The 57671-nt window shown below is 34.1% G+C and carries 49 protein-coding genes (1 of these 49 only partly in view); 24 read left to right on the forward strand and 25 right to left on the reverse strand.

All coding sequences use genetic code 11. The annotated features are described in order from the left end of the window. The 6 genes from ACJJVT_RS17750 to ACJJVT_RS17775 all read left to right on the forward strand — a co-directional run. On the forward strand, positions 1-81 hold the final stretch of the coding sequence (locus tag ACJJVT_RS17750; protein WP_405400486.1) for a DUF3108 domain-containing protein. 699 nt of this gene lie to the left of the window's left edge; 81 of the gene's 780 nt are visible here — the last part of the coding sequence; its start codon lies beyond the left edge, outside the window; its stop codon occupies positions 79-81. A gap of 7 nt (positions 82-88) precedes the next feature. Next, positions 89-1060, forward strand: a complete 972-nt coding sequence (locus ACJJVT_RS17755; protein WP_405400487.1) for a tryptophan 2,3-dioxygenase family protein — start codon at positions 89-91, stop codon at positions 1058-1060. Then, positions 1060-2355: a M23 family metallopeptidase gene (locus ACJJVT_RS17760; protein ID WP_405400489.1), complete on the forward strand. Its 1296-nt coding sequence runs from the start codon at positions 1060-1062 to the stop codon at positions 2353-2355. The genes ACJJVT_RS17755 and ACJJVT_RS17760 overlap by 1 nt, the downstream gene beginning before the upstream one ends. After that, positions 2342-3979, forward strand: coding sequence for a glucose-6-phosphate isomerase (gene pgi / locus ACJJVT_RS17765; protein WP_405400490.1), 1638 nt, complete (start codon positions 2342-2344; stop codon positions 3977-3979). The genes ACJJVT_RS17760 and pgi overlap by 14 nt, the downstream gene beginning before the upstream one ends. Positions 3980-4150: 171 nt before the next feature. Beyond that, a complete protein-coding gene (locus tag ACJJVT_RS17770) occupies positions 4151-6832 on the forward strand; it encodes a TonB-dependent receptor (RefSeq protein WP_405400492.1) in 2682 nt (893 codons plus the stop codon). Between the two features lie 92 nt (positions 6833-6924). After that, the gene (locus tag ACJJVT_RS17775; protein ID WP_405400494.1) at positions 6925-7365 is read left to right on the forward strand and encodes a hypothetical protein; all 441 of its coding nucleotides are present in this window, start codon (positions 6925-6927) and stop codon (positions 7363-7365) included. Positions 7366-7420: 55 nt separating this feature from the next. On the opposite strand, the gene ACJJVT_RS17780 is transcribed toward ACJJVT_RS17775, so the two are convergent. Continuing rightward, complete coding sequence (locus ACJJVT_RS17780; protein WP_405400495.1) at positions 7421-8461, reverse strand: endonuclease/exonuclease/phosphatase family protein; 1041 nt, start codon at positions 8459-8461, stop codon at positions 7421-7423. Between the two features lie 107 nt (positions 8462-8568). On the opposite strand from ACJJVT_RS17780, the gene ACJJVT_RS17785 reads away from it, so the two are divergent. Together ACJJVT_RS17785 and ACJJVT_RS17790 are read left to right on the forward strand one after the other, a co-directional pair. Further along, positions 8569-11310, forward strand: a complete 2742-nt coding sequence (locus tag ACJJVT_RS17785) for a TonB-dependent receptor (protein WP_405400497.1) — start codon at positions 8569-8571, stop codon at positions 11308-11310. A 45-nt stretch (positions 11311-11355) separates the two neighbouring features. Further along, positions 11356-12690 carry a DUF5689 domain-containing protein gene (locus tag ACJJVT_RS17790; RefSeq protein ID WP_405400499.1) on the forward strand — a complete coding sequence of 445 codons (1335 nt, stop codon included), beginning with the start codon at positions 11356-11358 and terminating at the stop codon, positions 12688-12690. Between the two features lie 2 nt (positions 12691-12692). Here ACJJVT_RS17790 and ACJJVT_RS17795 read toward each other — a convergent pair whose 3' ends face one another. From ACJJVT_RS17795 to ACJJVT_RS17805, 3 genes are all read right to left on the reverse strand, one after another. Next, positions 12693-13100, reverse strand: a complete 408-nt coding sequence (locus ACJJVT_RS17795) for a response regulator (protein ID WP_405400502.1) — start codon at positions 13098-13100, stop codon at positions 12693-12695. 165 nt (positions 13101-13265) lie between these two features. Continuing rightward, on the reverse strand, positions 13266-13673 hold the full coding sequence (locus tag ACJJVT_RS17800; protein ID WP_405400504.1) for a response regulator: 408 nt from the start codon (positions 13671-13673) through the stop codon (positions 13266-13268). A gap of 12 nt (positions 13674-13685) precedes the next feature. Then, the gene (locus ACJJVT_RS17805) at positions 13686-15881 is read right to left on the reverse strand and encodes a PAS domain-containing protein (RefSeq protein WP_405400506.1); all 2196 of its coding nucleotides are present in this window, start codon (positions 15879-15881) and stop codon (positions 13686-13688) included. Between the two features lie 132 nt (positions 15882-16013). Here ACJJVT_RS17805 and ACJJVT_RS17810 point away from each other — a divergent pair, with 132 nt between their 5' ends. Continuing rightward, complete coding sequence (locus ACJJVT_RS17810) at positions 16014-16478, forward strand: ankyrin repeat domain-containing protein (RefSeq protein WP_405400507.1); 465 nt, start codon at positions 16014-16016, stop codon at positions 16476-16478. 4 nt (positions 16479-16482) lie between these two features. After that, a complete protein-coding gene (locus ACJJVT_RS17815) occupies positions 16483-17271 on the forward strand; it encodes an amidohydrolase (RefSeq protein WP_405400509.1) in 789 nt (262 codons plus the stop codon). Here the strand turns inward: ACJJVT_RS17815 and ACJJVT_RS17820 are convergent. Both ACJJVT_RS17820 and ACJJVT_RS17825 read right to left on the reverse strand, forming a co-directional pair. Continuing rightward, a complete protein-coding gene (locus ACJJVT_RS17820) occupies positions 17255-18871 on the reverse strand; it encodes an Ig-like domain-containing protein (protein ID WP_405400511.1) in 1617 nt (538 codons plus the stop codon). The genes ACJJVT_RS17815 and ACJJVT_RS17820 overlap by 17 nt on opposite strands. A gap of 45 nt (positions 18872-18916) precedes the next feature. Beyond that, positions 18917-19624: a ComF family protein gene (locus ACJJVT_RS17825; protein ID WP_405400513.1), complete on the reverse strand. Its 708-nt coding sequence runs from the start codon at positions 19622-19624 to the stop codon at positions 18917-18919. A 40-nt stretch (positions 19625-19664) separates the two neighbouring features. Between ACJJVT_RS17825 and ACJJVT_RS17830 the strand changes: the two genes are divergently transcribed. Continuing rightward, the gene (locus ACJJVT_RS17830; protein ID WP_405400515.1) at positions 19665-20564 is read left to right on the forward strand and encodes a hypothetical protein; all 900 of its coding nucleotides are present in this window, start codon (positions 19665-19667) and stop codon (positions 20562-20564) included. Positions 20565-20601: 37 nt separating this feature from the next. Then, complete coding sequence (locus tag ACJJVT_RS17835; RefSeq protein ID WP_405400517.1) at positions 20602-22146, forward strand: glycine--tRNA ligase; 1545 nt, start codon at positions 20602-20604, stop codon at positions 22144-22146. Between the two features lies 1 nt (position 22147). Here the strand turns inward: ACJJVT_RS17835 and ACJJVT_RS17840 are convergent, their stop codons facing one another. Then, the gene (locus tag ACJJVT_RS17840) at positions 22148-24235 is read right to left on the reverse strand and encodes a TonB-dependent receptor family protein (protein ID WP_405400519.1); all 2088 of its coding nucleotides are present in this window, start codon (positions 24233-24235) and stop codon (positions 22148-22150) included. Positions 24236-24261: 26 nt separating this feature from the next. Beyond that, entirely contained in the window at positions 24262-24786 is a 525-nt protein-coding gene (locus ACJJVT_RS17845) for a DUF3575 domain-containing protein (protein ID WP_405400521.1), read from the reverse strand. A gap of 114 nt (positions 24787-24900) precedes the next feature. Here ACJJVT_RS17845 and ACJJVT_RS17850 point away from each other — a divergent pair, with 114 nt between their 5' ends. Together ACJJVT_RS17850 and ACJJVT_RS17855 are read left to right on the forward strand one after the other, a co-directional pair. Further along, entirely contained in the window at positions 24901-25665 is a 765-nt protein-coding gene (locus tag ACJJVT_RS17850; protein WP_405400523.1) for an exodeoxyribonuclease III, read from the forward strand. A 69-nt stretch (positions 25666-25734) separates the two neighbouring features. Then, the gene (locus ACJJVT_RS17855; RefSeq protein ID WP_405400525.1) at positions 25735-26775 is read left to right on the forward strand and encodes an aldo/keto reductase; all 1041 of its coding nucleotides are present in this window, start codon (positions 25735-25737) and stop codon (positions 26773-26775) included. Between the two features lie 105 nt (positions 26776-26880). On the opposite strand, the gene radA is transcribed toward ACJJVT_RS17855, so the two are convergent. From radA to panC, 6 genes are all read right to left on the reverse strand, one after another. Continuing rightward, entirely contained in the window at positions 26881-28242 is a 1362-nt protein-coding gene (gene radA / locus ACJJVT_RS17860) for a DNA repair protein RadA (protein WP_405400526.1), read from the reverse strand. A 73-nt stretch (positions 28243-28315) separates the two neighbouring features. Beyond that, positions 28316-28486: a hypothetical protein gene (locus ACJJVT_RS17865; protein ID WP_155941599.1), complete on the reverse strand. Its 171-nt coding sequence runs from the start codon at positions 28484-28486 to the stop codon at positions 28316-28318. 53 nt (positions 28487-28539) lie between these two features. After that, on the reverse strand, positions 28540-29682 hold the full coding sequence (locus ACJJVT_RS17870; protein WP_405400528.1) for an alpha/beta hydrolase: 1143 nt from the start codon (positions 29680-29682) through the stop codon (positions 28540-28542). 26 nt (positions 29683-29708) lie between these two features. After that, positions 29709-30674 (reverse strand): lysylphosphatidylglycerol synthase transmembrane domain-containing protein, encoded by a 966-nt coding sequence (locus ACJJVT_RS17875; RefSeq protein ID WP_405400529.1) that lies wholly within the window; start codon positions 30672-30674, stop codon positions 29709-29711. 3 nt (positions 30675-30677) lie between these two features. Continuing rightward, complete coding sequence (gene panD / locus ACJJVT_RS17880) at positions 30678-31028, reverse strand: aspartate 1-decarboxylase (protein WP_073240922.1); 351 nt, start codon at positions 31026-31028, stop codon at positions 30678-30680. 8 nt (positions 31029-31036) lie between these two features. Further along, positions 31037-31882: a pantoate--beta-alanine ligase gene (panC, locus tag ACJJVT_RS17885; protein WP_405400531.1), complete on the reverse strand. Its 846-nt coding sequence runs from the start codon at positions 31880-31882 to the stop codon at positions 31037-31039. Positions 31883-31984: 102 nt separating this feature from the next. Between panC and ACJJVT_RS17890 the strand changes: the two genes are divergently transcribed. The 7 genes from ACJJVT_RS17890 to ACJJVT_RS17920 all read left to right on the forward strand — a co-directional run bounded on the left by ACJJVT_RS17890 (position 31985) and on the right by ACJJVT_RS17920 (position 43454). Beyond that, positions 31985-32794, forward strand: a complete 810-nt coding sequence (locus ACJJVT_RS17890; protein ID WP_405400533.1) for a glycogen/starch synthase — start codon at positions 31985-31987, stop codon at positions 32792-32794. Positions 32795-32799: 5 nt separating this feature from the next. Beyond that, positions 32800-34716, forward strand: a complete 1917-nt coding sequence (locus tag ACJJVT_RS17895; protein WP_405400535.1) for a DUF4270 domain-containing protein — start codon at positions 32800-32802, stop codon at positions 34714-34716. 156 nt (positions 34717-34872) lie between these two features. Further along, entirely contained in the window at positions 34873-36717 is a 1845-nt protein-coding gene (gene glmS / locus ACJJVT_RS17900) for a glutamine--fructose-6-phosphate transaminase (isomerizing) (protein ID WP_405400537.1), read from the forward strand. 266 nt (positions 36718-36983) lie between these two features. Beyond that, positions 36984-39767, forward strand: coding sequence for a TonB-dependent receptor (locus tag ACJJVT_RS17905; RefSeq protein ID WP_405400539.1), 2784 nt, complete (start codon positions 36984-36986; stop codon positions 39765-39767). Between the two features lie 18 nt (positions 39768-39785). Beyond that, positions 39786-41420, forward strand: coding sequence for an SGNH/GDSL hydrolase family protein (locus ACJJVT_RS17910; RefSeq protein ID WP_405400541.1), 1635 nt, complete (start codon positions 39786-39788; stop codon positions 41418-41420). Between the two features lie 167 nt (positions 41421-41587). Continuing rightward, complete coding sequence (gene atpD / locus ACJJVT_RS17915; protein WP_405400543.1) at positions 41588-43096, forward strand: F0F1 ATP synthase subunit beta; 1509 nt, start codon at positions 41588-41590, stop codon at positions 43094-43096. Positions 43097-43175: 79 nt separating this feature from the next. Beyond that, the gene (locus ACJJVT_RS17920; protein ID WP_133688414.1) at positions 43176-43454 is read left to right on the forward strand and encodes a F0F1 ATP synthase subunit epsilon; all 279 of its coding nucleotides are present in this window, start codon (positions 43176-43178) and stop codon (positions 43452-43454) included. Positions 43455-43508: 54 nt separating this feature from the next. On the opposite strand, the gene ACJJVT_RS17925 is transcribed toward ACJJVT_RS17920, so the two are convergent. From ACJJVT_RS17925 to ACJJVT_RS17970, 10 genes are all read right to left on the reverse strand, one after another. Then, positions 43509-43715 (reverse strand): helix-turn-helix transcriptional regulator, encoded by a 207-nt coding sequence (locus tag ACJJVT_RS17925; protein ID WP_133688413.1) that lies wholly within the window; start codon positions 43713-43715, stop codon positions 43509-43511. 2 nt (positions 43716-43717) lie between these two features. Then, positions 43718-44230, reverse strand: coding sequence for a DUF2975 domain-containing protein (locus ACJJVT_RS17930; RefSeq protein WP_405400545.1), 513 nt, complete (start codon positions 44228-44230; stop codon positions 43718-43720). Between the two features lie 10 nt (positions 44231-44240). Then, entirely contained in the window at positions 44241-44741 is a 501-nt protein-coding gene (locus tag ACJJVT_RS17935; RefSeq protein WP_405400547.1) for a DUF2975 domain-containing protein, read from the reverse strand. 211 nt (positions 44742-44952) lie between these two features. Then, positions 44953-45648 (reverse strand): hypothetical protein, encoded by a 696-nt coding sequence (locus tag ACJJVT_RS17940; RefSeq protein WP_405400549.1) that lies wholly within the window; start codon positions 45646-45648, stop codon positions 44953-44955. Positions 45649-45830: 182 nt separating this feature from the next. Further along, positions 45831-46952 (reverse strand): hypothetical protein, encoded by a 1122-nt coding sequence (locus ACJJVT_RS17945; protein ID WP_405400551.1) that lies wholly within the window; start codon positions 46950-46952, stop codon positions 45831-45833. A 363-nt stretch (positions 46953-47315) separates the two neighbouring features. Further along, positions 47316-48029 (reverse strand): hypothetical protein, encoded by a 714-nt coding sequence (locus tag ACJJVT_RS17950; RefSeq protein ID WP_405400552.1) that lies wholly within the window; start codon positions 48027-48029, stop codon positions 47316-47318. 171 nt (positions 48030-48200) lie between these two features. After that, entirely contained in the window at positions 48201-48740 is a 540-nt protein-coding gene (locus ACJJVT_RS17955) for a GNAT family N-acetyltransferase (RefSeq protein WP_405400553.1), read from the reverse strand. 1 nt (position 48741) lies between these two features. Continuing rightward, a complete protein-coding gene (locus ACJJVT_RS17960) occupies positions 48742-50541 on the reverse strand; it encodes a M61 family metallopeptidase (RefSeq protein WP_405400554.1) in 1800 nt (599 codons plus the stop codon). 74 nt (positions 50542-50615) lie between these two features. Further along, positions 50616-51026, reverse strand: coding sequence for a response regulator (locus ACJJVT_RS17965; protein ID WP_405400555.1), 411 nt, complete (start codon positions 51024-51026; stop codon positions 50616-50618). Continuing rightward, positions 51023-53677 (reverse strand): PAS domain S-box protein, encoded by a 2655-nt coding sequence (locus ACJJVT_RS17970; RefSeq protein WP_405400556.1) that lies wholly within the window; start codon positions 53675-53677, stop codon positions 51023-51025. The genes ACJJVT_RS17965 and ACJJVT_RS17970 overlap by 4 nt, the downstream gene beginning before the upstream one ends. Positions 53678-53983: 306 nt before the next feature. On the opposite strand from ACJJVT_RS17970, the gene ACJJVT_RS17975 reads away from it, so the two are divergent. The 3 genes from ACJJVT_RS17975 to bioD are packed head-to-tail and all read left to right on the forward strand — an operon-like array spanning position 53984 to position 56152. Next, on the forward strand, positions 53984-55141 hold the full coding sequence (locus ACJJVT_RS17975; RefSeq protein ID WP_405400558.1) for an aminotransferase class I/II-fold pyridoxal phosphate-dependent enzyme: 1158 nt from the start codon (positions 53984-53986) through the stop codon (positions 55139-55141). A 3-nt stretch (positions 55142-55144) separates the two neighbouring features. Then, positions 55145-55528 carry a DUF2007 domain-containing protein gene (locus ACJJVT_RS17980; protein ID WP_133688402.1) on the forward strand — a complete coding sequence of 128 codons (384 nt, stop codon included), beginning with the start codon at positions 55145-55147 and terminating at the stop codon, positions 55526-55528. Positions 55529-55534: 6 nt separating this feature from the next. Further along, entirely contained in the window at positions 55535-56152 is a 618-nt protein-coding gene (gene bioD, locus ACJJVT_RS17985) for a dethiobiotin synthase (protein WP_405400560.1), read from the forward strand. Here bioD and ACJJVT_RS17990 read toward each other — a convergent pair. Continuing rightward, positions 56147-57583, reverse strand: coding sequence for an ArnT family glycosyltransferase (locus ACJJVT_RS17990; protein ID WP_405400561.1), 1437 nt, complete (start codon positions 57581-57583; stop codon positions 56147-56149). The genes bioD and ACJJVT_RS17990 overlap by 6 nt on opposite strands. Between the last annotated feature and the right edge of the window lie 88 nt (positions 57584-57671).

A 57671-nucleotide genomic window follows, 5' to 3' on the forward strand; every position in this document is an offset into this window, starting at 1 on the left:
GATTTAGCGGTAGGTGCTATAAAAGCAGATATAGATGGGTATAATGGTCTTAAGCATCAGTTTAAAATTATAATGGATTAGACCCCAAATGGAAGATAAAGAGAAGATCAAATCCCAAATCTCTAAGCTAGAAGAAAAATATAAAGATTCAGGGCAAGATCTTAGCGCTTATTTAGATGGGTTATTGCACCAACGTTATCTTACCTATTGGGACTATATTCATCTAGATACCTTATTAAGTCTACAAGTTCCAAGAACACATTTTCCCGATGAAGAGATTTTCATCATGTATCATCAAATTACCGAACTCTATTTTAAATTGATTTTGCACGAGCAAAAACAATTGGTAGATGATAAAAGTAACAGCTTAGATTTTTTTATAGAAAAGGTTAGAAGAGTTAATAGCTATTACAAAGTGCTTATATCGTCATTTAGTGTAATGATAAAGGGTATGGAGCGCGAACAGTTTTTGCAATATCGTATGGCTTTACTACCAGCTAGTGGTTTTCAGTCCGCCCAGTTTAGAATGATTGAACTATATGCCACACCGTTAGAAAATTTAGTACATGTTTCTGAAAGAGCTCAATTTTCTTCAGAATCTACCATAGAAGAATTATATGAACATATCTATTGGAAAAAAGGTGCTACAGATAAAGATACAGGCGAAAAAACCTTAACCTTAAAACAGTTCGAGTACCGTTATACGCCTAGGCTTATAAGAATAGCAAAACAGGTAGAGAATGCCACAATATATCATAAATACTTAAGTTTACCCAAAGAGCAGAGAGAAGATATAACTTTGGTAGATTCTTTGAAGACGCTAGATGTAAACGCTAATATAAATTGGCAATTGATGCACATGGGTTCAGCTCATAGGTATCTAAGAAAGGAGACTGGTGATATAGAAGCTACAGGAGGTACAAATTGGAAAGAATACTTGCCGCCTAGTTTTCAGAAAATTGTGTTTTTTCCAGAATTATACACTGAACATGAATTAAATAATTGGGGTAAGCAGTGGGTAGACCATATGCTGAATCCAGATAAATCAAGAGTAGAATAATGCAGAAGTATTGGGGAATATTATTGGCATTAACAGTCATTGCATCATGCAAAGACGCCGATAATGAGAAGAAAGATGTAGCTCAAAATGTTGAGGTTGTTGAAGTGCCAGAAGTCAATGAGAGATTTGGTTTTAATTTAGACGAATTTAATGTTAAGTTAGATACTATTAAATATGGCGATAGTTTTGGCGAATTAATGCAGAAGAATAAAGTAGACTATCCGAAGGTTCTGGCTATTTCAGAGAACTTCAAAGATAGTTTTGATGTTCGTAAAATTCGCGTGGGTAAGCCGTACACCATTTTACAATCTAAAGATACTACGGCACAAGCTCAGGTATTTATTTATGAGAACGATCCAATCAACTACACAGTTGTAGATTTGCGCGATAGTGTAAATGTCTATAGAGATAAGAACAAGGTTAAATTTGTTCAACGAGAAGTTTCGGGTGTAATAGAATCTAGTTTGTCAGAAGCGATATTAGAGCAAGGTGTGGACTATAATGTTACCCATAACTTGGCAAATGTATATGCATGGACAATTGATTTTTCTAGATTACAAAAGAACGATAAATTCAAGATTATCTATAATGAAAAGTTTATAAACGATACGGTATATGCAGGTGCAGAACCTATCGAAGCGGCGTATTTTGAGCATAATGGTAAACCTATATATGCCTTTGCTTATGAAAACGACTCGTTAAGAAGTCTGGTCGATTACTTCGATGAAAATGCAAATAATCTAAGAAGAACGTTTTTAAGAATGCCAGTTGAGTATGGTAGGTTATCTTCTAGGTATAATCTTAAAAGAAGAATAAAATACTACGGTTATAAATTACGACCACATAAGGGTACAGATTATGCGGCACCAATAGGTACGCCAATTATGGCTACAGCAGATGGTACGGTTGTAGAGTCTACGAGAAGAGGCGGTAATGGTAAATATGTTAAGATCAGACATAATGGCACCTATTCTACTCAATATTTGCACATGAAAGCCCAAAAGGTAAAGAAGGGTGAGTTTGTGCGTCAAGGAGATGTAATTGGATGGATCGGTATGACAGGTAATACTGGTGGACCGCATGTGTGTTATCGCTTTTGGAAAAATGGAAAACAAGTGGATCCATTGCAAGAAGAGCTACCGCAAGCAGAACCTTTACACGATACTTTAAAAGAAGAATATTTCGCGTATATCGCAACATATAAAGAACAATTAGATTGTATAATCTATCCTAAAGTTTTAATAGAAGAAGACGAGGATTTACTAACACTTAATCAAGAAAATGGCACTAAATAAAATAAACCCACAGCAAACTGATATTTGGAAGAAATTAACGGCTCATTACGAAGAAACAAAAGGTACGCACCTAAGAAGTTTGTTTTCTTCGGATGCAAAGAGAGCTGAAAGATTCACGTTACAGTGGAATGACTTTCTTTTTGACTATTCAAAGAATAGAATATCAGAAGATACAATGCAGATGTTGCTTGAATTGGCTGATGAGGTAAATTTAAAAGGAGCTATAAAAGATTATTTTGGTGGCGATCTAATCAACGAAACAGAAGGCAGAGCTGTTTTACATACAGCGCTTCGTGCAAAAAAAGACGATGTTGTTTTAGTTGATGGTGAAAATGTAATGCCAGAGATATATGAGGTAAAAGAGCATATTAAAGAATACACGAACTCTGTAATTAATGGCGAGCTAAAAGGATATACCGGAAAGGCATTTACCGATGTAGTAAATATAGGTATTGGTGGTTCAGATTTGGGTCCGGCAATGGTAACCGAAGCTTTAGAATTTTATAAGAATCAATTATCAATACATTTCGTTAGTAATGTAGATGGTGATCATGTTCATGAAATCTTAAAAACATTAGATCCAGAGACAACCTTGTTCGTTGTAGTTTCTAAAACTTTTACAACACAAGAGACATTGAGTAACGCGACGACTATTAAGAAGTGGTTTTTAAAGCATGGTACGCAAGAAGATATTGCAAAGCACTTTGCTGCGGTATCAACTAATAGCGAGAAAATTGCTGAATTCGGTATTGATGCCGCGAATGTATTCCCGATGTGGGACTGGGTTGGTGGTAGATTCTCATTATGGAGTGCTGTAGGTTTAACAATCGCCTTGGCAGTTGGTTACGATAACTTTGATGCCATGTTACAAGGTGCGAATGAAACCGATGTGCATTTTAAGGAAACTGAATTTTCAGAGAACATTCCGGTTGTTATGGCACTAATAAGTGTTTGGTATAATAACTTTTATGGTGCAGAGACAGAGGCCATCATTCCTTATGCACAATATTTAAGTAGATTTTCTGCCTACCTACAACAGGGTATAATGGAAAGTAATGGTAAAAGTGTAGATAGAGCTGGCAATAAAGTTGGTTACGAAACAGGAACTATTATTTGGGGAGAACCAGGTACAAATTCGCAACATGCATTTTTTCAGTTAATACACCAGGGTACTAAATTAATACCTACAGACTTTATTGGTTTCAAGCATTCTTTACATGGCGATAAGGATCATCATAATAAATTGATGGCAAATTATTTTGCACAGACCGAAGCTTTAATGAATGGTAAAACTAAAGAAGAAGTAATTGTTGAATTAAAGACTAAAGATTTATCGGAAGCAGAAATCGATAAGTTAGCTCCGTTCAAGGTATTTGCAGGTAATAAACCTACCAATACTATTTTAATGAATAAGCTGACTCCAAAAAGTTTAGGCTCTTTAATTGCTTTATATGAGCATAAGATTTTTGTTCAAGGAGTGATTTGGAACATATTTAGTTATGATCAATGGGGTGTAGAGTTAGGAAAACAGCTTGCTGGTACTATTCTTAATGATATTAACAATTCAGATATTTCTGATCACGATAGCTCTACATTAAGACTTTTGCAATATTTTAAGAAATAATTTCTAATACCATAAACTTCCTATTAAATGGATAACTATTTCATTTTCACTTAAATCGTGTTTGGTTTTTAGGTATTTTTGTCTTGCTGATTTAACGTTCTCTTAACGTTGGAGGTTTAAAAATAAATGACTTTTGCAGCAAGTTAAAAAACTAACAAATACTCGAAGAAAATGAAAAAAATGTATTTTGCATTAGCGGCATTTTTAATGACCGTAACTGCTTTTTCACAAGGACCAATTACTGGTACTGTTTTAGATGGCGATACCAACACTCCGTTGCCAGGTGCTACAGTAATGGTAAAAGGAACAACAAATGGAACATCAACTGATTTTGATGGTAATTTTACAATTAACACAAGTTCTGCATCTGGAACTTTAGTAGTTTCTTACATTGGTTTTAATTCAAAGCAAATTGCTTTTACTGCTTCTGGCAGTATTGGTTCTGTAGTTTTAGAGCCTAATGCTGAAGAATTAGAAGGTGTTGTTGTAGTTGGTAGAGGTATTATTGACCTTGCTAGCGATAGACAAACACCAATAGCTGTATCATCTATTCCTGTTGAAATTATTCAGGAGAAAATAGGTACGCAAGATATTACGATGACATTGGTGAATACGCCATCTGTTTATGTATCTGGTCAAGCTGGTGGTTTTGGTGATTCTGATATGAGGGTTCGTGGTTTCGAGCAAGATAACACGGCATTTCTTTTAAACGGTCAGCCAATTAACGGTATGGAAGACGGTAAAATGTACTGGTCTAACTGGTCTGGTTTAAATGATATTGCAAGTGGAGTTCAAATTCAACGTGGTTTAGGTTCTTCTAAATTGGCAATTTCTTCTGTTGGTGGTACGGTTAACTTCGTTACTAAAGCAACTGAAATGAATGAAGGTGGTTTTGGTTATGCAACGGTTGCAAATGATAACTATATTAAAACATCTGCAGGTTATAATACTGGTGTTTCTGAAAAAGGTTGGGGTTTAAGTGTTATGCTTTCACACTGGCAAGGAGATGGTTATAACGAAGGTAACTTCGGTGAAGGTCAAACTTACTTTATTTCTGCTGGTTTTAGACCAAATGAAAAGCACGGTTTCAACTTATTACTTACTGGTGCACCACAATTTCATGATCAAAACTTTACAAAATCTATAGCTGACTATCAGCAGTACGGTTTACGTTACAATAACAACTGGGGTACATACAACGGTGTGTACAAAACAGAAAGAAGAAACTTTTACCATAAACCTGTTGCTAACTTAAACTGGGATTTTACTATTAGCGATAAGTCTAACCTTTCTACTGTATTATATGCCTCTTGGGGTAACGGTGGTGGTACGGGTGACCGTGGTAACAGAATTAGAACTGCAGAAGGTCGTATAGATTATGATGCTATTTATGCAGCTAATGGTGAAATTGAAAACGGAGCTGGTGGTTACTTTACAGCTGGTGGTGGTTATGTTACTCGTTCTTCTATGAACTTACATAGCTGGTATGGTTTAATTACAAACTTTGAAACTAAGATTACAGATGAACTTTCTTGGAATGTAGGTTTCGATTTAAGAACATACTACGGTAAACACTTTAGAGTTGTTTCTGATTTTCATGGTCTTAATTCTTGGGCAGAAACAGTTCGTTTAAGAGATCAAAACAATAATCACGAGAGATACGGTACTTTTGGTACTTATAAGAATGTATTGGCAACAGAAAGCTTTAGACCTTCTGGTTGGGCAGCTGCTTTTGATTCTTATCCAGAAGAGCAAAAAATTGCATATAGTAATGACGAGCGTATTTCTTACGGTGGTTTGTTTACTCAATTAGAGTATGCTACAGATAATATGTCTGCATTTTTCCAAGGTTCGGTTTCTAACCAAAATCACCAAAGATTTGATTACTTCCAATATGCTGATCAAGCATTAATTGATGGTACTTCTAGTCAAGGTACAGATGAGCCTATACCAGCTGGTATTACTCCTGGTACAGATTCTGAAAAAGTAGATAACTTAGGTTACAACGCTAAAGCAGGTTTAAGCTATAAAGTTTCTGAAGCTCACGCATTTTATGTAAACACTGGTTACTACAATCGTCAGCCTTACCACGATAATATTTACTTAAACTTTACAAACCAAGTAAACCCGTTAACTGAAAACGAAAAGATTTTTGGTTTAGAAGCTGGTTATGGTTTCAAGAGTTCAATGTTCTCTGCTAATGTTAACTTATACAGAACTTCTTGGAACGATAGAGTTGTATCTAGTTCTAACATTGTTGATGATGTACTTCAGTTTACAACTAATTTTGGTACGGAGCAATTACACTCTGGGGTTGAAGTAGATTTCAAACTTAAACCTATTGCAGATTTATCTATTAATGGTCAGTTTTCTGTAGGTAACTGGGAGTATAAAGGTGAGGCTACTACGCAAGTTGCTGATGAGGATCGAAATATACTTAGCTTTGAAACCGTTGATTACGACGGTGGTAAAGTTGGTGGTGCTGCACAATTATCTGGTGGTATAGGTTTTGCTTATAAAATCAACCAAAAATTCTCTATCGATTCTGATTGGAGATATTATGACAACTTATATTCTGATGTAGGTGCGGTTAAAGAAAATTTAAAATTACCTTCTTACAACTTATTAGATGCTGGTATTACTTTTAGAGTTCCATTAGGAGCTGATAAATTAAAGCAATTGAAAATAAGAGGTAACATTAATAACCTTCTTGATACTGAGTATCTTTCAACATTGACTACTGCTAATTTTGCAGAAGCTGGTGATGAATTATACAAAGGTATTGCTGTGTCTAACCAAGGTTACTTTGGTTGGGGTAGAACTTGGAACGTTACTTTACGTTACGAATTCTAGTAAAAGAATTTAAATAAATAAAAACCCTGACTGTAAAGTCAGGGTTTTTTTATGCTCAAAATTCAGTACATTTAAAACTTAAAATTAGAACTATGTACGAAACTATTCACATGCTACATTCATACTTGGCTTATATAGCATTGGCTGTATTGATCTTAGCAGTTATTAATGCTATTTCAGGTCTTGTCGGTAAGCGAATCTTTAATATGGGTAAAGATCTTAGATTAAGCCTTTTTGCGCTTATTTTATGCCATATTCAATTATTAGTAGGTCTAATATTATATTTTGTTTCTCCAAGCGGATTAAGCGCAATACAAGAGTTCGGCATGGGTGGTTTAACTTCTGCCGCACGTTTATTGGCAGTAGAGCATCCTTTCATTAATATACTGGCAATTGCATCTATAACCATAGGTTGGTCAAGACATAAGAAATTTGTTGACGGAGCTAAAAAATTCAAAAGCATTGCTATTTTCTACAGTATTGGATTATTGCTTATTCTAAGTAGAATTCCTTGGGGGCAATGGTTTAACTAAAATTGTAGATTTAAAAATTATAAAGAACCTAATGCATTAGTATTAGGTTCTTTTTTTATTGCTGAACTTTTCTAATGAGGTGCAGGTATACAGGAAAATGGTCGCTATAACCACCAATATAACTTCCGCCTGCATAAGTCCGTAATGGGTAACCTTTATATTTTCCCTTTGGGTCCATTAAATATTCAGGGGTAAATATGCCCACTTTCCAATAACTATAGCTTTCTCGCTCGGTATCTATAAGGGAAGATGTCATGTATAATTGGTCGAACAAATTCCATTTATCGCGGTAAGCTAAAGAACCTCTTCCTTTTTTATAAAGTTTTTCCATTGGTCCATAGAGGCTTAAAGAATCCAAATTCTTAGAGTTTTTTTCAACAAGTAATATTTTTTTAAAACTAGGGTCTATAGGGTCATCGTTAAAATCGCCCATACTTATAATTTTGGCACTGGTGTCTTGTCTTTGAACAGAATCTATAATACGTTTATTCAGTTTGGCAGCTTCTAATCTAAAAGGTCTACTTCTTGCTTCACCACCACTTCTAGATGGCCAATGGTTTACCATATAGTATATCTTTTCATTATCTAATAAACCTTCTACAATGAGTTGGTCTCTGGTGTAATCTCGTTTACCTTCAAGGTTAAAAAGTAGTAATCGATGGCTATTAAAATTAACAGGTACAAAGGCACTTTTCTTATAGAGTAGCGCAACGTCTATACCACGTTCATCAGGAGATTCGAAATGTACAATTCCGTAATTGAATTTCGCTAAGTTCTTATGATGTACTAAATCTTCAAGCACACCTAGGTTTTCTACTTCGCAAACCCCTACAATATCTGGTGCCGTTTTATTATCTGTAGCGCCAATTTCAGAAATAACCTTTGATATATTTTCTAATTTGTTCAGGTAACGTTCTTCTGTCCATTTGTCTTTTCCTTCGGGAGTTCTGTCATCATCAAAAATTAAAGTATCGTTTTTAGTATCAAATAGGTTCTCTAGATTATAGAAAGCAACGGTTCTAATTTGATAAGTATCAGATTTTTGGGCACATGTGAGTAATGGGGAAAAGAAGCAAATAAGAAGTAGTAATCTCATTATTGAGGGTATTTTATCTTAATTATAAGCGAGTATACGGAAAATTCACGTTAATTATTTCTTAAATAGTATCTTAATAGTTCATTAGTAAGGTCTTAAGATATAGAATGATTAAGCATACCCTGTTTTTATTACTTTTTATTAAAATATGTTTCATACAAGCTCAAAGTACAGCGACAATTTCGGGGATAATAAAAGAAAAGATTACAAATGAGGTAATTGCTAATGCAGAAATAGTCTTAGAAGGAGAATCTACACCGATAACTACTAATGAATTAGGAGAATTCAAATTGATTACTTCCAATAAAGGAGAATTTATACTTCAAATTTCTACTCCTGATTACGATATCAAAAGAATACCCGTATTTCTTGATGACAATATTATTGACTTAGGTGTCATTTTTTTAGAAAGAGATGTGACTGTAGAAAAATCTATAAATCTCATAAATATTACCGATGACGAGTTGTTAGATGATGAGATAAATTCTAACGCACTTGCTTTATTACAATCCACGAAAGATATTTTTCTAAACAGGGCAGCTTTTGATTTTGGTCAGGCATTTTTTAGGGTAAGAGGATATGATTCGCAATATGGTGAAGTACACCTAAACGGATTGCCAATGAATAAAATGTATGATGGCAGGCCACAGTGGAATAATTGGGGCGGATTAAATGATGTTATCAGAAACCAACAATATGCGAATGGCTTAGAAGCATCAGATTTTACTTTTGGAGGAATTTTAGGGAACACAAATATAGATTTGCGACCATCTGGCTTAAGACCAGGTACGCGATTATCTTCTTCACTTTCCAATAGAACATATAGCGGCAGATTGATGGCAACTTATAACTCTGGAGTTAAAAATGAGAAATTTGCCTATATTATTTCAGCTTCTCGTCGCTGGGCAAAAGAAGGGTATATGGATGGTACGTTGTATGATTCTTATTCTGTTTATGGTTCAGTCGAATATTTATTAAATGAAAAAAATACAATTTCAGCTACTGCCATTGTAGCATCAAATAGAAGAGGGCGGTCTTCTGCAATCACAGAAGAAGTACAAGAAATTCAAGGAAACAGATATAATCCATATGCTGGTATTCAAGATGGAAAAATCAGAAATTCTAGAGAGCGACATATTCGCGAGCCATTATTTCTATTCAACTATCATCATGAATCTAAAAGTTTACAAATTAATGCAGGTTTGGGCTATCAAACAGGTATATACAAGAGAAGTCGTTTAGGGTATTATAATGCTCCAAATCCTGATCCTACATACTATCGATATTTGCCTAGTTTTTATTTGAACTCCCCTATTGGTGCCAACTTCGAAAGTGCAATACAAGCAGAAGAAGGCTTTATTGAAAATCCTCAATTAGATTGGGAAAATATATACAAGGCGAATACCAGTATAAGCCAAAACGGAGAAGCGGCTTATGTGCTGTATGATGATACTACAAAAGATAATCAGATTACTGCAAGGGCTACTGCCAATATAGATATTGATAGTCATTTTAAACTCGATTTAGGGGCAACGCACAGACAGTTGAATTCTAAAAATTATGCCCAAATAAATGATTTGTTAGGGGCAGATTATCATCGTGATATCGATACGTTCTCAGAAACATTAAATGATGTTTCATCTGAAGTAAATAAAGGTGATGGTGCGGTTTTTAATTACAACTATAATTTAAAGGGAAGCAATATTGATATCTATACGCAGTTAAATGCGCATTATAATAAAGTAAAGGCGTTTGTTGCTGGTAAGTATGCTATCGTTAATTATCAAAGAGAAGGTTTGTTTAGGAATGAGCGCTTTATAGATAATTCGTTTGGGGATAGCGAAAAGGTCAAATTTTCAAATTGGTCATTAAAATCAGGCGCATCTTATACCATAACAGGTAGGCATTGGGTTTCTGTAAATGCCGCTCTTATAAATAGAGCACCCGTTTTACAAAATGTATTTATAAACCCGAGGGAGAATAATGCTATAGTCCCCAATTTGCAAAGCGAAACCTTAACTAGTGTCGATGCTACTTACTTTCTTAGAATGCCAAAATTGACAGGTAGATTTACAGGATTTTATACTCGTTTTCAAAATACAACAGATGTAAATTTCTTCTTCGTTGATTCGGGTGTTGGTTCAGATTTCGTTCAAGAAGTGCTCACTGATTTAGACAAATTACATTTAGGTATTGAACTTGGTTTAGAATACCAAGTATCTAGTGCTGTTAAATTATCATTAGTTGGCTCTGTGGCAAAACATGAATATGCAAGCAACCCTTTTGTAACAATTAATTTTGATACAGCAGGTGCAACCGAAGATTTAATCGATATTTCTGGTTCTAAGTTTTTGGGGCAATCGGCAGTTAAAGATTATAAGCTGGCGCAAGGTCCGCAGAAAGCAATTGCAGCAGGTATAGAATATAGAGATCCCAAATATTGGTGGATTAGTGCATCTGCCAACTATCTCGCAAATAACTATGCCAATATTTCTACGATAACAAGAACTCAGAGTTTTTTAATCGACCCAGAAACCCAGTTAAGATTTCCTGATGCAACAGATGAAAATGTTCAAAAATTACTAATGCAGAAACCATTAGATAATTTCTATTTATTAAATGTGGTTGGCGGTAAATCTTGGCTTAAAAAAGGTAAATACATTAGTGTTTTTGCAAGTGTTAACAATCTTTTTGACACCACTTTTAGAACGGGTGGTTATGAGCAGAGTAGAAATGGTAATTACGGTCAGTTAAAGCAAGATAATTTTAGTGGCAATCCGTCTTTTGCGCCTAAGTATTGGTATGGCTTCGGTAGAACCTATTTTTTAAATTTTGCGTTTAGTTTTTAATAGGATACAAATAGTATGAAGATAAAAAGTAACATATTTTGTTTCATGATAGTCATCGCTCTTATGCTATTATCTTGTGTAAAGAACAGAGAATTTGATGCGCCAGATTTAGAATGTTCTGATGCTGAATATACATTTATTAGTTTGTCAGAATTAAAGAATATGTATAATGGCGAGACTATTCAGATTCAAGAAGACTTGGTTATTAGTGGTTATGTGATTTCTTCGGACAAGGACGGTAATTTTTTCAATACAATACATTTTCAAGACGAGCAAAGTAATCCATTAGGTGGAATGAAAATCGAATTAGAATTAAGAGATGCTCATTTGTTTTTTAATGTGGGTCAGCAAATAATCGTAAAGTTAAAAGGGTTGTATTTGGGCGAGTCTAAAGGGATTTATAAAATTGGTGGTGTATTTACCTCTTTTGGTAATCGTAGTGTAGGTAGACTGCCTAAAAATGTGGTTTTTGACCATATATTGGCCTCTTGTAAAGAGAATGTGGGTATTGAACCCAATTCAGTTGTTATTTCAGAATTAAATGAAGTTATGTTGAATACATTGGTTATTGTAACTGATGTAGAAATTAAGCAAGAAGAGCTAGGGGAACCATTTGCGATTAAAGAAGAAGAAACATTGAGAACATTGGTTGATTGTGGCGATAACGAATTGGTAATAGTAAACAGTGGTTATGCTGATTTTCAAGCCGAAATACTCCCAGATAAAATGGGAACTGCCACAGGGTTGTTGACTAAAGATAATAATCAGTATCAATTAATTCTAAGAAGTGTCGAAGACCTTTTATTCAACCAAGAACGTTGTGAAGAATTTATAGATGAATTTACATCTTCCTCAATTTTTATATCTGAAATTGCAGATCCGAACAATAATGCTGGAGCTCGGTTTGTAGAGCTTTATAATGCATCTGAAGAAAATCTATCATTAAAAGGATGGATGTTGGAACGTTATACAAATGATAATATAGAGGTAAGTTCAGGCATAGATTTGTCTGAGTATATAATTGAAGGAAATGGGCTCTTGGTAATTTCACCCAATTCAGAAGAGTTTAAAAATGTATATGGCTTTGATGCTGATATTGCAGTAGGCACAAATTCCCCGGCAGATTCTAATGGCGACGATACTATTGTACTAGTAGACCCTTTCGGTAACATTATAGATATTTTTGGTGTTATTGGTGAAGATGGTAGCAATACCAACCACGAATTTGAAGATGGTGCTGCTGTACGTAAATTAGGTGTAGTTTCTGGAAATCCAGTTTTTACAGCAAGCGAATGGACTATTTACAATGATACGGGCGATGCGGGTACAATAAATCAGCCTCAAAATGCTCCGTTAGATTTTAGCCCAGGTATGAGATAACTTTATGCTATTTCTTTAGAATCGATTATTTTTTTAACGGCACTTTCAGTTAAAGGTTTAACAATATAATCTTTAACCAATTTGTAGTCTTTAGCCTTTTCCATGTATTTAGGGCTAATAAAAGAACTGGTAATATAAATTTTAATATGCCCTATTTTATCCTCGGGCAGTGCTTCAAATTCTTCTAAAAATGACCAACCATCTCTATTTGGCATATTTAGGTCTAAAAAAATAACGTCGGGTAGCTTTATATTTTCGACCAATAAACCAATTAAACCATCAAGAGCTTCTTGACCACCAGAATAATAAAGAATATTATCACTGAAGTTATGTTGCTTTAAGATACTCTTACTACTAACCGAAAAAAATTCGTCATCATCAATAATACAACAACTAGAAAATATACTCATTTTAAATTATTTCAAAGGTAAACCTCACTCAGATTCAAGATGTAGAAAAAAACATTACACTTCACGAAGTTATTAAAATGGCTAGATAACTTTAAGATTGATAAAAACAAGTTGCCCCCATTTTTATTAACAATAATGTTTTAAGTTTTAAGTGAAATTTCTGATTTAATTTTTGGTAAAATTTCCTAAAATTTTGGCAAGATCATCTGGTGTTATGGGTTTTAAAATATAAGTATCTACTTGTTCGTAGTTTTTAACCCGTTCTAAATCTCTTGGGTCAACAGAAGAACTGATGATGTAGATTACGATTTTTTTTGATCTTTTGCTTTTACAGTTTTTAAATTCGTCTAAAAATTCCCAACCATTTAGTATGGGCATATTCAGGTCTAAAAAGATAACATCGGGTAATGGTTCTCTGGCCATGCATAATTTTGTAAGGCCGTCAAGAGCTTCTTGTCCGTTACTATATACTAATACAGAAGTTGCAAAATCTACTTCTTTAATTATTCTCTTGGTGCCATATACAAATATGGGGTCATCATCTATTATACAGCAATTTTGAACTTTATTCATAATCAATTTTGTTTAGCTCTTTTTAAGTTTGATGAAAATGGTCGTGCCTTCGTCGACTTTACTTTCGATACTAATACTACCGCTCATTGATTCGACTTGATTTTTGGTAATGAACAACCCAATACCTTTGGCATCTTTATGCTTATGAAAAGTTTTATACATACCGAAAATAGTGTTACCATGTCGATTTAAGTCTATTCCTTGGCCATTATCCGTAAATGAAATTAGAATATCTTCTCCTTTAATTTTAGATTTTATTTCTATAACAGGTGTACGTTGTTTCGACCGATATTTTAGGGCGTTCGTAAGTACATTTAAGAATATACTTTCTAAATATGCTGGTACTGCATTTACAAAATGTGATTTTTCTATGTCAATTTTAAGTTTAGCATTTTGTTCCTCTAATAAACCATTGATGCTCTTAGTAATTTGGTTAATAGTATTGAGTATACTAATACTTTGTAATTTTTCAAGTGCTCCGGTTTTAACCTGAACAACATCATTTAAATGCGCAATAGTTTCAGATAAACTTTCAGTTGCGCTTGTAATCATTCGATTTATATTTTTACGCTCGTCTTCATCTTCTTCTTTATTTAGAAACTTGGTAAGCATAGTCATATTGGTAGAATGCGAACGAAGGTTATGAGAAACAATATGGGCGAAATTGGTTAAACTTTCATTTTGGCTTTTGGTAACATCTACCAATGCTTCTAGTTTTTTTTGTGCTTCTATTCTATCGGTAATATCTAAAAATTGGGTAATTACATGATTTACAATGCCATTGGTATCTTTTACAGGGGTTGCCCCAATAATTGCATGAACTATATTGCCATTTTTATGAAAATATCTTTTCTGAAATTGTAAATTTTCTTTACCGCTATTAACTACTTTCTTTTTATAAGAATTGCTGCCAGGTAAATCATCTGGGTGAGTAATATCCATCGAGCTCATTTTTAGTAACTCTTCTTCAGAATACCCTAAACTATGAGATAGACTTTTGTTGACTTTTAACCATTTAAGTTCTGGACTTACCAGTGCCATACCAATTGCAGAATGTTCAAAAGTTTTAGCAAATAACTTAGTGTTTTTGGCTAATTCTATTTCGGTGCTACGAAGTTCTGTAATATCCCAATTGGCACCTGTCATTTTAATGGATTGCCCATTTATATCTTTAATAGTTTTCGAAATACCTTTAATATATCTAGTAGATCCATTTTGAAGTTTTATTCTATATTCTTCGTCAAAATCTTTCAAACCCTTTATAGCGTCATTGGTAGCGGCTAGTATTCTTTCCTTATCGTTTGGATCTATGGTAGATGACCATGCTTCGAAAGCGCCTGAAAATTGATTTTTATCTAAATCAAAGATTCTATACATTTCATTATCCCATTCTAGTTCATTCTCAACCAGATCGTAATTCCATGTTCCAATTTGTGCTGTTTGAGTTGTTATTGTTAAGCGTTCAGAGATTTCTTGATGAGCTAACTCAATCTTCTTTCGTTCATCTATATCTTGAAATGTACCGACAAGTCTAACTGCTTTTCCGTTTAATATTTCAACTTCACCTTTAGCCCGAACCCAAACTTCATTTTTTTTAGCGGTGACAATAATAAGTTCTGTGTCAAAAGATTTTCCTTCGGCAATTGCAATACTTACTAAATAAGAAATTTTGTCTCTGTGAATTCCTTCTTTGTAAAAATTTATTCCTTCCTCTAAATTTGGAATAAAATCTATATCCACTTCATGAATATCTTTTGTTGTTTTTGTCCAGTTAACAGTGTTGTTAATTAAATCAAGCTCCCAACAACCTATTCTGGCTACTTCTTCTGCTTTATGTAAAAGCTCAAGTTCTTTCTGCACGGCAGTGATATCATCTAAAAATATAATGGCTCCGTCAAAACCATGATCTTCAATAGTAGAAGGTATAATTTTCCATTTTAGCCATTGTAGCTTGCCATCTGGTAACATAAATTTTTGCCCAATATTTATATCCTCTTTTCCTGTTATACCATTTTTTACAGCAACTTTAAACAGGCTAGGAGTTTCAATTGTATGATCAAATAAATTTTTGTCGATGATATCGATTTCACTTAAACTAAATTTTTCTTGCCACTGGTTAGAGTAACTAATAAAGTTTAACTTAGTGTCCACGATAGCGATTGCATTGGGGGACTCTTTTAAAAGAAAGTCAACGGCTAATGTTTTCAAAAGTTCTAGATTTTAATTTAAAGGTACATATTATCTTTAAGGTAGGAAAAAATTATGTAATAGTAAGAAAATACATCTTGATTTAATTACTTTCATATTGTCGTGAATAAGAATAATATATAATACAAAACTATGAACGAGGTTTTTTTTAAAGAGATAAGAGAAGGTAGTTTTAATGAGGTTAAAGCCATGTTAGAGAAGAACCCTATACTCGTCAATAGTAAAGATGTTAGAGGTTCAACACCTTTAATTTTAGCTACCTATTATGATGAAATGGAAATTGCAACGCTACTATTGGACAAAGGAGCAAAAATCGATGCCGTAGATGCATCTGGTAATACAGCTTTAATGGGTGTTTGCTTCAAAGGCTTTACTGACCTTGCAAAATTATTGATTGATAAGAAGGCGCATCTAAATGAGCGTAATGCTATGGGCGCAACTTGTCTAATTTATGCTGCACAATTTAATCGCTTAGAAATCGCAAAATTATTAATAGCGAATGGTGCAGATAAAACAATTAAAGATAATAGGGGCAATAGTGCCTTAGATCATGCGAAAACGCAGGGTTTAAACGCTTTTATTGATTTGTTGGAGTAGTAGTATGAAAGAAAAGCAAAGCAGTCGTTTAAAAATAGCACTAATACAATCTACTTTACATTGGGAGGATCCACATGCAAATAGAGAAATGTTCGGCGCCAAAATCGATCAAATCGCTGAACCTGTTGATTTAATAGTTTTACCCGAAATGTTTACTACTGGCTTTACAATGTCACCTGCTAATATTGAAATAGAAGAAGGTTTAACAACCCTAAATTGGATGAAGAAAATGGCTGCCAATAAAAATAGTGCAGTAGTTGGTAGTGTCGCTTTTCATGATAATGACAATTATTACAATAGACTCTTTTTTGTAAGACCAAATGGCGAATATGAAAAGTATGATAAGCGACATACATTTACTTTAGCTGGTGAACATGAAAAATATACTGCAGGTACAGAAAGACTAATAATAGACTACCAAGGTTTTGTCATCTGCCCATTAGTATGTTATGACCTTCGTTTTCCGGTATGGAGCAGAAACACAGAAAATTTTGATGTTTTATTATATGCTGCAAATTGGCCTACACCAAGAATCAATGCTTGGGATGCACTTTTGAAAGCAAGAGCCATCGAGAATATGGTATATTGTATTGGGGTAAATCGTATAGGAGAAGACAAAGTAGGACATCAGTACCCTGGGCATTCTAGCGTATACGACCCACTCGGAGAATTAATTGCACTTTCTGCGAAAGAAGAAACTATTATTATTGAATTGGTAAAAGATGAAATCGATTTAGTGCGAAATAAGCTTCGCTTTTTAAATGATCGCGATGATTTTAATCTATCAAATTAAACGTCTCTATTTTTTCCCAATTAGCACGTAATTCTATTAACGTAGGGTAATAGCTAATTTTTTCAGGTTGTCTATGTTCTAAAAAACTACCTGTATCCCATTTTCCATTACCGTTCATGTCGAATATGACTCTAGCTTGGTATTTACCAGGATTTAAATTGTTAAAGACATATTCCTGTGGTTCGGTAGCATAAATTTCTCGCTGTAAGTCTCCTTTTTCGTTGGTAAGCTGAACAATTATTGGGTAAACGATTGTGCTGCCATTTAGATTTAAAGTTAAGTTACCATAATCTGCAATGCTCTTTGTTCGAAAAGAATAAGCGACCGAATCATTAGATGTTTCGAAAAAGTCGGTTACCGCACCAGGTATAAGTTCCATTCTATAGCTTTGGTCAGGCTCGATTTTAAAATTAAAGTGCAATAAATTTTCTACAGTATCGAACTTTAATTGATAAGCAATTTCTACAGAATCTTTATCCATCAATTTAATCTTAGTGCTATCGAAACTAACTAATGGTGTGTTGCTTAGAAGGTTTATAGGTTTGTCCATCTCAATATTTCCATTTTGACTCATAGAAATCTTTAAGGAGTCAAACTCGACTTTTCTGTTTTTGACTTTAAAGGTGTCTTTTACTTTTAAAGATTCATTGGTGATAACGAAAAGAAGTGAGTCCATTTCATAAGGTGTAAACCAAAAGTTCAACGTGTCTTTTTCTCTTTCTTTAGTGATCTTAGTTTTAACGGTATCGGGTATTTCGGTAATGGTTTCAATTTTGATGTCGTCACCCTCGCCATAATAGCCAAAACTTATTCTATTGCTGGCTTCCATACTAGGTACGGCTACACCATAATCTTGAATTTCTTTGAATAGATTTAGCAAATAAATAGAATCTGTAGGTAAGTTTATAGTATCACGTACGAAACCTATTTTATCGGTTTTTTGATCAAACAAATTATTGCCTGAGGCATCTTTAATACCAAACAAAGCATATTTGCCTTCTTTTAAATTGTTAAGTTTAAATATAACTGCACTATCTAAAGTATTGGTAATATAATTTGGCGGTCTCTTATAAACGGTAGAGTCTGTATAACTAGTATCAATTTTATAAAGCATTACGCTAACAAAATCATCGGCTTTTTTATTGAATGCATCTTTAACTACACCCGTTAATGTTAATGAATCAATATAATCGCCAGTAGAGAAAACATAGGTAAAAAAAGATTTCGGATTTTCTTCGTTATTATCGACAATACCTTGTCCAAAATTAAAAGTATAGGTTGTATTTGGCTCGAGTGTATCTTTAATAGTAATTTCTACGTATTTATTGGCATTGCCAATAGGTGAAAGTACAGGGGCATTTTTTAGAGGAGGAGATATTATAAGCTGTTTTTGAATATCTTTTAACTTCACTAATTCATCAAAATACAATCTAATTTTTTGCCCCGTAAAGTTGGTTGTTAAATTTGGTGGCTCTGCCCTTGTTAATTCTGGTGGAGTAATATCTTTTGGTCCACCGGTCGGTGTACCTCGTTGTGCACATTGGTATGACACCAAAACGATAATAAAAACAAATATAAAACCTAAAATTTTTCTGCCCATTAGTGTAATTATCGACCGCAAAGTAACAACATATTTTATAGAAATCTAATTCTTTGGAACAACTGCCATACTTGATATGTAAATTTCAACACCTTCAATATCTTTGAAGGTATTAGCGCAAATTTCCATAGTCGCTCCGGTCGTTATAACATCGTCGACCAATAATATTGTTTTGTTTACTAGTTTTTCTCCGTTTTTGATTTCATATAACGAACGGTTATCGTACCATCTGCTTAATCTGTTTTTCTTAGTTTGTGTTTTGGTATTGGCAGTTTTTATCAAAATATCATCTGTATAATTTGAATTGATGTGCAGTGCAATTTGCTTCGCAAAAAGTGCCACTTGGTTATAACCTCTCTTCTTAAGTTTTTTTCTGTGCAAGGGAACGGGAATTACAAAGTCGATTTTTGGCAAATGTCCTTGCTGCTTCAAAACTTGACCATGCCAATCGCCTAAAAATTCTCCTATCCCTTCTTGATTTTTATATTTTAAGAAGTGAATAAGGTTTTTTACGATTCCAATTTCGGTAAAGAATAAGAATGAATTTGCTTTTTTTATGTTAATTCGACCATAAAAAATACGGTCAACTGCATTTTCATCGTTAAAGGTGTACTCGGTAAGTGGTAATTGGTGTCGGCAAGATGTACAGAGAAGAACCTCTCCTCTATATAATCGTGCATTACATCCAAAACATGATATGGGTAAGAGTATGTTCGTAACATCCTTTAGTATATTTGAAATTCTGTTTTTCATCAAATTTTACAGATTAAACAACCTACAGCCCACTTTTTAAATGGACAGTCAAGATAATAAATTCAATTATAAAATAATATTAGCGGCATTTGTTGCGGTTATTATAGCAATATTAATTGCATTCTACTACAGTTATGCGCAATCAAACGATCAAATAGACTTTTTAGAACAAGAGAAAGAAATTCTTGTTAAAGATCTTACGATTATGAAAGCCGATGTGGCTCGTTTGTCTGCAAAAAGCGAAATGAACGATATTGAATTGAAAGATTCTAGATATAAGGTACAAGAGCTTTTAGATTCTGTAGGGCGATTAAATTTTACGGTTCAAAAATTAAGAGAATTCAAAACGGAATTACGCAGGTTAGAATCTAAGAATGATAGTTTACTCTTAAAGAACAATTTCTTACGTTATAACAACATGTTACTTACCGACAAGTATGATGAGTCTCGTAAGCAAATTGAAAACTTAAGGGCAAATAGTAATTCTTTAGCAGAAGCTGAGGCATTACAAAGAAGAAAAATACTAGAACTTAATCAGAAATTAAAGACAAAGAGCTATTTAAAGATGGCTAATTCTGAAGGAAGTGGTTTTAGATTAATTCGTGGTACAAAGCCAACCAAAACCAATAAAGCATCTATTATTGAAAAATTAAGAGGCTGTGTAACCGTATTGGCAGATGAAAGTGAAGCTAATAACGAGAAAGTAATTTATCTACAGTTTTTAGATCCCAACAAACAAATTGTTGAAGATAATGCCAACACCATTACTGTAAACGGCAATGTTTATAGCAAAAGAGTCGAATTTATTTTTACAGGTTTAGACCAGTCTTTATGTGAGTCGATTACCATACCAGAAGGCTCTTTAATGGAAGGTATTTATACATTGAATGTGTTTGAAGATGAGCGTTTGATTACTTCTTCTGAATTTGAATTGAAATAATTATTTTTTTTTTGGGCTATTGTTCTATTTTTGCCACATGGCAAAGCAAGAAGATGATTTTAAGCGTGTAATTTCTCACGCAAAGGAATACGGATATGTATTTCAATCTAGTGAAATTTATGATGGTTTAAGTGCTATTTATGATTACGGTCAAAATGGTGTAGAACTTAAAAAGAATATACGCGACTATTGGTGGAAAGCCATGGTTCAGCTCAATGATAATATCGTTGGGTTAGATGCTGCAATTTTTATGCATCCGCTAACGTGGAAAGCTTCTGGGCATATAGATGCGTTCAATGATCCATTAATAGATAATAAAGATTCTAAAAAAAGATATAGAGCAGATGTTTTAGTCGAAGATTACGTCGCTAAAATTGATGCTAAAATTGAAAAAGAGGTCAACAAGGCTGCTAAGCGTTTTGGCGAAGCTTTTGATAAAGAACAGTTTTTGCAAACGAATCAGCGTGTAGTTGATTATCAAGAGCAGGGAAAAACAATCTTGAGTAGATTGGGTAAGTCTTTACAAAACGAAGATTTAGCCGATGTAAAAGCACTTATTGAAGAATTGGATATCGCGTGCCCAATGTCAGGTTCTAAAAACTGGACAGAGGTAAAGCAGTTTAATCTAATGTTCGGTACAAAGTTAGGTGCCAATGCAGAAACTGCAATGGATCTATTTCTTAGACCAGAAACTGCTCAGGGTATTTTTGTAAACTTCTTGAATGTTCAGAAATCTGGTCGTATGAAGCTTCCTTTCGGTATAGCACAGACCGGTAAAGCTTTTAGAAATGAAATTGTTGCAAGACAGTTTATTTTTAGAATGCGTGAGTTCGAACAGATGGAAATGCAATTCTTTATTCAACCAGGTACACAGAAAGAGTGGTATGAGGTTTGGAAAGAAAAAAGAATGAAGTGGCACTTATCTCTTGGTTTAGGTCAAGACAACTATCGTTTTCATGATCATGAGAAATTAGCACACTATGCAGATGCAGCATCAGATATAGAATTTCGTTTTCCATTTGGATTCAAAGAATTAGAAGGAATTCATTCTCGTACCGATTTTGATTTAAGCAGTCACGAAAAATTCTCGGGTAAGAAGTTACAGTATTTTGATCACGAGGTAAACAAAAACTATGTTCCTTACGTATTAGAAACTTCTATCGGTTTAGATAGAATGTTCTTGGCAGTATTCTCTAACTCACTTAAAGAGGAAGAATTGGAGAACAACACCACTAGAACAGTACTTAAGTTACCAGCTGTTTTAGCACCAGTAAAAGCGGCTATTTTACCGTTACTTAAAAAGGATGGCTTGCCAGAAATAGCACACCAAATTATAGATGACCTTAAATGGGATTTTAATGTGGTTTATGATGAAAAAGATGCGGTTGGTAGACGTTATAGAAGACAAGATGCCAATGGTACTCCTTTCTGTATTACTGTTGATCACCAATCGTTAGAAGACCAAACGGTTACTATTAGACATAGAGATTCTATGGAGCAAGAGCGTGTTGCCATATCTGCATTGAACGGTATCATTCATGATGCAGTAGATATGAAGACCTGGTTAAAGAAAATGGAATAGGTTAAAGGGTGTAATTCAATTTTACACCGCCATAATAATTAATAGTGTTCCCAGGGTAGAAATACCTTGGGGCATTTCCTCCAAATCCGGTAGCGTTAATTAATACTGATTGGGCGTATTTTGTGTCTGTTATATTATTAATTCCAAAATCTATGCCTACCCTTAATTTTTCTGTAATTTGATTTTTATAGCCCACTTTAATGTTTAATAAATTAAAGGAGTCACTATAAAGTGAATTTGCATCTGTTAGCGGAATTTCATCTATAAATTGATGGGTAATATTCGCAAATAATCCGTTTCCGAAATTAGTTTGTATACCAGAATTTATTTTGTTTTTGGGTACACCTGTTAATGCATTTTCAGAATAATCTTCATCAGCTTCCTCATCTATGAAATCAATAAATTTGTGATTACTGTAGGTATAGCTAATAAATGGCGATATCGTTATTTTATTCGTTAGGTTGATTCGATAAATCAAGTCTAAGTCAATACCTTGATGTTTTGTTTTACCTGCATTACGACCAATATATTGGTTATCGCCAACACGTTTAGCTACTAGTAAATTTTTGATGGGCATTAAGTAAAAGGCGACATCTAGCTTTAGCCTGTCGTCTTTGCTTTTATGTGCAATACCAATTTCATAGTTCGTACCTGTTTCTTGAACAATGTCCGGATTGATGATGCCGTCAGGCGTTAATGTTTCCTCTAAGCCAGGGTTAGAAAATCCGCGGCTAACATTCGCATAAAGTTGGTTTGTAGGTGTAATAGCGTAGTTTACATCTAAACTGGGCAAGAATAAGGTTTTAAAATCTCTATTAGCACTTGTGCTTGTTGCACCAGAGTTAAAAAGATCTCTAAAATCATATTGAGTTTTATTAATGTTTAATCCAAATTGTGCGGTCAACTTATTTGTAAATGAATATGATGCGGTAGCAAAACCATTAATTTGACTTCGAAATTCTTTGTTTTTAGATAATCGATCACCTTGTAAGCTTCCATTACCATTATTTTCTTGATAAAGGTTTTCAAATGTTCCCCAAGAGTATTCATCTTTATAAAGTTCACCGCCAAAAGTGTATGAAAGGGTATTTTCAGAAATAGCTACATTGCCAGAAAATAATGTTCTAAAACCATAGCCATTAGTGTATTCATCTAAAATATTAAACGGTGCAGGTTCATAATGATCTAAATAAGTATAAAATAAACTAGTAGTGTTTTTTAATTTTGAACTCGCGTGGTAGGTATGAGAAAGACCAATAAGACTATAATTATTGTCTTCATAACCTTTAGCAGACCTCCATGTAAATGCAGCCTGAGTTGGGTCTTCATCGAAATCTTCTTGGCTTATTGAGCTAGCAATTTGAGCAGAGTAATCAATATGATTTACCAGAAGTCCGACTTCACTTTTTTCTGAAAGTTTGAAAATGGTGTTTAAAAGGAATCCGTCACGTTCAAATCTATTATTTTCACGGTATCCATTAATCTCCATATGTCCGTATTGAAAGGTTATATAAAAATCCTTTTGTGAATGCGTAAATCCTAAACTGTTTTTAAATAATCCGTAAGAACCAATAGTAGTATTATTAGTGAACTTGGTAGGTTGGTCGCTAAGCTGTTTGGTGTTCAAGATAATTGCTCCGCCCAAATTGGTGCCAAATCCTGTTCCTTTTGGTCCCTTAATAATTTCAACTGATGTTAAGTTTTCTAGGTCAAAAGCTTCAATGGTCGAAGAGCCTGTACCATTGGTAATTGGAATATTATTATAGTACAGCCTTAGTTTATCTGTGCCGTATAATGTTCTTGAACCAACCCCTCTAATAGTTATTCTGTTGGTATTTAACGCTCCGGATAAAGCATAAAGTCCAGAAACTTGATTTATGGAACTAATGAAATCAACCGGACTATAATTTGCAAATGTAGTAGCGCCAATGGTTTGTGAAGGTATAATACCAATGGCATTTTTAGCTGTTAGTGTATCTACAACAATAACTTCGTTTAATTGGGTGACACTATCTTTTTCGACAGTGTTTTGTGCAAAAAGGGCTGAAGAAATTGAAAAAATAAGTAATAGGAGAAATATTCTTTTCATAGGATATTAAACCTCAAAAATACCTATTAAAAGCGGTAACCTAAAGATAAACCGGCTCTGAACATAAAGTCATCTTGAAAATCTTCTGGATTAATGTTTCTACCCAGACCACCATTTAATTCAATAGTAAATTTTTGACTTCTTGTTGCCCATTTATATCCGCCACCAAGACCAAGTGCTATGGTAGAGTAGTCATAATTTCTACTTCCTAGGGTTGCAGTGTCTACATCATCATCTTCACCAGTGTAATATAGTCCGAATACTTCAGCAAAAAGACCACTTTTAGGTCCGTAGCCAAAGTAGGCTCTTAAGTTCGGTCCTATTCCGAAATTACCATTGTAATCTGTTGCTTTACCATCAAAATACATAGTTCCGCCAATACTAGTATCTTCATTGATATAATACTCATATCCTAATTCAACCGTAGTGGTTACCAAAAACTGACCAATATTCAATTTTACCTCATGGCTGTTTTCGTCATTATAATAAGCCTGAGAAAAAGAAGAAGTGGTAATAAAAACTAAAAGAACTGAAAAAATAAACTTGTTCATGAGATGCGTTTAAAAGTGCAAATATTTTTTAAAGCTGTGAAATTATGATTTTAATAGAAAGTATGCACCTTTAATCTTCAACTCTTTTTTATTTTTAAGCCAAAATGAATAGAGATGAAGATCATATCTTATAATGTAAATGGAATAAGAGCAGCGTTAAGAAAGGGTTTTTTAGAATGGTTGGGTACCGTGTCGCCAGATGTAGTTTGTCTTCAAGAAATTAAGGCTAACGAGGATCAGTTAGATCTTTCATTGTTCGAAGAGGCGGGTTATAAATACAATTATTGGTATAGCGCACAAAAGAAGGGCTATAGCGGTGTTGCTATACTCTCTAAGACTGAACCAGATAATGTGGTGTTTGGTACAGGTATCGATTATATGGATTTTGAAGGAAGAAATATTCGTGCCGATTTTGGTGATATTTCTATCATGAGTATGTATTTGCCTTCAGGTTCAAATATGCAGCGTCTAGATTTTAAGCTTACTTATATGGCAGATTTTCAAGAGTATGCCGATAATCTTAAAAAGACGAATCCGAACTTAATAGTACTTGGAGATTATAATATTTGTCATGAAGCAATAGATATTCATAATCCTGTAGGATTAAAAAACGTATCAGGATTTTTACCGGTGGAAAGAGAATGGATAGGAGATTTCATGAAAAGCGGATTCATAGATAGTTTTAGGGAGTTTAATACTGAACCAGATAATTATACTTGGTGGAGTTATAGGGCGAATGCTAGAAATAACAATAAGGGTTGGCGCTTAGATTACGCCATGGTAGCTTCTACATTGAAAGACCGCTTGTCTAGGTCCGTAATTTTATCTGGAGCGAAGCACAGTGATCATTGCCCTATTTTAATAGAGCTAGAGAGTTAACGAAATGGATACAACTACCCTGATTATATTTAGTAATTTTGCGTTTAAAGATTGCAAATTTTAAGCTGAATGATTTATACCAATTTACCGCATACAGATATTGAAGTAAGTAAAATATGTTTGGGTACAATGACCTGGGGTAATCAAAATACCGAAGAAGAAGGTCATGAGCAAATTAATTATGCCCTTGATAAGGGAGTTAACTTTTTAGATACGGCAGAGCTATATCCTGTTCCTGCACATAAAGACAGGTATGCGGCTACCGAGAAAGTTATAGGTAATTGGTTTAAAAAAAACGGTAATAGAGAAGATATCGTTTTAGCTTCTAAAATTGCAGGAAAAGCCGATATGACGAAGTTTATTCGTACAACCGGTTTTACCAGAGAATCTATTATTGATGCGGTAGAAGGCAGTTTGCAGCGTTTACAAACAGATTATATCGATTTATATCAACTGCATTGGCCGGACAGAAGCACAAACTATTTTGGTCAAAGAGGCTACAAGCATGATATATCTGACCACTGGGAAGATAATATTCATCAGGTTTTAGAAACCATGCGCGATTTAATACGCGAAGGTAAAATTAAACATGTGGGCATATCTAACGAAACACCTTGGGGTACCATGCGCTTTTTAGAGGAGAGTAAAGTACATGGAACATTACCAAGAACCATTACGGTTCAAAATCCATATAGTTTATTGAATAGACTGTTTGAAGTAGGTATGGCAGAAATTTCTATGAGAGAGCAAGTAGGTTTGTTGGCATATTCTCCGATGGGATTTGGTGCATTGAGTGGTAAATATTTAGGTGATCGCATGCCAGAAGGTTCTCGATTAAGTTTATTTCCTCATTATAATAGATATATCGGCGATACAGCTGTAGAGGCGACAAAAAGATATTATGATTTGGCACAGGCAAATGGTCTAACGTTAGCGCAAATGGCTTTGGCGTTTGTAAATACGAGACCTTTTGTTACTAGTACTATTATTGGCGCCACAAGCATCAGGCAATTAGAAGAAAATATTGGTAGTATAGATGTTGATTTATCCGAAGATGTTTTAAAAGAAATAGAAGTCATTCACAACTCAATACCAAATCCAGCACCATAATATGGGAAGCCTTATTTTATTAAAAATCGGATTCGGACAAATAGTTCTTATTCTAGTAGTGATAATAATCATTATGGTTTTAGCTAGAATAATGAGAGACAAGCGCTAACTGAATAAATTACCGGCAATTTCTTCAATTTTTGAAGCCATCAAAATTTTAATTTTGGTTGATTTAAGACCTATTTTATTGCTTTTTGAAATAATTATGGTGTCATAACCTAGTTTTTCAGCTTCAAGAATACGTTGCTCAACCCGTTGTACCGGTCTAATTTCACCAGCTAAACCAACTTCTGCAGCAAAACAAATACCCTTGTCAATTGGTATGTCTTCATTGCTTGATAGAATTGCGGCAACAACCGCTAAATCAATAGCAGGATCATCTACTGAAATACCACCAGTTATATTCAAGAAAACATCTTTAGCACCTAGTTTAAAGCCGGCACGCTTTTCTAATACCGCCAATAACATATTTAGTCTTTTGGCATTATAACCAGTTGTAGAACGTTGAGGTGTTCCGTAAACGGCAGTACTTACTAATGCTTGAATTTCTATAAGTAAGGGGCGCATGCCTTCTACGGTTGAGGCGATTGCTGTACCACTTAATCCGTCATCATTTTTAGAAATCAATACTTCAGAAGGGTTGTTGACTTCGCGCAATCCACTACCTTGCATTTCGTAAATACCCAATTCTGCTGTTGACCCGAATCTGTTTTTTAGTGATCTAAGAATACGATATACATAATTACGATCACCCTCAAATTGCAGAACGGTATCGACCATGTGCTCTAGAATTTTAGGTCCGGCAATAGAGCCATCTTTAGTGATGTGACCAATAAGAATTACTGGTGTGTTCGTCTCTTTGGCAAATTTTATAAGCTCGGCAGTACATTCTCGTATTTGTGATATACTACCTGCGGCAGATTCTATGTAGTCAGAATGAAGTGTTTGTATAGAATCGATAACTACAATATCGGGTTCTGTAGCTTCAATCTGTTTAAAGATATTTTGGGTTTTCGTTTCCGTTAGAATAAAACAGGTTTGGCTATTTGGGTGAATTCTGTCGGCACGCATTTTAATTTGCTTTTGGCTTTCTTCACCAGAAACATATAGCGTTTTATAAGGTAGTTTTAAAGCGATTTGTAGCAGTAAGGTACTTTTTCCGACACCAGGTTCACCGCCAAGAAGTACTAATGCACCTGGTACTAAGCCGCCACCAAGAACTCTGTTGAATTCGAGGTCAAAAGTGTTTAGGCGCACTTCTTTTTCAATACTAATTTCATTGACCAAAAGAGGTTTAGAAACTCTTTTAGATGTTTGAGAGGGAGTTTTCCAACTAGCCTTCTCTTCTTTTTGTACCACTTCTTCAACAACGGTATTCCATTGTTTACAAGCAGAGCATTGTCCTACCCATTTGGCATATTGAGTACCACAATTTTGACAAAAAAATGCAGTTTTAGTTTTGGCCATCTTTAGCTTTTATTGAAAAAGCTAAAGGTAGCAAGAAGTTTGAAACGATTATATTTTAGAATGAAATTATAGGCTAATTTTCACCGGACCGTTCTTTTTTAAAAGCACTAAAGGCGAGGAAAAATGATGCCCACGCCATAAATAGGGCAATACCGTTATAGGCTAAGATAAATTCTCCTTTTAAGCCAAAATAAGTAAAGAGCACTCCGGAGAACACGAAGTACATTGCGTCAATTTTAATCATAATTAAGTAGGTTAGGCTAATTTGGGATAGCCGTTTATTTAATATAATAATTTTTAAAAACCGAAATCGGCTTTTAGTGCATCCATTTTTTCAAGGGCCATTTCTTTAGTTAAAAAATCTATTTCTTCCATTTGAAAAGATTTTTCAAATGTTCTTAATGCTTTTTTAGGCTCACCAAGTTGTTCATAGTACTCAGCTTCAAAATAAAAACCTAACATCGTCTCTGGGTATTCTTTTTTACAAAGGTCAGATAAAGGTTTAAGCGACTCAAAATCCTCTTTTTTACGAGATGCCGCATATATTGCCATAATATCATTTAATTCAACAGGCTTGCTAAAACCGAACATATCGACAATACCTTGGTATTTGTTTTCTAAGTAGTCATAAACCGGCTCTTCACTAGTTAATATCTGAGTTTTGTATTCCTTCGGACTAATAGGTTTAAACATTCCGAAGATGTTATCAAACGCTTTTCCGATGCCATAGGTAGCAACAGAAATATGATCTGCATTTGAATATTCATCAAAGAAATAATGCAAAGACTCTTTGTCTATAGCTTTCAAATCTTTATCCATTGCTAAAATTCGCTGCTTGTCATTACTAGCTTCTCCCTCAACAATTAACTGATAGAATATTTGGTCTTCAATAATTCCTAATCGCATAGGTACTCTGCTTTCCATTTCTGGAGCAAGAGTAGGTGAGATACTTACATAGCCATCAAAAACAGAATTGTCTTTAAACAACCAGTAGTTCATGAAGTTAGCTGTAATGTCATAGCCTACAATCATTTTAAAAGGCGCAGTACTGTAATTTAGGTCCAGGTAAGGTATTAGTTCCATTCCTATAAATTCATAAAAACTTTTTCCTTTTTCTGAAGGCAGGCCGCTATCTTGATCAAAGGCACAATCTTCATACCTTAAATCATTTTCGCTTTGGTTTATACCTACAACAATACTTTGGGGCATACCGTGAAAACGACTATAAAATTTTGAATTTGCCACTACCTGTTCAAATAGATATTCACCGTCAAGTACAATGATTAAAGGGTACTTTTTGGTTTCATCCATGTTCTCAGGAAAGTAGTAGTGTACATCTCTTCGTTCTTGAAGTTTAAAAGATTCGAAGATTTCTTGTGTCACTTGTGCATAGGAGGTTATCCCAAATAAAAGTGCGAATATTAAAGCTATATAGCGCATAAAAGGTAATTGTTAGTTGAAAAAAACTATTTACTACGGTTTAATAACGGTAATAAAAGAAAAGATATTGCACCAAAAACAACTATCATTAGCGTCTGTGCTATCCATATTATCCATCCGAAGGCATCGCCAGATACTGCGCTGATCCCGAAGATGGATAAAGCACTACTTACGGCAATGGGGTAAAGACCTATGCCGCCATTGGTGGTTGCCATGGCAAAAGCCCCAGCCACAAAGGCGACCAAGAGTTGGCTAAGCGTTAAAGAAATGGTTTCTGGAACTGTAAATTTGATAATCCAAAGCATGCCGATATAGCATCCCCAAATGAAGAAAGTATGAAAAATAAATAACCATTTATTTTTCATTTTAAAAATACTGAATACTCCGTCAAAAAGTCCTTTTACAAATGTTTTGATTTTTTGAGCAAATGCACTTTTAGATTTTTTAATTATAAAAATAAAAACAAAGAATAAAGCTATACCCGCCAGTGCTAGAAGTATGAGTCCGGTGGCGTTGAAACCACGTTCTTGAAGAATGCCCATAATAACATCGGTCTGTAGTAAAAATGCTACTGCTACTATTAAAAGTAGCATAATTACATCTATAACTCGTTCGGTTACAATAGTGCCAAATCCTTTTTCAAAAGGAACATTTTCGTAAGTAGTCAGCGCTGTTGCTCTTAATATTTCGCCAGTTCTAGGGATGCCTAAATTGGCAAAATAAGAGGTTAGTATAATTAAGATGTTATTAGTGAGTTTAGGCTTGTATCCTAAAGGTTCTAAAAGATAGTTCCAGCGAACTGCTCTAGAAATATGTCCTAAAATACCTAGTAAAACAGAGAGAAATACATAAAGCGGATTCGCTTCTTTAATGTAAAAGATAATCTCTTTTCTATTTTCTGGTGTTGTTGAATTGTAAGAGTACCAAACTAAAAAAACTCCCAATGCAATTGGGAGTATGGTCTTAAGATTTTTTTTTAGGGTATTCGTCAACTTTTAGGTTAAAAGATTATTTGCCTCATTAGGAAAAACTAAAGAAGGGTTGAATTTTTTTGCGTCCTCAATATCCATCCAAGTATAAGAAATTAAAATTAAAATATCACCAACAGATACTTTTCTTGCGGCAGCTCCATTTAGCGTAATTTCTCCACTTTTTCTTGGACCGGGGATAATGTAGGTCTCTAATCTTTCGCCATTATTATTATTGACAATCTGAACTTTCTCGCCACGAATAAAATTTGCGGCATCCATTAAATCTTCATCAATAGTAATACTACCTACATAATTAAGGTCGGCACCAGTAACTTTTACTCGATGTATTTTTGATTTAACTACTTCTATTTGCATATCTTATACTAATTTAAGGCTATATTATCTATGAGTCTTACGTCTTCAACATAAACGGCAATAAATGCCCTGTATTTTACATTATTTATTTTATTCTGAATTGGGGTCAATGTTTCAACATCTGTAATATCAAAATATTCTAATTGAAATTCGTCAATTTTTTCAAATTCCTTAGCCACCCAATCTTTAACGTTTAATGCATTTTCCATGCCAAATTTTATTTTGGCAGTTTTTAATGTATCATATATAAAAGAAGCTTTAAGTCGTATTCCTTCGCTTAACCTTTCATTTCTTGAGCTCATTGCCAAACCATGATTCTCTCTTATTATTTCACAGCCTATTATTTCAACAGGTATATGTTGTATTTCGGTAAGTTTTTGAATGATACGTAATTGTTGAAAATCTTTCTCTCCAAAATAAGCTCTCGTAGGTTTTACAGTTTTAAGAAGCTCTTCCACTATTGTGCCAACACCATTAAAATGGTCATCTCTAAATTCGCCTTCCATAACCTTGTCAAGTCCTTCAAAATCATAGATTTTTGGTATAACGGTGTCTGGGTATATTTCGGCTACATCAGGTGCAAAAACTATAATTTCATCTGAAATAGCTGAAATTAATTGAACATCAGCTGCTAAAGTTTTTGGGTATTTGTCTAAATCTTCCTTGTTATTAAATTGTGTAGGGTTGACAAAAATACTTACAACTACAATCTTATTTTCTTTAACTGCTTTTTGTATTAGCGATGCATGCCCCTTATGCAGGGCGCCCAAAGTGGGTACAAGACCTAAGTCTTGATTGTTGCCTAATTTATTTAGTTCTTCTGTTAGCTTATTTTTGGTCTGTATTACCGGCATTGAAAAGTTCATTAGCGAGCAAACTTACTATAATTACTGCTAATCTCTATATTTTTTGTAATTTTGCAGTTGCGTTTCAGTGAAAAATAAAATATAACCTCTATGAATGGTAAAAAGATATTATTTGTATCTTCTGAATTAGTTCCTTACTTACCCGAAAACGAAGTTTCCCTAATGTCTTATGAAACACCTAGAATGGTCAACAGCAATGGTGGTCAGATCAGGATTTTCATGCCTAGATACGGAAACATTAACGAAAGAAGGCATCAATTACACGAAGTAATTAGATTATCAGGTATGAACTTGGTCATCAATGATATGGATATGCCATTGATTATTAAGGTGGCGTCCATACCTAAAGAGAGAATTCAAGTTTACTTCATCGATAACGAAGAGTACTTTAAGCGTAAAGCTACGTTTACAGACAAGCAAGGGAACCTTTTTCCAGATAACGACCAACGTGCAATTTTCTTTGCAAAGGGAGTTATGGAAACTGTAAAAAAATTAAATTGGTCACCAGACATTATCCATGTTCATGGGTGGATGGCAAGTTTATTGCCGTTATATCTTAAGAAGTATTATGCTGACGAGCCACTTTTTGCAGACAGTAAAATTGTATTGTCGGTTTACGGTAAAACCTTTGAAGGCTCTTTGGATAAAGAAATGGTTAAGAGAATTGCTTTTGATGGTATTCCAGAAGAAGCGATTGAGTCTTTAGGTGATCCTACTTATAATAATTTGTTAAAGGTAGCTGTTGATTATTCTGATGCAGTTATTTTAGCTTCGGAAGATATTCCAGAAGAATTAGAAAACCATATTTCCAACCAAGAAAAACCAGTGTTGCCATATGTACCTGTTCAAGAGTTTGAAGAGGCGTATGCTAATTTTTATAACACCGAAGTTTTAAAATAATCTGAATGAATTTTATTGCTAATTCCGCTCTTCCCAAATTTTCGGGATTGTTATTGATATTGGGTCTTTTGGTTTCTTGTGAGCAAGATTTAACTACCGTAGGTTCTGGTGTAGTTGGTAATGAGCCATTTACGACAGGTACAGAAGTTTATGATGTTTTTGCATATAATAAGAACATTGAAGCTGTGCAGACCAATAAATTGCCAATATATCAATTAGGTACTTATAATGACCCTATATATGGTAGAACAGATGCTTCGGTAACATCGCAACTATTTCTTAGTGCGGCAAGTCCTTCGTTTGGTAGTTTTTCTCAAGATAAAGAAGACAGGGAGGGGTTAGAAGATGAATCTATTACAACTGTACAAGAAAATGAGACTATTAAAGAGGTATACCTGTATATTCCTTTTTTAACAAATACGAGTTCGTTAGATAGTGATGGTGATGGCGTAGCAGATGAATTTGACGCTGAGCCAGATAATAGTGATAACGATAATGATGGGGACGGAGTTTCTAATATTATTGAGACTGCATCTAACACAGATCCATTAGATGATACCAGTGTAGATGAAGATCGAGATGGTTTTAATGATGAAGGAGGCGCGGCAATTATAGCTAATAACTTTGCGAAAAAAGTAGAATTAGATAGTATTTATATAAATGGTGTTAACTATGATGATGTGGGCGGGTCAAATTTACCTTCATTTAATTTGAAGGTTGAGCGTTCTACGTTTTTCTTACGTGACTTGGATCCAAGTGCAAGTTTTCAAGAAGCACAAGCATACTATTCTAATCAAGTTTTTTCGCCTGATTTTGTTACAGGTAATCCATTGTTCGATGGTGTAGTTGAAATTATCGATGAAGAAATATTAATACTGAATGAAGATGACGATTCTACGGAAGATGTAGATGAATCTTTGACATTTACCAAACTTCAGCCAGGTATTAGAGTAGCATTAGATAATGAGTTTTTTCAAACTAATATTCTAGATAAAGAAGGTGATTCAGAATTGATCAGTCAATCAAATTTTACTGAGTTTATTCGCGGACTCCACTTTTCAATAACCGATGATACGGGTAACGATGTTATGTTATTGTTTGACTTAAAAAGCTCTAATATTACTATGACTTATAGTTATACTAACTATGATACTAATGGTACTGTTGATGACACAAGTGATGATAATCCAAATAATATTTTAGAAAAAGATTTTACGTTTTCATTCTTAACGGGGAGTACCAGTGGTGCAGTTTCAGGTAATGCGGTAAATACCTTAATTACAGAAAATTATGGCCCACAGATTGTACAAGCGTTAGATAATGGCGAGAATGCATCGAGAGTATATTTAAAAGGAGGTGCGGGTACTTATGCTGAAATTAATCTTTTTGAAGAAGATGGTGGTGAAAGTATTTTAGAACAAATTAAAAGTGAAAACTGGGTTATAAATGAAGCCAATTTGGTTTTTTACATAGACAGAGATCAACTAGATGCTTCTGGCAGTAAGTTAGAGCCGCCAAGACTTTATTTATATAATGCAGAGAATAAATTTCCTTTGATAAATACGCTGACAGAACAGATTGATACTGGTTCACCTGCACTGTTTGGTACTTATCTTAATTATGATGGCATTATAGAGAAATCTAGCGATAAGGGAGTTAAGTATTCTGTCAAGATAACTGACCACATCAATAATATGGTAGTACGAGACTCTACGAATGCAACTTTAGCATTGACATTGACTACTAATATTCAAAACTGGAGTATAGCAGATGCGAAAGTAGTGGGTGGTGAAGAAAGGTTGGCAATGACATCGACAGTTACTCCGCTAGGTACCATTCTTTATGGTAGTAATCTTGAGGCTACAGATCCTGATTTTGACAAAAGGTTAAAACTTGAAATATCATATACTAAAGCAGATTAGAAAATACTATAAGTATAGTGTTCCAATTTTGTTTATAGTTTATATACCACTTCCGAATTATTTACGTTGTATAACCTAAATGGTCTAAATATTAGGCTTGTTCGTATATCTAATGTTCAATTAAATATTAGATAAAATTTTTAAATTGATAGTAATATGTGTGGAATTGTTGGATACATAGGGTATAGGGAAGCTTTTCCTATAGTTATAAAAGGACTTCAAAGATTAGAATACCGTGGTTATGATAGTGCAGGTATTGCATTGTTTGATGGTAACCAAATAAATCTAGCCAAAACGAAAGGCAAGGTTGAAGATTTAAAAAATAAAGCTAAAGAGATTTCTCAAAAGGGTTCTATTGGTATAGGTCATACCCGTTGGGCAACCCATGGTGTACCAAATGATGTTAATTCACATCCCCATTATTCTAATTCGGGCGAGTTGGTAATAATCCATAATGGTATTATTGAAAACTATGAGGCTATAAAGCAAGAATTAACAAAACGTGGTTATACTTTTCAATCAGATACAGATACAGAAGTTTTAATTAATTTAATAGAAGAAGTTCAAAAGACTGAGGGTGTTAAATTAGGGAAGGCAGTTCAGATTGCGCTTAATCAAGTGGTCGGTGCATATGCCATTGCAGTTTTTGATAAGAAAAAACCAGATGAAATTGTAGTTGCTAAATTAGGTAGCCCTTTGGCTATTGGAATTGGTGAAGGTGAATTTTTTATCGCTTCAGATGCATCTCCTTTCATTGAGTTTACAAATAATGCTGTTTATCTTGAAGATGAAGAGATGGCTATTATTAGATTAGGAAAAGAAATTAAGCTTAGAAAAATAAAGGATGATTCCGTTGCTTATCCAAGAATTTTGGAGCTTCAGATGAATCTTGAGGAAATTGAAAAAGGTGGTTATGATCACTTTATGTTGAAAGAGATTTATGAGCAACCAAGAGCTATAAAAGATACCTATAGAGGTCGTTTATTGGCTGACCAAGGTTTAATAAGAATGGCGGGAATCGACCTTAACATGGAAAAATTCTTAAACGCCAATAGAATTATAATAGTAGCATGTGGTACTTCATGGCATGCTGGTTTAGTTGCTGAGTATATATTTGAAGATTTGGCAAGAATTCCTGTAGAGGTAGAGTATGCATCAGAATTTAGATATAGAAATCCTGTAATAACAGATAAAGATGTTTTAATTGCAATTTCACAATCAGGTGAAACTGCAGATACTTTAGCAGCTATAAAATTAGCTAAAGAAAAAGGTGCTTTCGTTTTTGGAGTTTGTAATGTGGTAGGTTCGTCTATTGCACGAGAATCAGATGCTGGCGCATATACGCATGCCGGACCTGAAATTGGTGTTGCATCTACAAAAGCATTTACTACTCAAATTACGGTTCTTACGTTAATGGCGTTAAAATTGGCTAAGGCGAAAGGTGTTTTCTCTGAATCTAGGTATCATGAATATTTAACTGAATTGGAAACAATTCCGAGTAAGGTTGAAAAGTCTTTAGAGTCTAACACGCTTATAGAAATTATAGCAGATGTTTATAAAGATTCAACTAATTGTCTTTATTTAGGTAGAGGTTATAATTTCCCTGTAGCATTAGAAGGAGCTCTTAAGTTGAAAGAGATTAGTTACATTCATGCAGAGGGTTATCCTGCTGCAGAAATGAAGCACGGTCCTATAGCATTAATTGATGAGCATATGCCAGTTTTTGTAATAGCAACTAAAAAGGGGCATTATGAAAAGGTAGTAAGTAATATTCAAGAAATTAAATCTAGAAAAGGTAAGATTATTGCAATCGTTACCGAAGGTGATGAGCAAGTAAGAGATTTGGCAGATCATGTAATTGAAGTGCCTGAAACTTTAGAAAGCTTAACTCCGTTATTAACTACAATTCCTTTGCAATTACTTTCTTATCATATTGCAGTAATGAGAAATTGTAATGTAGATCAACCAAGAAACCTTGCTAAATCGGTTACGGTAGAATAAAATTTATATTTTAGAAGATTATAAAGGGGCGTGATTTATTTCACGTCCCTTTTTTATTTGTATGTGCTTCTTTTTTATGTAGATAAATCAAATTTGGAGAGATTTTCTGAGGACTGTTATAGTTAAGTTAATTGCGTATTTCTTAAAATTACACATATTTGGTTACGAGAATTTTACTATGCACGCATAATTTTTTTCAAATTCTTATACTTCGTTTAAAATAATCTGTATCTTAACCCTCAACTAATTTTAAACTTTGATTAAGAATGAGAACAATACTACTTTTAGCATTGATGGTTATTGGTACTTTTGGGTATTCCCAGACCAATATCAATGGTAATGTTGTTGACCAAAACAACGCGCCTATCCCTGGGGCCAATATTGTTATTGTTGGCACAACCATTGGTACTGTAACAGATTTTGATGGTAATTTCAATTTAGCAACATCCGAAGTACCGCCTTTTAAAATAGAGGTATCGAGTATTGGGTATACTAGTACTACAGAAAGTATCGCTAGTGCAAGCCAAACGATTACAATTACTTTAAATGAATCACAAACCTTTTTAGATGAGGTTGTAATTTCGGCATCTAGAACTCCAGAACGTATTTTCGAATCGCCGGTAACGGTTGAAAGAATAGGTGTTTCTGAAATAAAGAACACAACAGCTGCCGATTTCTATGGCGGACTAGAGAATTTGAAAGGTGTTGATGTAAACACAAATAGTTTAACCTTTAAATCTGTAAACACTAGAGGTTTTGCTTCTTTTGCAAATACACGTTTCATGCAACTTGTAGACGGTATGGATAACTCTACACCGGCATTAAACTTCCCTATCGGTAACTTGGTTGGTATGGTTGAAACAGATGTACTTAGTGTTGAATTATTACCAGGTGCTTCATCTGCATTATATGGTGCAAATGCTTTTAACGGTATTTTGTTCATGCGTAGCAAGAGTCCTTTCGATTACGAAGGTATTAGTGTTTCTATTAAACAAGGTATAACTTCTCAACAAGCTGCCGGTGATAATTCTTATACTGATTTCGGTATTAGAGCTGCACATAAGTTCAGTGATAAGTTTGCTGTGAAAGTTAATTTCGGTTACTTAAAAGGAACAGATTGGGCTGCAAATAATCAAGATGATAAAACTACGCCAGGCGGTACAAGAGCTGATTTGAACTATGATGGGGTAAATATTTATGGAGATGAGGTTTCTACAAACATAAAAGAAGTAGCGCTTACTTTAGAAGGTCTGGGTATATTGCCTTCTGGCGCAAATGCCTTGGTTCCTTCAGAAGTAGTAAGTAGAACTGGTTATAGTGAAAGTGATCTTACAAATTACAATGCAGAAAGTATAAAGGCTGATTGGGGTTTATTTTATAGACCTATTGAAGATAATAGTTTAGAGCTTTCTTATGTTGGTAAAGTGGGTACGGGTAATACAATTTATCAAGGTACTAATAGATATAACATTAAAGGCTTCTTTCAGGAGCAGCATAAACTTGAAATCAAAAACGATAACTTTTTTGTAAGGGGTTATATGGTTGGCGATAAGTCAGGTGACTCTTACGATATGGTATTTACGGGTATTAATATTAACAGAGCATGGAAAGATGATAATACTTGGTTCGGTGAATATACTGGTACATATGTACAGGCTACTTTAGGTGGAGCAACAGATGAACAAGCACATGCTGCCGCTAGAGCTCAAGCAGAATCTGGAAGATATTTACCAGGTTCACCTGAATTTGAAGCTGCTTTTAATAGAAGTGTTGCTGATCCAGATTTATCTACAGGTTCAAAATTTCAAGATGCTTCAAAATACTACCATGCAGATGCTAATTATAACTTTAGTCATTTAATCGATTGGGCAGAAATTCAATTAGGTGGTTCTTTTAGGGAATATGATTTAAATTCTTCTGGTACTATTTATACAGATTTCGATGGTCCAATTAGGTATTCTGAATTCGGAATTTATTCTCAAGTACAAAAAACACTTCCTTTTGAAGGTGAAAAGAGTTTAAAGCTAACAGGTTCTGTGAGGTATGATAAGTCAGAGCTTTTTGATGGTTTTTATTCTCCAAGATTATCTGCTGGTTATACATTGAGCAGAAATCATAATATTAGGGCTTCTGCTCAAACAGGTTTTAGAAATCCTACTACTCAAGATCTTTTTATTGGTTTAGATGCTGGTAGAGCAATTTTAGTTGGGTCTGCTTCAGATAATTTAGATCGTTATACTAGAGATTATGCAGTAAGTGCAAGTGGTCAACTTTTGGGTCAGCCATCACAAATTACACAAACTGGTGGTGCTGCATACACTAATTCATATTCTGCAGCTTCTGTAACCGCTTTAGGCGAAACAGGAAATCCTGCGGTTTTAGAAGTTTCTAATCCAGACTTAATTAAGCCAGAAAAAGTTACCTCTTTCGAAATTGGGTACAGAGGTAAGATTAATAAGCTAGTTGTAGATTTTAGTACCTATTATAATAGTTACGAAGATTTCATTTCTCAAGAGGTAGTTATTGCTCCGTTCTATGGTGAAGCAGGTGATGGTGCACTTTCTGTAGCTGCAATAGCAAATGGAGATTTTCAAGCATATAGCGCTTACACGAATACTGATGCGAATGTTAATTCGTACGGAGCATCTTTAGGGTTGGATATGAAAGTACTTGGTAATTTTGATTTAGGTGGTAGTTATACCTTTACTAAATTAGATTTTGACCGTGAGGCTAATCCAGATGTAATGTTGAATTTCAACACGCCAGAGCATAAGTTCAAGGCATCGTTTGGTAACAAAGAGTTATTTGATAATTTCGGATTCAATGTATCATACAGATTTAGCGATGATTATTACTGGGAAGCTACTTTTGGTAATGGCGTTGTTCCAGAATTTCATGTAGTAGATGCTCAAATTAATTACGATGTGCCAAGTATCAAATCTTCTTTTAAATTAGGAGGTACAAACCTTACTAATAAAGAATACTTCACAGCATTCGGTACCGGGTATATTGGTTCTATGTACTACCTATCTTGGACAATTAACAACTAATTAAAATCAAAAGTTGAAATGAAAAACTTAAAATATTTATACATTTCTTTAGGTGTCTTGGCTTTTACAGCTTGTAATGACCCAGAAGATGTTGACTTTGAGCCAGAAGTAATGGCTGAAGAGCTACCTGTCTTAACTGCAGGATCAGCAGATTTTTCTAATTATGTTTCTTTAGGAAATTCGTTAACTGCAGGTTTTACAGATGGTGCCTTGTTTCAAGCAAGTCAGTCATTATCTATGCCTAATTTATTGTCTCAAAAATTCAGTCTTGCTGGTGGTGGTAGTTTTGTACAACCATTAACTAGTGATAATATAGGTGGTTTAGCACTTGCTGGCACACGAATTCAAAGTCCGAGATTGGTCTTTGGTGGTGCGGGTCCAGTTGGCTTAGAGACTCTAATCGGAGATGTTACGGTTACTACTGATATTGCATTGAACAATCCTACAGGTCCTTTTAATAATTTAGGAGTACCTGGAGCGAAAAGTTTTCACTTATTGGCACCTGGTTACGGTAATATAGCCAACGTACAATTAGGTCTTGCTAATCCTTATTTCGTAAGAATGACAGGTGCAACACCAGATATTAGTGTATTACAAATGGCAGTAAGCCAAGCACCTAGCTTTTTCTCTCTATGGATAGGTAATAATGATGTGTTAGGATACGCTACCACAGGTGGTGACGGGTCAAACCCTATTACTCCTGTTTCTGGTGCGCCAGGCCAAGGTTTTGATGGAAGTTACGGCGCATTGATTGCAACGTTAACTGCAACAGGCGCACAAGGAGTTGTTGCAAATATTCCTAATGTTACAGATGTACCACATTTTACAACGGTACCTCATAATCCTTTAGACCCTACTAATCCAGATTTTGGAGGACAAATAGCGACGTTAAATGGAATCTTCGGACAATTAAATCAGGTTTATGAATTTTTAGGAGTTCCAGAGCGATCAATTAAATTTTCAGAAACTAAGGCGAGTGAAGTAGTTATTAGAGATGAAACGTTAACAGATTTATCTGCTCAAATTGCGGGTGTATTAAGTGCTAGTCCAACATTCCCTGCATTTGTACAGTCATTTGGCTTACCAGTACAAGCGGCACCATTAGTTGCTGGGTTATTAGGTAACACTTATGGTCAAACAAGAGAAGCTACTGCTTCAGATTTATTTGTTTTGCCAAGTTCTGCAATAATAGGAACTGTAAATGTAGAATCTGTAGGTGCTTTAATGGCAGCAGGTTTGCCACAAGCGTTAGCAGGTCAGTTTTCGGTTGAAGGTATTTCTCTTCCTTTAGAAGATAAGTGGGTGCTAATACCTAGCGAGCAAGAAGAAATTGCGGTAGCTACGGCAGCATTTAATCAAATTATAGAAGCTACGGCTAGTCAAGCAGGTTTAGCTTTTGTAGATGCAAATACTTTATTGAATCAATTGGCTAATGGTGGTATCACTAGTGGAGATTTCACTTTACAATCAAATTTAGTGACAGGTGGAGCCTTCTCTTTAGATGGTATTCATCCAACAGCTAGAGGTTATGCATTGTTGGCAAATGAGTTTATGAAAGCGATTGATGCTACATATGGCTCTAATTTTGAGACATCAGGTAGCTTATTGAATGTTGGTGATTACCCGACTAACTACCCGGCTACACTGCAATAGACGTATATAAAATAGTAAGATTTAAAAGGTGCTTTACAGGCACCTTTTTACTTTTGTAAAAAAGGAAAAAAACAATTTTTCTTTAAAATTGAAAACTATATCTTTGCAGCCTGAAAATGAGAGCATTTTTCAGAATATATTAAACGTAATACATAAACATATAAGTAATGTCAAAAGTTACAGGTAAAGTTTCGCAAATCATTGGACCCGTGGTTGATGTAGAATTTCAGTCAGGTGCTGATCTTCCTAGAATCTATGATTCCTTAGAAATTGTAAACAAGGATAAGTCGATTTTAGTATTAGAAGTACAATCTCATGTAGGTGAAAACACGGTAAGAACTATCTCAATGGATTCTACCGATGGTTTAAGCAGAGGAGTAGATGTAGTTGCTACAGGTAGTGCGATTCAAATGCCAGTAGGTGATGACGTATATGGTCGTTTATTCAATGTGATTGGTGATGCTATTGATGGTTTAGGTGATTTGCCTAAAGCAGGTAAAGATGGTCTTCCAATACACAGAGAAGCACCAAAATTCGAAGATCTTTCAACTTCTACTGAAGTTTTATTTACAGGTATTAAAGTAATCGATTTGATCGAACCTTATGCAAAAGGTGGTAAAATTGGATTATTTGGTGGTGCTGGTGTAGGTAAAACAGTATTGATTCAAGAATTGATTAACAACATTGCAAAAGGTCATGGTGGTCTTTCTGTATTTGCTGGTGTAGGTGAAAGAACTCGTGAAGGAAATGATTTACTTCGTGAGATGTTAGAATCAGGTATTATAAAATACGGTGATGATTTCATGCATTCTATGGAAGAAGGCGGATGGGATCTTACCAAAGTTGATAAAGAAGCAATGAAAGGTTCAAAAGCGACTTTCGTTTTTGGTCAAATGAACGAGCCACCAGGAGCACGTGCTAGAGTTGCACTTTCAGGTTTGACAATTGCTGAGTATTTCCGTGATGGAGCAGGTGAAGGTCAAGGTAAAGATGTACTTTTCTTCGTAGATAACATTTTCCGTTTTACACAAGCAGGTTCAGAGGTATCGGCACTATTGGGTCGTATGCCATCTGCGGTAGGTTACCAACCAACGTTGGCAACAGAGATGGGTGCTATGCAAGAACGTATTACATCAACTAAAAGAGGTTCTATTACTTCTGTACAGGCGGTTTACGTACCTGCAGATGATTTAACGGATCCAGCACCGGCAACAACGTTTGCTCACTTAGATGCAACAACGGTATTGTCTCGTAAAATTGCTGAGCTAGGTATTTACCCAGCGGTAGATCCATTAGATTCTACATCAAGAATTTTAACAGCTGAAATTTTAGGAGATGAGCATTATGCTTGTGCACAAAGAGTAAAAGAGCTTTTACAACGATATAAAGAACTTCAAGATATTATTGCCATCTTAGGTATGGAAGAATTATCTGAAGAAGATAAATCTGCCGTAGGTAGAGCAAGACGTGTACAACGTTTCTTATCTCAACCTTTCCACGTAGCAGAACAATTTACAGGTCTTAAAGGTGTGTTAGTTGATATTAAAGAGACTATCAAAGGCTTTAACATGATTATGGATGGTGAATTAGATCACTTACCAGAATCTGCTTTTAACCTTAAAGGTACGATCGAAGAGGCTATCGAAGCAGGTGAAAAAATGTTGACTGAAGCTTAAATCTAGTAAACAGTAGGCGGTAGCAGTTTGCAGTTTTGCATTCGATTATTGAACACTGATTACTGAATACTGAAAAAATATGTATTTAGAAATTGTATCACCAGAAGCAACATTATTTGCAGGCGAAGTAACTTCGGTTACGGTACCAGGTATAAATGGTGAGTTTCAAATGTTAAAAGACCACGCCCCAATTGTATCATTGTTACAAGAAGGGAAGGTTAAAATTTCAGGTAATATTTCTTTAGATGAAGAATATGCCTCTAAGTTCACAAAAGATGCTAGCGGTAGTACTGTATTACAAATTTCTAGCGGTACTATTGAGCTTAAGAATAATAGAGTTATTGTGCTTGCAGATTAACTAGTACATTTTATTATAAATTATAAAGGCTACATCGAAAGATGTAGCCTTTTTTTATTCTTTTTCATATGCTAAAATATCTGCAGGCTGACAATCTAAAGCTTTACAAATGGCTTCTAGTGTAGAAAAACGAATTGCTTTAGCTTTACCTGATTTTAGAATAGAAAGGTTGGCTTCGGTAATACCAATCATTTCAGCAAGTTCTTTACTCTTCAGATTGCGTTCAGATAATACGTTGTTTAAGTTTACGACTATGCTCATAGTTATATGGTTAGGTCGTTTTCAGATTGTACGTTAAATCCCTTTTGAAACACGTTAGTAAGAAACAAAGAAATCATTCCAAATATAATCAGTAGAATAAGATTGTGAATATTTCTTAATTCATTATGATGCATTATTGGGAATTGAATTAGAAAGTATAAAACAGGACCAGCAATTAAATTTAGGATGGTTAAGAGTTTTAAATTTTTGATGATGCCTTTATTAAATATGACAGTTTGTTTTAGGGCTTTAAAAATGTTAGAAAGTAAATATAGCAGTAGAATTCCGAAAATTAAAGTTAGGGTAATCGTTAGGATATCGCTAAACTGATAATCACCTTGTATAGAACTTCCAGTAAGGGGAATTTTCATATCAAATCTACGGTCTTTAACCGTAAATCTATCAGTAATAAAAGCAAATTCCATATAGGTTAGAAAAGTTAAGAGTACAATTGAAATACTTCTAAAAATATAATAGAAGAAGGTTGAAAGTGATTTTGGACCGAATATTTTCATTGTATTCTGTTTATATGGTTAAGTCGTTTTCGTTTTTAAAATTTGAAGCTAATTTGAGTACATTACTTTGAATGACGAAAAACAAACCCATAATGGTTATCATTATTTGTGAAAAAATATTGTTATCAAAATAAACATTGAGTCTGTTCTCGATAATAAATTCTTCAATGAATATTAATATAAAAACTAAATAACTCGAAATAGAGCTAATAATTAGAAAGTTACCGGTTGTTCTTAGTTTTTTCGGGAGGGAAATATCAAAATGATTTTTTGACACCATAATTTTTGCAGCATCTTTTAGATTTTTTATCCCTATTATTAGCAATATATAAGAAATAAGAGATAGAATAAAAAGTGACCAACTGAAAAAGCTCCAATCAAAAACATCTTTATTGTCTTGACCAATTGATCTTAGGCCAGTTGGCAAATTTAGAAATAGACCAGCAAATCCAACACAGAGTAAAACAAACAAAACATCTATTATTAATTTAAATTTTTTTGAATTATTCATAATATAATTATTGTTTAACGATAACAAATATATAAAAATTATCGAAAAACAATAATAAAATTTAAAAAAATGATTTCTGTTATCTTTCCTTATCAGTAAAACTACAGAGAAGTATAGATTAAATTTGAATCTTTGTTACGTATTCAAATTCTTACTGTAATAGATGTAAGCGTGACGCTTGCGCTATCGGTTAGCAACAAAATCTTATATTTTACACATTTTTGTAATACGGGTAGACGGGCTCTACTGTTTTAAGGCGCTCTTTTAGCTTATTGTAATATGGTATCCAATCTTTTAGTTGGGGCACGTTATAAAAAACCTCATCACGAGAGGCTACCTTTTCTTCAAAATTAGGGTCAGAACAAAGTTTGGAAATAATCAAACCTCTAAATCTTCGATCTGCTAACCCTACTAAAATTTCATTCGTGTTTTTTCCTTCTGCCTCTAAGCGGTCCATTTCCTTTAGTACGTTGGGCAGGTAGGAGTAGGTATCTATAAAAGCCTGACCTTGACCTTGGGCATAATCCACAATTGCATGGCCCCATTGGCGGAAACCCTCGATTGTGGTAAGGTCTACATTTGATTTTATTTGCTTGTAGTAGTCAACAAAATCATTATCAAAAACAGTATCTAGATAATCATCACCAAGCGATATTTTTGATAAGTCACGATTTGGTAATCCGATTTCTACTATGATATTTTCGACTTTCTTAAACCCAATATGAAAAACGGTTCCTGAATGTGTGTTGCTTCGTAAAGTAAATGTAAATCCAAGCCTAATAACAATATCCTCATTCTCCTTTATAAAAGATACAGGTCTTTTGCTTTGAAAAATAAATCCTTCACCATTAAACCAAGGTTTGCAAACCTTAAAAAGTTCCTTTTTTTTATCAGTAAGTGATGCCATCATTAAAAATTTAAATTCTTTATAAACTGCATATCGTAAAGCACTGCTAGCCCAAGCTTATAGCTTGTGCCGTTAAAGTTATGCCTTATTGTTTTTCTTCTTTTTTTCTGGTTCTTACTGTCAAAGATGCAAGCATGACGCTTGCGCTAGCTTGGTATTTTTTACTTACCGTAAAAACAGTTTCATCTTTCTTCTTTCTCAAAAATATGTAATGTGTTATCCCAGTCTAATTGGTAAATTTTTTCGTTGGCGTATTGCGGAATATCATTTCTTTTTAAAGCTTCGTTTTCTGCAAATTGGTGTTTCCAATCTATGATGTGGGTTTGTTTGTTTATAGCTAATAAACAATCTAAACCTCTGTTAATGTGTTCTTTGATTGTGGTTTCGGCAGTTATGATGTAATGCGTTTCGGTTACTACAAAACCCATGGTTCTCTTAAAGGTTCGCAAATCGTGTTTGGCAAACTCTTCTTTTAAATTTGTTACATTAAGTTGAGTGGTTTGTAAATCAATTTTCCAAAGGGTAAAGAAGTTAAAGCCTATTAAAGTATTATTTGGGGTATCTAGCTGACTACAATAGGAAGGGTTTATACCGGTAACGGTAAACCTATCCATTGTGTAGCTTACTGGATAATTAGACCATTGGTTTAATAATTTACCTGTATTCAACTCTAAAGCAATGATAACTCCTGAAAAACAAGAAACCAACAGTATATTATTAAATACGCCAATAAATTTATCTACCTCATAAGGGCGTTCTTCTTTTTTATCATACAGCCAAGTACCTAATTCTAAAAGGTTGAACTGCCAAAGGAGTTCTGCTGTGAGAAGTGAGTAGGCTTGGAGTTGGTTTTTGTTTTTATTACAATTTACTATAATACTATTTTCTATTAAATACTTGAATCCAATTAAGTTATTATTTAAATCACTTTCAATCTTTTTACTTTTAAAATTATAAATTTTTAAATTGTATAAAATCTCCCCATTTTCATTAAAATCAATTCTAGGCGATATGATTTTATAATTTTTATTACATAAAATCATATCATGATAAAAAACAAAATTTTTATCAAATTTTTGAATTATTTTAAAATCAGTATTTGTTAGAATGCTGGATTCATTAGTTCTAAAAACAAAATGCAAATATTCTAAATGAATAAAAAAGACATCAAAACTATCTGAAATAATGTCTTTAATATTAAAGTTGTTTAAAGTGACTTCTTTATTTTGAAATCTGTTTATTTCAAAATTAGTATCGACATCAATACTTTTAACTTTATTTTTCTTATCTAACTTTTTTAGCATTATTGAACTTTAATAAAATTATATAATTTTGGGTCTAAATTATTTACCCAACCATCAAAAAGGGTTTTCTTAGAATCTTTTATTAAATCTAATTGGTTAACTGGAATATCCCCAAACAAATTATTCCTTAAACTGGTATTCTCCCAAATAGCGTTAAAGATTCTTTGTCCTTTTACAGGGTCAGAAAACAACTCTTTAAATTGGTTTTTAATAATGGTTTCTCCTCCAGCACTTAATTTACGGGCTTCAAAAATGTATTCTAAGTCGTTTAAACTAGAAATATCGGTTAAATAGCCATCTATAAATTGGACTCTGTTTTAAGTTAATGTTTTTTTCTACTCTAGTAGGCAGGGGTTTTAAATTTCAATTTTCTTTTTTAATGATCACCTCATAATCTAAATCATAAAAGGTAACATCTGTCATGCCAGCTTCTTCTATGGCTTTTCTTAAACGTTCGGATACAATAAACGTGTAACCGTCATATAAGAAATCATAGCCTTTGTTTAAGCTTAAAACAGAAGGGATAAATTCATAATTCTTGTGGTTGGCTTTTTTTATCTCAAGTAATTCATCATATGATGATGCTTTTATGATTGTTATGTCATCTTTATTATTTTTATTCACTTTTTTAAATACTGAATTCTCAATACTTAGATGTGGGTAGTTCCATTGTTTAATAGGATAAAATAACCAATATTTATTTTCGGTCTTTTTTTGATAATTCCCAACTTTCAATTCTAAGAATTGATCTTCCGTTAAAGTAAAATCATTTAAAACTTTAAACAATTCGTCACTTAAACATATACCTCTTGTAAATGGCGTAAAAGCAGCTTTATGCCATTTTCGACTTCCACCACCACTAGACCATAACATGGTATTACGTAATATGGGTTCATTAAAGTCTAACTGTTCATGATCTGGAACATTAGTGTCTACGTATAATTGAATAGGTTTAGGGTTTTCCCATCTTTCTCTATTTCTTAATAAATGGACATCTAATTGTAAACGAGCAGTTTCTTCTTGACTACAGTATAGAAACCAATATTCATCAGGTGAAAAGATTTGATAATATTTCATTATTTCTAAGTATCTAAAATTCTGTTTACAGCGGTTATCCTGTCAGTAGCGCTATTTATTTTGCTCCAAACAAATCATTTACATAGGTACTTTCTTTTACAGATTTATCCAGTAAAGTTTAGAAATCTATTTAATTTCAATATAAATAAACATTCATAAACTTAACGTTTTTTATAATGCACCCGTCTTCAAAGAAATCAGTTCCCAATCTTGGTCTAAAGAATGATACGTACATACTTTTTGAAAACCTACGGCGTAATGGGCGCCTAATGATCGGCTGTTAGTAGCATCTACTTCTGTAATAATGGCATCGTAAGTTGGGTAGGAGGCTATTTTCATGGCGCTGTAAAGTCCGCGGAAAATTCCCATTTTCCTATGGGTCTTAGCAACACAAATTTGCCCCATGGTAATAAAATTTTGAATGTTGACGTTTTCTAATTCTGTAAACATCGGTCTTAAAACAGAGATTTCATCTTTAAAATCTTCAGTCATCGACAGGGCGTAACCTACTACGTTGTCGCCATCTTTCGCAATAATATGCGGACAGGCATTATTCATTCTAGTAAGAACATCTAAGGTATGGTGAACAGTAACGAAACCTTCTTGTTCCATTTCTAAATCAGAAACAGATGATTTTAAATTCATTTCTTGTAAAGAGAGAATTTGTATTAATTCTTCAGTAGTTGTGGCGGTCGTATATATCAAATTCATTTTAGTCAACTTTTAACCAAGCTTTACGAGCTTTTAATACTTTTTTTGAAGGAGCCTTTTCATTTTTCTCCACCAAGCTAATTACATAGTTAGGGTTAGAGTATAAGGTGACTTCCGTATTTCTTTCTAAACCATCTCTTAAAAATGTTATTGAAAGGACATCATTTGGCTTAAACTCATCTTTGATAAACGTATCGAATTGAATACCGTTTGGGAATTTATCGCCATTTATTGTGGTAATGGTATCGTCCTTGTCTAGCCCAGCAAGGTAAGCGGGACTCCCAATTTTAGTATTGCTTCTAATTTTACCATTTAAATCGTCTGTTATAGATACAGCGGTGCCAAAATAAGCCGCTTCTGTGTTTTGAGATAAACTTACACCTACGGTTTTAAATAGTTCGGTATAGCTTGGCATTTCGCTTTTGTAAATAAAACTATTGAAGAAGTGATCTCCAAACTCCTTACCAGCATAAAGGTTTAAAGCCTTATTGAGATTTTCTACGGTATACGGATTTTCAGTTTTTCCGTAGGTATTCCAAACCTGTTTCATGAAATCATCTAAATTCAATCCGTTTTCACGTAATGATAAATCTAAGGCTAATCCTAAAACGCTACCGTATGAATAATAGGATATAAAAGTATTCTCTCTGTTTACAGGGTCAACGGAAGTTGCCGCATCTACAAAAGGAGCTTGGTAACTCATTTCTATAGGATTGAAAAATTGACGTGCAGGAGAGTTCCAAACATAATTGAATGTACCGGTTAATCCTTCCACATAATTTTCAGGCGTAATTAATCCTGCGCGGCATAAAATTAAATTCGTGTAGTAACTGGTAAAACCTTCTGCAAACCAAAGCTCGCCGCTCATATTGGCTTCTTCAAAATTGAAAGGTTCTAAAGATTGTGGTCGTATACGTTCCACATTCCAACTATGAAAAAACTCATGAGAAACAGTACCAATGTTAGCATCCATTCCTCCGTTGGCTAATGTCCGCGTACTGGTTAAAATGGTTGAGTTTCTATGCTCCATACCGTCACCAGAGGCATTTGGCATATAGCAAGCTAAAAAGGTATAAGAACCATAGTCAAAGGTTGGTAACTCTCCGAAAACATCCTTTTCGGCAAGCACAACTTTCTTAACCTTCTCAAAATACGTATCGGCTTCTTCTTCTGTGCCAGGGTCGTGTAATGCTAGTTTTATGGTTTGCCCGTCTACCTTAAATTCTCGCACTTTATGGTTGCTTAACTCCGTCGGGCTATCCATAAAATAGTATAGATTGGGTGCGCTATAGGTATTGTCTTTTACATGAGGTAATTGCGTAGCTATCTTCCAATTCAGATCATCTCTTGTTTTAAAGTCAACTTCAATTTTTCTTTTATTAAGTGAAGGGGCATACATAAATGTTGCCGGAATATTTAAATGCGCATGAGATTCATCTATTTGAGAATAGGTGCCATCGCCTCTATTCGCAAAAAGTGCGTACGATATTTTAACGGTACCATCATGACCAGAAACGTTCCATGCGTACGGATTAGTTCTTGAAACAGTTAAGTCATTGCCTTTACTGTCGGTAGCCTTAAAGTTATAAACGTTTTTTGCAAATTCATGTAAAGCATATCTACCTGGCGAAGTTCTGCTCATTCTAAGTGATAGCGTATCTTCAGACACTTGAGGAAATGTAGCTGAAACCGTAGCCTCGTGATGCACGGCATTTTCGAAAGAGATGGTGTAGTTGTTGGTTTGTGCAACTAATTGTACTGATTGTAAACAAAAAAGTAATACTGTAATAAGGTAGCGCATACGATGATTTTTAGCTAAGATACTGAAGCTAATTCATGTTATATGCAGTTAAATTTTATAAAATGTGATGTGAATTATATAATCTGATTTTTTTCGAATCTATCTTCAATAGTTTCTTTAATACCGTTTAAAATATATTCGGTAATTGGTTTTGTAACGAAATCTATAACCAAATGTTTTTTCTTTAAGCGCTCTATATCATTACGATAAGCAGAAGAGGTTAAGATAAAAACCATACAATTGTCAACTTTTGCAAATGTTTCTAATTGATCCATAAATTCCCAACCATTCATTACAGGCATGTTGAGGTCAAGAAATATGATATAATTGTTCGATTCTTTATATTCTTCTGTTAAATACTCAATAGCAGGTTTTCCATTAGAAAAACTAATGATATCACCTTTTAATTCGGCATGTTTAATTCCTTTTTCGAGTAAAAAAGTAAAAATTGGATCGTCTTCAATTAGCAATAGTTGATATTTCATTTATTTTCTTCTATATCAATTACATTTATGGTATTTTCAACAATGTCTTTAATAACAGTGTCTATTTCATCTGCAGAGGTAAATATATAATTTAGCACTTGCTCTTTCTCTTCAACGTTTAATTTTCCTTTATCGTCTGTCAATAAGTTAATTAAACCCATTAATCTTGCCACAGGTGCTCTTACAATATGAGATTGTGTCCATGCAATTTTTTTAAGCTGAGCATTTTGTTCTTCAATCGCATTTAGGTGGAGCACTTTCGTGGTAACATCTTTAGAATTGACAACAATTCCACTGATGGTAGGTTCATCGAGTTTATTGGTGATAACGGTTTCTAACCAGATCCAGTGACCAGACCCATGCTTATAACGAAATGGCTTAATCGTTACTTGTGGTATTTCGAGAACTTTTAAGAATTCGTTGTAAACCATATCATAATCATCTGGGTGAACACGGTCAAAAGCACTATTACCTACAAATTCTTCGGGCGTGATATTTAAAATTTTGGCTGAAGTAGGGCTAGCATAAGAGAAAACTGCCTTTTCATTAACAATGCAGATCATATCGCTACCTTCTTGAACCAATGTTTTGTAACGACGTTCGCTATTTTCTAATTTCTCTTCGGCTTTTCTCTTTTCGGTAATATCTCTTGTAGTAACAACTACTCCGTTTATTGAAGGCTCATTGAGTTGGTTGGTTATGATGTTTTCGAACCATTTCCATTCACCATTAATATCTTTAAATCTAAATGGTTCTATTTCAACAGATTCACTATGTATTATAGAATTAAATCTTTCTTTAACTCTTTCTAAATCGTCTACGTGTATATAGTCAAATGCATTAGTGCCTGTATACATTTCTGGAGCTGCACCCAGTACTTTCATAACACTAGGGCTTACGTATGTAAAAATAGCTTCTAAATCTAAAATAGAAATAATATCACTACTTTCTTGAACTAATGTTTTAAATCGGCGTTCGCTATTTTTTAATAGTAATTCAGCTTTTTTCTTTTCAGTATTATCTCTTGCAATACAGTAGTAGACGCGATCTTTTTTATCCCAATTAGAAGACCAAAGCATGGGAACTATCGCTCCGTTTTTATGTTTATACCTATTTTCAAAATTGACGACTTTTTTGCCAGATAAAACCGATTCGGCAGAATCTTCGGTCAATTTAATATCTTCATCATAAACCAATTCAAGATATTGGGTGCCTATGATATCTTTGGGTTCATAACCCCAAATTTGAGTACATGCTTTATTGACACTTAAGAAATAACCATCTTCATCTAAGGTGCAAATAATGTCAAGAGAGGTGTCCATTATTTTTTGTAGCTCTTCTTTAGCACCTATAAGTACTTGTTGAGACAATACTTCTGAGGTAATATCTTTAGAGAAGCAGGTAATACCGATTTTTTCACCTTCTTTATTATATAGAAGATCAAATGAGGTAAGCCCATAAGTTGTCCAGAATTTCTTTGGATCTTGAATTTTTTGTTTCACAGAAAAGGCACCACTAGTTAATGTTTTATTATAGTATGCTTTCCATTTTTTGGTCACCTGAATTGGGACATGGTCAGAAAAAACTAATTCACCTTCCTTAAAAGGCTCGCCTTGAATTTTTGTAACTAGTTCATGGTATGCAGTATTAGCTGTAATTAGCCTAAAATTTAAATCAACCGACCACATTAAATCCTTAGTGCTATTAATCATGGCTTCTTGGTTATTTTTAACTCTATGAAGCTCTGTGGTATAGTTCTTTTTTTCAGTGATGTCTTGTACGGTACCGTACATTAATTGTGGTTTCTTATCCTCACTCCACTGAAGTACTTTTCCTTTATCTTGTATCCATTTATAATTGCCTCCTTCTTGTAACATTCTATATTGAACATTACACCCATCTGAAGGATAGTTTAAGCAATCGAACATTTTTTTCTCTACTTCGGCTAAATCATCTTTATGAATTAGGCTGAACCATGTTTCGGTTTTAAACTCTGATAAAGTTGTTTTATTTAGACCATAAATTTCTAGTGCCTGTTCATTTAAAGTAAGAGAGTCGTTGATAAGGTTACGCTCCCAAATACCAATTCCTGTAGCATTGACGATATTGTCTAAAAGTTTACCTTTTTGTTCCAAGTCTATTTTCTGATCTTCTTCTATCTTCTTAGATTTTCGAAGATCAAGCAAATGAACAACTTGTTTGGCAAGTGTTCTAAGGCTTTTAATTTGAAGCTCGTTAAGTTTTCTCGGTGCATAGTCAATAACACATAGAGTACCTAGACGAGAACCATTTTCAGCTGTTAACGACGCACCGGCATAAAAACCAACATTGGGGTCGCCTATAACAAGACTGTTGTTGCTAAATCGATTATCTTTATGAGTGTCTTCTACAATTAATAAGTCAATGTCTTCGCTAATGATATGTTTACAAAACGAATCTTTTATAGGTGTTCCTGTAGTATCTAAACCATGGTGAGATTTAAAAAATTGTCTTTTATCATCTACTAAAGAAATTAGGCTTGTAGGTGTGTCACAAATAGAGGCAGCAAGTGATGTTATCTCATCATAGATAACCTCTGGGTGGGTATCCATAATGTCATAAGACATCAATGTTTCTAATCTATTAGTATCTAAAATATTACTCCCGTTCATTTAATCCTTATCAAAAGACATGTACTTAATCCAATACTTTAACGTCAAAGTAGGAAATTTCTTTAAAAAAAGAGGCAAAAATATACTTTAAGTTTATCTTGTACACGTAATAAGTAGTTTATTTTTACAATTATTGCGATTTTTCATATTTGTAAGTTGCTATTAGTCAGATTTCTAAAATGATTTTATCAGTATTTTTAGCTTAAGCTTGAATAATTTTTAATAATATGTACATAGAGGTTAGAAAAATTACAGGAATTCGTTAATTAGATACCATTCATTTCATAGAAAGGCTATTTTTGCCATATGACCCAACTACCTAAAAAATTATTGAAAGTATTAGAAAATCGTAAAAAAGAGGAGACCTTTCGCTCTTTAAATTCCCTCGACGGACTAATAGATTTTCTTTCAAATGACTACTTAGGTTTTGCTACGAATGAAACTTTATTTTCTAAAACGTTTCAATTACTATTAACAGAAAGTGTTGCATCGAATGGTTCTGGGGGATCTCGACTTTTGTCAGGTAATCATAAACTTTATAAAAAATTAGAGCCTTTATTAGTTGATTTTTATAAAGCAAATGCAGCTTTAGTATTTAACTCGGGCTACGATGCTAATATGGGGCTATTTAGTGCAGTGCCGCAACGAGGCGATATAATATTTTATGATGAGTATGTACATGCCAGTATACGAGAAGGTATACGAATGAGCAATGCTAAGGCATATAGTTTTTTACATAATAATTTGTCTAGCCTAAAGGAAAAAGTAGCACTAAATACAGGTAGAAATGACCATGAAGATTACGCTGTTTATATAGTAACCGAAAGTGTTTTTTCTATGGATGGTGATACGCCCGACTTAAAAGCATTTGCAAAGTTTACAACAGCTAACGAATATCATTTAATCGTAGATGAGGCTCATGCAGTTGGTGTTTCAGGAAGTAATGGGGAAGGATTAATACCAGAACTAGGTCTTGAGAAAGATGTTTTTGCAAGAACGGTAACATTTGGTAAAGCCTTTGGTTGCCATGGTGCAGCTGTACTTGGTTCTGATGATTTAAAAGATTATTTGGTAAATTTTGCCAAGCCGTTTATTTATACCACTGCATTAACGCCACATACCTTGGCAACAATTATTACGGCCCATGAATATATGGGTGAACTTGGAAAACAGCCAAAAGCACTATTGACAGAAAATATAGTTTATTTTAAAAATCAGTTGGTCTCACATAAAATAGAACAGTTTTTTATACCAAGTGATACCGCCATACAAGGATGCATAATTTCTGGTTCTAAAAAAGCCAAATTGGTATCGAAAAAGTTAATTGATAAAGGTTTTGATATAAAGGCAATTCTATCGCCTACCGTACCTGAAGGTCAAGAACGACTCAGAATATGTTTGCATAGTTTTAATTCTAAAGAAGAAATAGGACTTTTAGTAAAATTGTTAGCTAGCTTTATATAATATATGGAAGATAAATTTTATCAGCTAGCTTCTTTCGAATACGTAGCCGATGTGCAAATTGTAAAAGGTAAACTAGAGTCTGAAGGTATACCGGTATTTCTAAGAGATGAGAACACTTTAAATTCAGATCCGTTAATAAGCAATGCCATAGGCGGAGTAAAATTGCAAGTATATTCTAAAGATAAAGAACGTGCAATTGCCATTTATGATGAGATAAGGGCTTATGCCGTAGATAATGATGGGGAACCTGTTGTTTGCCCTAATTGCAAGGCTCAAAAATCTGAACCATATTATAACAGCAAGGGAGTATTTTATAAACTTTTTCCTTTTTTTGAAAAAAGAAAATATAAGTGCCTAAATTGTGGAATGATCACTAACTCAAAGTAAGAATACATGCAAAAGATATTTGTAACAGGAATTTCAACAGAGGTAGGTAAAACTATTGCATCGGCAATTTTTACCGAAGCATTACAAGCCGATTATTGGAAACCGGTACAAGCAGGTGATTTAGATAACACTGATACAGATAAGGTAAAGAGATTGATATCTAATGAGAAATCTAAATTTCACCCAAGCAGCTATAATTTAAAAGCAGCTATGAGTCCGCATGCAGCGGCTGAAATTGAAGGTATTGAAATTGATAGATTTCATATTAATGAACCAGAAACAGACAACAATTTAATTATTGAAGGATCTGGTGGTATTTTGGTTCCTTTAAATGATGAAGATACCATGTTCGACATCATCATGCCCGATTATAAAGTTATAGTGGTTTCTAGAAATTATTTGGGTAGCATTAATCATTCGCTATTGACTATAAAATGGCTGTTGCACAAAGGTTATGATGTTTCGGTATTATTTAGCGGAGATGCAAATCCTCATACAGAAAATATAATTCTTCATAAAACAGGAGTATCCTTAATAGGTAGAATCGATGAAGAAAAAGAATTCACCAAAGAGGTCATTAAAAAGTATGCCGATAAATTTGAGGGTATTTTGAGAACCTTATAGTCGCTGTAAAATTTCGGCATTATCTACTGTGGCAATCACCTTATAATGTTTTGCTAAATAAGCATCTATATATTCATTTTCTTCAACTTCCTTTTTATCGAAAATTCGTCTTCCCTTTCGAATAACAACTGTTTTGGGTCTTAGCTCATGCATGATGTATTTAATTTCATCGACAGAGTTTTTTCTAGGATTACCGTAAAAAGTAAATAATTCATTTCTACATATATTACTTGGGTGTGTAGAAGCGGTTGTGGGTGGTAGGGTGTCTAAATTCCAATACCCGATATGGTACTCAAAAAACAGAATGTTTTCAGTATCTAAATTATGCTCTAAGATATACTGCGGGGCAGAAAACCCTTCCCCGTTAAAGAAAGTCCCTTTTTCAAATTTGTTCTGTATAACATTTACATATTCCAGGTAACTTTCAGCAGGAATCAATAAGGCAATAAATGCAACGTAAACGGGTAATTTCGGTTTGTACTGTACTATTAAGTTATAGATGACGATGCCTACAAGAATAAGTAGCATAGGGTGTAATTGTATAAGGTAGTGACCATTGATTCTTCCGCCTTTTGCAAATGAAAATAAAACTCCCACAATGGCAACCAATAGCAGTTGAACAGTTCTGTTTTTGAAGTCAAGCTTTTTGCTTTTGTAGGCATATACAAGAAATAGTGCTGTAATTACAAAAATAGGTGCGAGTTTAAAAATGGAATATCTTCTTGCTCCGGTATATTCTAAAGGTGCCAATACTACAGACTCCCACCAAGTATAGGTTTGATCGGTTAAATAGTAGGGTACAATAGTCGCTAAAATTAATGATATAACGCCCGTTCCAAATAGCAGAACATGAAAAACAGATATGTTTGTTTTTTTGAAAATAGACTCATATGTCAAGAACATACCTATAAATAGAATAGGGAAAGCCATATTCAATTTCACCATAACCGTAGCGCCCATTAAAAGTCCGGCAAAGAAAATGTAACCAAGAGATTTTTTAGTTTGCAGAATATAAATGGCAGGCACAAATAAGGCAATGCATATGTGTTCAGACATGACACCTTGTAGACTACCAAAAAGACTTAATAGAACAATGCAAAATGCCCCAACAAGAATAGCAGCCTTTTTAGGTATCATCGTAAGTGCAATCTTATAGGTGTAAAATGCAGTAATGACTACTAGAAATACACCGGTGAGCCGAATAGCTATAAAGCTTTTTCCAAATATGGATATAATGCCAGCGAAAAAAGCAAAAGTTAAAGGCGGTTTTAGATCCCATAACTGGGTATAAGGTAAAAAACCATTAGCCCAAGATTGACCTAAAAGTATAAAGGTACTTTCATCGCGATCTATGTAGTCTCTAAAGAAAAAAGGGAAACGAATAAAAAAAGTAATTAAAAAGAACAGGAAAAATATAGCTGTATTCTTCAATTCGGAAAAATTTAAAAACGCTTTTTCGTTTCTTTTTAAGGGCATCTCTTTGTTGCGGTTTATTTCCCGATCTTTGCAAGATAGATAA

Origin of the sequence: Maribacter sp. Asnod2-G09 (assembly GCF_045063795.1) — a bacterium.
Lineage (GTDB): Bacteria > Bacteroidota > Bacteroidia > Flavobacteriales > Flavobacteriaceae > Maribacter.

Bases quoted from the DNA above. Each gene is read 5' to 3' on its own strand.
- ACJJVT_RS17755 (WP_405400487.1), top strand. From the start codon at position 89: ATGGAAGATAAAGAGAAGATCAAATCCCAAATCTCTAAGCTAGAAGAA.
- ACJJVT_RS17760 (WP_405400489.1), top strand. From the start codon at position 1,060: ATGCAGAAGTATTGGGGAATATTATTGGCATTAACAGTCATTGCATCA.
- pgi (WP_405400490.1), top strand. From the start codon at position 2,342: ATGGCACTAAATAAAATAAACCCACAGCAAACTGATATTTGGAAGAAA.
- ACJJVT_RS17770 (WP_405400492.1), top strand. From the start codon at position 4,151: ATGAAAAAAATGTATTTTGCATTAGCGGCATTTTTAATGACCGTAACT.
- ACJJVT_RS17775 (WP_405400494.1), top strand. From the start codon at position 6,925: ATGTACGAAACTATTCACATGCTACATTCATACTTGGCTTATATAGCA.
- ACJJVT_RS17780 (WP_405400495.1), bottom strand. From the start codon at position 8,461: ATGAGATTACTACTTCTTATTTGCTTCTTTTCCCCATTACTCACATGT.
- ACJJVT_RS17785 (WP_405400497.1), top strand. From the start codon at position 8,569: ATGATTAAGCATACCCTGTTTTTATTACTTTTTATTAAAATATGTTTC.
- ACJJVT_RS17790 (WP_405400499.1), top strand. From the start codon at position 11,356: ATGATAGTCATCGCTCTTATGCTATTATCTTGTGTAAAGAACAGAGAA.
- ACJJVT_RS17795 (WP_405400502.1), bottom strand. From the start codon at position 13,100: ATGAGTATATTTTCTAGTTGTTGTATTATTGATGATGACGAATTTTTT.
- ACJJVT_RS17800 (WP_405400504.1), bottom strand. From the start codon at position 13,673: ATGAATAAAGTTCAAAATTGCTGTATAATAGATGATGACCCCATATTT.
- ACJJVT_RS17810 (WP_405400507.1), top strand. From the start codon at position 16,014: ATGAACGAGGTTTTTTTTAAAGAGATAAGAGAAGGTAGTTTTAATGAG.
- ACJJVT_RS17815 (WP_405400509.1), top strand. From the start codon at position 16,483: ATGAAAGAAAAGCAAAGCAGTCGTTTAAAAATAGCACTAATACAATCT.
- ACJJVT_RS17820 (WP_405400511.1), bottom strand. From the start codon at position 18,871: ATGGGCAGAAAAATTTTAGGTTTTATATTTGTTTTTATTATCGTTTTG.
- ACJJVT_RS17825 (WP_405400513.1), bottom strand. From the start codon at position 19,624: ATGAAAAACAGAATTTCAAATATACTAAAGGATGTTACGAACATACTC.
- ACJJVT_RS17830 (WP_405400515.1), top strand. From the start codon at position 19,665: ATGGACAGTCAAGATAATAAATTCAATTATAAAATAATATTAGCGGCA.
- ACJJVT_RS17835 (WP_405400517.1), top strand. From the start codon at position 20,602: ATGGCAAAGCAAGAAGATGATTTTAAGCGTGTAATTTCTCACGCAAAG.
- ACJJVT_RS17840 (WP_405400519.1), bottom strand. From the start codon at position 24,235: ATGAAAAGAATATTTCTCCTATTACTTATTTTTTCAATTTCTTCAGCC.
- ACJJVT_RS17845 (WP_405400521.1), bottom strand. From the start codon at position 24,786: ATGAACAAGTTTATTTTTTCAGTTCTTTTAGTTTTTATTACCACTTCT.
- ACJJVT_RS17850 (WP_405400523.1), top strand. From the start codon at position 24,901: ATGAAGATCATATCTTATAATGTAAATGGAATAAGAGCAGCGTTAAGA.
- ACJJVT_RS17855 (WP_405400525.1), top strand. From the start codon at position 25,735: ATGATTTATACCAATTTACCGCATACAGATATTGAAGTAAGTAAAATA.
- radA (WP_405400526.1), bottom strand. From the start codon at position 28,242: ATGGCCAAAACTAAAACTGCATTTTTTTGTCAAAATTGTGGTACTCAA.
- ACJJVT_RS17865 (WP_155941599.1), bottom strand. From the start codon at position 28,486: ATGATTAAAATTGACGCAATGTACTTCGTGTTCTCCGGAGTGCTCTTT.
- ACJJVT_RS17870 (WP_405400528.1), bottom strand. From the start codon at position 29,682: ATGCGCTATATAGCTTTAATATTCGCACTTTTATTTGGGATAACCTCC.
- panD (WP_073240922.1), bottom strand. From the start codon at position 31,028: ATGCAAATAGAAGTAGTTAAATCAAAAATACATCGAGTAAAAGTTACT.
- panC (WP_405400531.1), bottom strand. From the start codon at position 31,882: ATGCCGGTAATACAGACCAAAAATAAGCTAACAGAAGAACTAAATAAA.
- ACJJVT_RS17890 (WP_405400533.1), top strand. From the start codon at position 31,985: ATGAATGGTAAAAAGATATTATTTGTATCTTCTGAATTAGTTCCTTAC.
- ACJJVT_RS17895 (WP_405400535.1), top strand. From the start codon at position 32,800: ATGAATTTTATTGCTAATTCCGCTCTTCCCAAATTTTCGGGATTGTTA.
- glmS (WP_405400537.1), top strand. From the start codon at position 34,873: ATGTGTGGAATTGTTGGATACATAGGGTATAGGGAAGCTTTTCCTATA.
- ACJJVT_RS17905 (WP_405400539.1), top strand. From the start codon at position 36,984: ATGAGAACAATACTACTTTTAGCATTGATGGTTATTGGTACTTTTGGG.
- ACJJVT_RS17910 (WP_405400541.1), top strand. From the start codon at position 39,786: ATGAAAAACTTAAAATATTTATACATTTCTTTAGGTGTCTTGGCTTTT.
- atpD (WP_405400543.1), top strand. From the start codon at position 41,588: ATGTCAAAAGTTACAGGTAAAGTTTCGCAAATCATTGGACCCGTGGTT.
- ACJJVT_RS17920 (WP_133688414.1), top strand. From the start codon at position 43,176: ATGTATTTAGAAATTGTATCACCAGAAGCAACATTATTTGCAGGCGAA.
- ACJJVT_RS17925 (WP_133688413.1), bottom strand. From the start codon at position 43,715: ATGAGCATAGTCGTAAACTTAAACAACGTATTATCTGAACGCAATCTG.
- ACJJVT_RS17930 (WP_405400545.1), bottom strand. From the start codon at position 44,230: ATGAAAATATTCGGTCCAAAATCACTTTCAACCTTCTTCTATTATATT.
- ACJJVT_RS17935 (WP_405400547.1), bottom strand. From the start codon at position 44,741: ATGAATAATTCAAAAAAATTTAAATTAATAATAGATGTTTTGTTTGTT.
- ACJJVT_RS17940 (WP_405400549.1), bottom strand. From the start codon at position 45,648: ATGGCATCACTTACTGATAAAAAAAAGGAACTTTTTAAGGTTTGCAAA.
- ACJJVT_RS17945 (WP_405400551.1), bottom strand. From the start codon at position 46,952: ATGCTAAAAAAGTTAGATAAGAAAAATAAAGTTAAAAGTATTGATGTC.
- ACJJVT_RS17950 (WP_405400552.1), bottom strand. From the start codon at position 48,029: ATGAAATATTATCAAATCTTTTCACCTGATGAATATTGGTTTCTATAC.
- ACJJVT_RS17955 (WP_405400553.1), bottom strand. From the start codon at position 48,740: ATGAATTTGATATATACGACCGCCACAACTACTGAAGAATTAATACAA.
- ACJJVT_RS17960 (WP_405400554.1), bottom strand. From the start codon at position 50,541: ATGCGCTACCTTATTACAGTATTACTTTTTTGTTTACAATCAGTACAA.
- ACJJVT_RS17965 (WP_405400555.1), bottom strand. From the start codon at position 51,026: ATGAAATATCAACTATTGCTAATTGAAGACGATCCAATTTTTACTTTT.
- ACJJVT_RS17970 (WP_405400556.1), bottom strand. From the start codon at position 53,677: ATGAACGGGAGTAATATTTTAGATACTAATAGATTAGAAACATTGATG.
- ACJJVT_RS17975 (WP_405400558.1), top strand. From the start codon at position 53,984: ATGACCCAACTACCTAAAAAATTATTGAAAGTATTAGAAAATCGTAAA.
- ACJJVT_RS17980 (WP_133688402.1), top strand. From the start codon at position 55,145: ATGGAAGATAAATTTTATCAGCTAGCTTCTTTCGAATACGTAGCCGAT.
- bioD (WP_405400560.1), top strand. From the start codon at position 55,535: ATGCAAAAGATATTTGTAACAGGAATTTCAACAGAGGTAGGTAAAACT.